This is a genomic window from Janthinobacterium agaricidamnosum NBRC 102515 = DSM 9628 (assembly GCF_000723165.1).
In the GTDB taxonomy this organism is placed as follows: Bacteria; Pseudomonadota; Gammaproteobacteria; order Burkholderiales; family Burkholderiaceae_D; genus Janthinobacterium; species Janthinobacterium agaricidamnosum.
Map to the genome: position 1 here is coordinate 2,331,283 of NZ_HG322949.1, position 57,671 is coordinate 2,388,953.

Genomic DNA, 57,671 nt, shown 5'->3' on the forward strand with positions numbered 1-57,671 from the left:
TCGCCGATATCGAACAGGCCTTGGCTGTTATGCAGGCTGCAGGCGCTTGAGGCCAGGGCAGCGTGCGGCACGCTGCGGCTCGTGCCATTCGCTTTGGCGCCGGCCGGTTTATTCCGGCATCGCCTTATTGCTGTTGAGGTCGAGGAAACCCTTGATCAGGCGGTATGCTTTCCACAACCACGCGCCAGCCCAGACCAGCCAGGCCAGCGGAATGCCGATCAGCGTGACGAACAGCGCCGCACCGACCAGTACCCAGAATACATACCACCAGAAGGAGCGGATTTGCCAGCCGTGATGGCTGTACAAATAGGTGCCGGCGGTCTCGTCTCGCTTCAGGTAATTGACGATGATCGGCACGATCGACAGCAGCCCCAGCGAAAAGAAGAACGTCGCGCCGTGGATCAGGTAAAGCCACCAGACCACGTTCCTGTTCGATTCCAGCTGCGTATCCAAAACGACATCTTGCGACATGGGCGCCTCCTGTATTGTTGAATAATCAATTGTAACAGTGGTCATCGATGGGTGGCGCATGCATGCGCGTGGCGCCGCGGCCGCTTAGCTCAGCAGGTTGAGGATGCCGTCCAGTCCGACGAAATTGAGCGCCACGTCGGCCTGGGCGCGTACCACCGGCTTGGCGCGGAACGCCACCGACAGGCCGGCGATGCCCATCATTTTCAAGTCGTTGGCGCCGTCGCCCATGACGATCGCCTGCGCCGGCGAAATCCCCATTTCGCGGCACACGCGCTCGACGGTGCGCTTCTTTTCCTCGGCGTCGACGATGCCGCCGATGACTTTGCCGGTCAGCTTGCCGTCGATGATTTCGAGCTGGTTGGCGTGCGTGTAGTCGAGGCCCAGCCGCTGTTGCAGGCGCTCGGTGAAGAAGGTGAAACCGCCCGACACCAGCAGCGTTTTCAAGCCGGCCGCCTGGACCGCGGCCAGCATGGTTTCGGCGCCCATCGACAAGCGCAGGCGCTCGTCGTAGACGCGCTGCAAGGCCGATGCATCGAGACCTTCGAGCAGCGCCACGCGCTGTGCCAGGCTGGCCGCGAAATCGAGTTCGCCGCGCATCGCCGCTTCGGTGATCGCCGCCACTTCCGCCTTCAAGCCCTGCATGTCGGCGATTTCATCGATGCATTCGATGGTGATCAGCGTCGAATCCATGTCCATCGCGACCAGCTTGAATTCATCCAGCGTGCGCACGCCGATCATGTAGGTGGCGTCCAGCTGCGCCGCGTGGGCCGCCACTTCGATGGTCGAGCGCAGCGCCGGCGAATAGCTGATGCCGTCGCAGCGCAAGGCGTTCTCGCCCAGCCTGGTGGTGCCGGTCGGCGCGGTCAGCGCGGCGATCCGTTCGAGCCGCGCGGCGCTGCCGTCCAGGCCCTGCAAGACCAGGTTCATCGTGGTGTTTTTGGTGTTGTCCATGTCGCTGCCAATTGTTTGTATGCTGTTGGAGTGCCACAAGAGCGGCTGGGTTGACTATATGATACCGATAGCGCCGGCGCGCGTCCAGAATGGCGGACGCGGCCGTTTTCGGTGCCGCCGCCTCAGGCAGTCAGCTGCCTGATCGCCGACTTGATTTGCGTGACGCGGGCGGCCAGGTCCGGCATGCTGGCGGTGATTTTCAGCTTGTCCTGGCCATGCAGCTTGATGTGCCGGTTTTTCTGGATCAGCTCGATGATGCGCATCGGATCGATCGGCGGCTTCGGCATGAATTGCAGCGTGGCCGCCTCGCCGTGGGCGTCGATCTTGACGATGCCGACGGTGTTGGCGGCGATCCGCAGGCGGTGCGTCTCGACCAGCGCCTTGACGGCGTCCGGCAATTTGCCGAAACGGTCGATCAATTCTTCCTGGATGTCGTCGATCCTGTCTTGCGACGCGCAGTTGGCGAGGCGCTTGTAGATCGATAGCCGCTCGTGCACGTCGCCGCAGAAATCGGCCGGCAGCAGCGCCGGCGTATGCAGGTTGATTTCGGTGGTCGACGACAGCGGCGCGGCCAGGTCCGGCTCCTTGCCGTTCTTCAGCGAACGGACCGCCTCGTTGAGCATGTCGGAATACAGCTGGAAGCCGATTTCATGCATTTCGCCGGACTGGTTGTCGCCCAATACTTCGCCGGCGCCGCGGATTTCCAGGTCGTGCATGGCCAGGTAAAAGCCGCTGCCCAGCTCTTCCATCTGCTGGATCGCATCGAGCCGGCGCTGCGCCAGCTTGCTCAGGCCCTGCACGTCGTGCACCAGCAAATAGGCGTAGGCCTGGTGGTGCGAACGGCCGACCCGGCCGCGCAGCTGGTGCAATTGGGCCAGGCCGAACTTGTCGGCGCGGTGCATGATGATGGTGTTCGCGGTCGGCACGTCGATGCCGGTTTCGATGATGGTGGTGCACAGCAAAATGTTAAAGCGCTGGGCGACGAAGTCGCGCATCACTTTTTCCAGGTCGCGTTCATGCATCTGGCCGTGCGCCACCGCGATGCGCGCTTCCGGCAGCAGTTCGGTCAGCATCGCCATGCGGTTCTGGATGGTTTCCACCTCATTGTGCAGGAAGTAGATCTGGCCGCCGCGCTTCAATTCGCGCAGGCAGGCTTCGCGGATGATCGATTCGTTTTCGCTGCGCACGAAGGTCTTGATCGCCAGCCGTTTTTGCGGCGCGGTGGCGATGATCGAAAAGTCGCGCAAGCCTTCCAGCGCCATGCCCAGCGTGCGCGGGATCGGCGTGGCGGTCAGCGTCAGCACGTCGACCTCGGCGCGCAGCGCCTTCAGCGCTTCCTTCTGCCGCACGCCGAAGCGGTGTTCCTCGTCGATGATGACCAGGCCCAGGCGGGTAAACTTGACGTCGTCCGACAGCAGCTTGTGGGTGCCGATGACGATGTCGAGCGTGCCGTCGGCCATGCCCTTGAACGCTTGCGTGATTTCCTTGCCGCTGCGGAAGCGCGACAATTCGGCGATGCGCACCGGCCAGTCGGCGAAGCGGTCGGCGAAGGTTTGCGCATGCTGTTCGGCCAGCAGCGTGGTCGGCGCCAGGATCGCCACCTGCTTGCCGCCCATCACGGCGATGAAGGCGGCCCGCAAGGCCACTTCGGTCTTGCCGAAACCGACGTCGCCGCACACCAGCCGGTCCATCGGCTTGCCCGAGGTCATGTCCTTGATGACGTTGTTGATCGCCTCGGCCTGGTCCGGGGTTTCGTCGAAGCCGAAGCTGTCGGCGAAACGTTCGTAGTCGTGCGCCGAATAGTCGAACGAGTGGCCCTTGCGCAGCGCGCGCCGGGCATACAGGTTGAGCAGTTCGGCAGCGGTGTCGCGCACCTGGTCGGCGGCCTTTTTCTTGGCCTTTTCCCACTGGCCGGAACCGAGCGAATGCAGCGGCGCGTCTTCCGGCGAGGCGCCCGAATAGCGCGAAATCACATGCAGTTGCGACACCGGCACATACAGCTTGGTGTCCTTGGCGTATTCCAGGTGCAGGAATTCGGTCTCGCCTTCGCCCAGGTCCATGCTGGTCAGGCCCATGTAGCGCCCGATGCCGTGGTTGATGTGCACCACCGGGTCGCCGATCTTCAGCTCCGACAGGTCGCGCACCATCGATTCGACCTGGGTCGCGCCTTCCTGTTTTTTCTTGCCGGCGCGCCGGCCGGAACCGGCATACAGCTCGGTTTCGGTGATGAAGACCAGGTTGCCGTCCGGCGTGAACAGTTCAAAGCCGGCGTGCAGCGGCGCCACGCCGAGCATCAGCCTGGCATCGGCGTGCGCGAAGCCCTCGTAGCCTTCGACCGGGGCCAGGTCCAGCTGGTATTCGGTGAAATACTGTTGCAGGGTTTCGCGGCGGCCGTTCGACTCGGCGCAAATCATCACGCGCCGGCCCGGCTGCAGCAGGTAGCCGCGCAAATTGGCCAGCGGGTCGTCGGCGCGGCGGTTGACGGCGATATTCGGCACCGGCGCCGACAATTCCGACGTCATCCCCTGGTCATCCTTGGCGATCGCCCAGCGGCCGAACGGCTTGGCCAGCGCAAAGAAATGCTCGTCGCTGAGGAATAGCGCTTCCGGCGCCAGGATCGGGCGCTCGCGGTCGGCTTTCAGGAAGCGGTAGCGCGACTGGGTGTCGACCCAGAAACGGCGGATCGCCTGGTCGATGTCGCCCACCAGGGCCAGCGCCGCGTCTTGCGGCAGGTAGTCGAACAGCGTGGCGGTGTCGTCGAAAAACAGCGGCAGATAATATTCGATGCCGGCCGAGGCGATGCCGCTGCTGATGTCCTTGTAGACCACCGAGCGCGACGGATCGCCTTCGAACTGTTCGCGCCAACGGCTGCGGAAGGTGGTGCGCGCCGCTTCATCCATCGGGAATTCGCGGCCCGGCAGCAGGCGCACCTGGTTGACCGGGTACAGCGAGCGCTGGGTGTCGGCGTCGAAGGTACGGATGGTGTCGATGGTGTCGCCGAACAGGTCGAGCCGGTACGGCAGCGCGGACCCCATCGGGAACAGGTCGAGCAAGCCGCCGCGCACCGAATATTCGCCGGGCGACATCACTTGCGACACATGGGTGTAGCCGGCCAGCGTCAGCTGCGACTTCAGGCGCGCTTCGTCGAGCTTTTCGCCCTTCTTGAAAAAGAAGGTGTAGGCGGCCAGGAACGACGGCGGCGCCAGCCGCACCAGCGCGGTGGTGGCCGGCACGATCAGCACGTCGCAGTGGCGGTTCTGGACTTCATGCAGCGTCGCCAGGCGTTCCGAGACCAGGTCCTGGTGCGGCGAAAAAGCGTCGTAGGGCAGGGTTTCCCAGTCGGGCAGCAAGTGGCAGCGCAAGGCGCCGGCCGCGAACCACGGGATTTCATCGAGCAGGCGCTGGCCGTCGCTGGCGCTGGCGACGATCACGGCCAGCATCCGGCCCTGCGATTTCAGTTCAAGCGCGGCGGCCGCCAGCGCATGGGCGTCGGACGAGCCGTACAGCGCCGGCAGGACAAACCGGCTGCCGGCTTTGGGAAACGATTTTTTTAAGTCAAATGACATGCAGGCGATGACACTCACGGTAAAAGGGCAGGGGAGGCGCCTGGCCGGATCGGCGGCGCCGTGACAATCATCATTATAGTCCCTGAGTGACGATGCCGCGTTCGTCAGGGGTATGGTTTCCTGTGGCGTGTACTTGTTTTTTAAAAATGATTTATTTGGTAGACAAGCGCAAATTCGTGGCGTAAAGTTGCCACATAGCACAAAAATAATTGTCGCCCAAGCATACCATGCTGCGGCGCCTGGGCCGCAGGTCCAGGTTGTCGATCCAGTCACAGTCGCCATATCCACTTGCTGGATTTTTTTTGGCAGACGATTGGAAGCGGTTCCATTTTAATGGGGCCGGAATCCGGACTAGCCATCGGTGATACCGACCAGCCGTCTTTCATTGCACAGAATCTTCACGGGACGACCACGTCGCTTCCGTGGCGGTAACCAGCCTCCCTGCACAGGGGGGGATTGCAGTATCCACTTCACATCGATGAGGAGACATTTTTTTGAAAACGACTATAGGGAAATTCCTGGCGTTTTGCGCGCTGGGTGGGATGCTTGCCGCGTGCGGCGGCAGCGATAGCGGAGGCGGCGGATCGAAAGTGCTGGCGCAAAGCAATGCGCAGCAGGCTGATGCGGCGCTGGCCGCGATCACGCCGGGCGGCGTGTACACGCTGGTCAATCCGAACAGCGGCAAGGCGCTGCAACCGGCCGGCGGCGCTTCCGCCGACGGCACCGTGACGCAGATTTTCACGGCCAACGGCACGGCGGCGCAACAGTGGCAAATCGTCAGCAATGCCAACGGCACTTACACCTTGTTGAACCAGAACGGCGGCAAGGCGCTCGACGTGCTTGGCGCGGCGACGCCCGATTCCAGCCCGGTCGGCATTTATGCCAGCAACGGCACTGGCGCGCAGCAGTGGCAAATCAACGCCAATGCGGATGGCACGCATACGCTGATCAATCAAAACAGCGGCAAGGCATTGCATGTAAGCAACTCGGGAACCGCCAACGGCAGCGCCGTGCAGATTTTTACCAGCAATGGCAGCGCGGCGCAGAAATGGCAGCTGACGCCGGCTGCCGGCGGCGCGGCGCCGGACTTCGGTCCGAACGTGCTGATCTTCGACCCGAGCATGAGCGCGGCGACCATCCAGGCGAAAGTGGACCAGGTCTACGGCCAGCAGCGCACCAACCAGTTCGGCAACGAACGTTATGCGCTGCTGTTCAAGCCGGGCACCTATAGCACTGCCGTCAACGTCGGTTTTTATACCCACGTGGCGGGCCTGGGCTTGAGCCCGGACGACACCCACATCAACGGCGGCACGATACAGGTCGACGCATCCTGGTTCGGCGGCAATGCGACGCAAAACTTCTGGCGTTCGGTGGAAAACATTTCGCTGACACCAAGCGGCGGCACCAGCATGTGGGCCGTGTCGCAAGCAGCGCCGATGCGCCGCATGCATATCAAGGGCAACCTGGCGCTGGCCGACAACGGCGGCTGGTCGAGCGGCGGCTTCATGTCCGATTCGCTGATCGACGGCACCGTCAATTCGCAAAGCCAGCAGCAATGGCTGTCGCGTAACTCGAAATGGGGCAACTGGGTCAGCGCGGTATGGAATATGGTGTTTGTCGGCAGTGTCAACGCACCGGCATCGACTTTCCCCAACCCGCCGAACACGACGATCGCCCTGACGCCGCAAGTGCGCGAAAAACCATTCCTGACGGTCGACGGCGCCGGCAACTACAGCGTGTTCGTGCCTGCGCTGCGCACCAATAGCCAAGGCATCACCTGGACCAATGGCGTCGGTCCTGGCCAGTCGCTGCCGATCAGCCAGTTTTATATCGCGCGCGCCAATACCGACACCGCCGCCACCCTCAACGCGGCGCTGAGCCAAGGCAAGCATCTGCTGCTGACGCCGGGCATCTACAAATTGAACGATACGCTGCGCGTCAACAACGCCAACACCGTGGTGCTCGGCCTCGGCCTGGCCACGCTGACCCCGACCACCGGCTTGTCCGCGATGAACGTGGCCGACGTCGATGGCGTGTCGATCGCCGGCGTGCTGTTCGATGCCGGCGTCAATAATTCGCCGGTGTTGCTCGATGTCGGTCCGGTCGGCAGCAACGCCAGCCATGCCGCCAATCCAACCGTGCTGTTCGACACCTTCTTCCGCGTCGGCGGTGCCGAGCCAGGCAAGGCCACCATCAGCCTGCGTATCAACAGCCGCCACGTGATCGGCGACAATTTGTGGATCTGGCGCGCCGACCATGGCAGAGAGGGCGTGGTCAACCACGGCTGGACGATCAATCCGGCCGACAACGGCCTGACCGTCAACGGCGCCGATGTCACCATTTACGGCCTGGCGGTCGAGCATTACCAGAAATACCAGACGCTGTGGAATGGCGAACGCGGCAAGGTCTATTTCTACCAGAGCGAAGCGCCGTACGACGTGCCGAACCAGAATGCGTGGATGGATGGCAGCCGCAACGGTTATGCCTCGTACAAGGTGGCCGATCATGTGACCAGCCACCAGGCATGGGGCGTGGGCGTGTATTGCTACTTCAATGTCAATCCAAGCATCAAGCTGCACAACGCGTTTGAAGTGCCGGCCTCCGGCCTGAACGGCGCGATGATGCACAATATGACCACCGTGTCGCTGGGCGGCGTGGGCGAAATCACCCACATCCTCAACGGCTTGGGCGATACGGTCAACCCGGCGCAGAACAACGCGGTGCTGGTGCAGTAATCTTCTGTAGTTGAATCAAAGGCGCGCCGGCGGTCCGCGGCGCGCTTTTTTTATCTGCCGCGTCGTCAGGCCGCGAGCAAGTTGGCGATACCGAACGGCACATGCACCATCGGGATGGTGCCGCCGGCCGATTTCAGGTGGCTGATCTGGTCGTCGAAAAAGATGTGCGGCTTGAACACTTCCAGCACCCGCGCCTTTTCCATTCCTCCCAGGAAGAAGGTCTCGTCCGCCGCGACGCCCCAGCTTTTCAGCGTGGTCACCACGCGTTCGTGCGACGGCGCATTGCGCGCCGTGATGATGGCGATGCGCAACACTTTCTTATAAGCGGGATCGTCGCGCTGGCGCTGCTGTTCCAGCTGCTGCATGCCGGCCAGTTTTTGAAACAGGTCGGCCAGCGGTCCCGGCCGATGCGGCGTGCCGGCGTTCAAGGTTTCGTGGGCATGGAATTCGTCGACGTCGTTATTGCGCTTGAACACACTCTCGGATTCATCGTCGGCGATCACGCCGTCGAAGTCGAACGCCACCCGCAACTCGGTATCCTCTTCATCGTCTTCGGTGCGCGACGGCAGCACCAGTCCGGCCGGAAACTTGTTGGCCAGCGCATTGCGCACATCTTCCTCGTTGGCGCTGAGGAACAAGGACGCATTAAAGGCCGGTAAATACGGGTAGGGAGATTGTCCCGTGACAAATGCCGCGCGTGAAATATCCAGACCGTAATGGGCGATCGAGCGCATCACGCGCAAGCCGGTTTCGGGCGAATTGCGCGAAAACAGCACGACTTCGACCGGCGCCTGCTGCTCGAAATGCCGGTTGATGCTGAGGAAGCGCCGGATGAAGGGGAACGCCACGCCCCGTTCGAGGATGTTGTCGAGGTGGCTTTCCTGGTATTGGCGGTAGGCCTCGGCGCCGCTGTCGAGGTAAACCTGGTGCGATGCGCTGAGGTCGAACAAGGCGCTCGATGCGATGCCGATCACGAGTTTGCGCTCGATGGGATATGCCATGGGGATGCCTGGGGTAGTTTGCCTGACCAGCATCTTAAGCTAATCAAGGATAAATATGTATCCGCAGCAGGAATCAAACTTTTAAAGGTTTTTTAAAGTTTTTATTAAGTAACTAAAACCGGCTAACGTTAAGCAAGCTGCGCCCAAAATACTCTATGCGACATTTTCTGGCGCTTGAAATGGCCGGCAGCCTGATGCCGGTGCTTGTTATATGGCTGCGCCGAAATAAGCGCTTTACAGTGGTTGTTTAAACAAGTAAGCAAATCTTTGCAAAAGTTAACGCGACAGCACAAGCTTGATAACTCAAACTGCTTGACTCGGTGCGCGCATGCGAGGTCGTTTGAAATAATCCGACGCCTTCAATTTCTTTAAAACGATAGGGTGGCAAGTGTCATTCCAATAGCCTGGAATCGACTCGGCCGCCATGCGCGGCGTAGGCCTGAGTATCGATTAGATTGAGTATCGATTATCGATTATCGATTATCGCCCGAGCGGCGCCAGCAAGAAGGCTGCCAGGCGGAGTGTTTGATTCCACAGCACTGAGAGCGTCTAGCACAACATCCATGGCGGCGTTGCATTGCCTTGTCGTACATTCGTACTGCCTACGACAATGCGCCTTGCCCTGAACGTTTTGTTAAGTAGGTCGTGGAAAATGATTGTGAAGTTATGAAGAATAGAAGCGGATGCGCTGCAAGGGGGCCCGCCGAGGGCGCCCGTTGCGACGCGGTGCGAGCAGCGGGCAAGCCTCGCCGGCCGCCTTGCGGGGCGCCGGTTATGGAAGTCAGAAATCACAATAATTTATTACGACCTACTTAGACGCTCTTATTGTCATCCCGTAGCGCTGCAAAAGCGATAGCGGCGCTGGCGCGTAAAAAAATAAACGGCAAATCATCAGGGGATGGGAATGAGTATTGCAAATATGAAAATTGGCGCACGGCTCGGGCTTTCATTTGGCGTGTTATCCGTATTGCTGCTGGCCACCGCGACGCTCGGCGTAATGCGGCTTGCCGCGCTGAATACGCAAATGAACGATGTGATTCACGATAAATATCCGAAAACCGTGCTGGCTAACGATGTTATCAAAAATGTCAATATCATTGCGCGCGCTTCGCGCAGCATATTGCTGATGAGCGATCCGGAGCAAATTGAAGGTGAATATGCGGCCATCGAAAAGGCCGGCAAGAATACCCGGGCCAGCCTGGAAAAGCTGGATCAGATGATCGTTTCCGCCAAAGGCCGCGAATTGCTGAAGGCAGTGCTGGACGCGCGCACCGCCTTTAATGTCGGCCGCGACGAGGTATTGCGGCTGGAGCATGAAGGTTCGAAAGAAGAGGCGGTCAAGCTGTTATTGGCATCGGTGCGCGCCTTGCAGCACACTTATCTGGATGCGCTGGAAGAATTGATTGTTTACCAGGACCAGTTAATGGAAGCGTCCGGCGCCGACGTGCGTGCGGAATACAGCAACGCGCGCGACTGGATGTTCGGCTTGAGCGGGCTGGCGGTCTTGCTGTCGGTCGCCATCGCAGTATTGGCCACGCGCAGCATCGTGCGTCCGCTGAAACATGCGGTGATGATCGCCCAGACCGTCGCCGCCGGCGACCTGACGCTGCGCTTCGAATCCCGCTCCACCGATGAAACCGGCATCTTGCTGCAGGCACTGGCGGTGATGAACGCCAGCCTGCTGAATATCGTTAACCAGGTGCGCGCCGGCACCGACACCATCGCCACCGCCTCGACCCAGATTGCGGCCGGCAATCTGGACCTGGCCGCGCGCACCGAGGAGCAAGCCAGTTCGCTGGAAGAAACCGCGTCGGCGATGGAGCAACTGACGTCGACGGTGCAGCAAAACGCCGCCAACGCCGGCCAGGCCAACCAGCTGGCGGTGTCGGCGTCCGATATCGCGCTGCAAGGCGGCCGCGTGGTGGGCCACGTGATCGTCACGATGGAGTCGATCAGCTCGTCGTCGGCGCAAATCGCCGAGATTATCGGCGTGATCGATTCGATCGCCTTCCAGACCAATATCCTGGCGCTCAACGCGGCGGTCGAAGCGGCCCGCGCCGGCGAACAGGGCCGCGGTTTTGCGGTGGTGGCCAGCGAGGTGCGCACGCTGGCGCAGCGCAGCGCCGCGGCGGCCAAGGAAATCAAGGCCTTGATCGACAATTCTGTGCAGCAAGTCGATTCCGGCACCAAGCTGGTGACGCAAGCCGGCAAGACCATGCAGGAAGTGGTGCAGGCGGTCGAGCGCGTCAACCAGATGGTGTCCGACATCACCACCGCCAGCCGGGAGCAGGGCGCCGGCATCGAGCAGATCAGCCAGGCGGTGGTGCAGATGGACCAGGTGACCCAGCAAAACGCGGCGCTGGTCGAAGAGGGCTCGGCGGCGTCGCAGTCCTTGCGCGAAGAAGCCGCCAAGCTGCTGGAAATCGTCAGCGTGTTCAAGATTTCCCAAGCCAGCGCAGAAAGCCGGGAGCCGGCGCGGCTGGCCGCGCCCGGCCGGTTGAAACGCCTGGCGGCGCCCGTGGCCGCGGCCGATCATGTGGATGATTAAGCTGGAGCTTGACCATTTGCAGTGGGGCGTGACAAGAACATGGTGGGCGGGAATTAAGCGTAGCGGCCGGCTATTGCCGGCGCTGTGCGCATCGCTGGCGCTGTTCCTGTTATTGCTGATCTGGGTGTTCAGCGCTACGCGCATGGCCGATGAAAAGCGGCTGGCGCTGGAAAACAGCGCCACCGACATCAATGACGTCGCCACCATCCTGGCCTCCTACCTCGATGGCTCGCTGAACACGGCGATGGTGTATGCCGATATCGGCGCCGCGCTGCTCGATGGCGAACGCCAGGCCGCGGCCACGCTCGATTCACTGTTTATCGGCGACTCGGTGTATCTGCGCGCGGCCGTATTCGACAGCGAACTCGATTTACTGTATTCGTCCTACAAGCGCGACCGCGAACCTGAATTGCAGGGCCTGCTGGAATCGCTGGCCGACAGTCCGCTCCAGCCGGAGTACGCCGCCAGATCGTTGTGGCTGGCTCCCGGCCATGGCCAGGGCCGCCGGCCATCCGACTTGCCGTTGATCTCGCCTTTGCTGAACCGTCAAAAACAGCTGGCCGGTTATTTTGTGCTGGTGCTCGATCTCGCCTATTTTTTAAAACCGTACCAGGAAATCAGCCGCAATACCGGCACCCGCATCGACATACTGGATACCGCGGGCCTGCGGCTGGCCACGCTGGAGCGCGGCACACTGTTGCAACAGGACCTGCCGCTATCGCCGGGCAATCGGCATCGCGGCGGCGATATCTCGGTCGCCAAGGCGATCGCGCACCAGCCGCTGGCTGTACTGGTGAGCCGCCGGCACGGCGATATCATGGCCGAGCTGCAACCGTCGCGGCGGCGTTATCTGTTGCAGGCGCTTGCCGCGTCGGTGATGGTGCTGCTGTTTTCAAGCGGCCTGGCCATTGTCGCGCGGCGCCGCCATCGCCTGTATAAGAAGCTGCACCAGTCGGAAGGCGAGAAGAGCGGGCTGATCAAACAGCTGGAACATGAAAAGATCCGCGCTTGCCGGATGGCTAGCCACGATTATTTGACCGGCATGCCGAACCGGCTGCTGTTTTACGAGATTGCCGCGAATGAATTGATGCACGCCAAACGCAGCCGCGATCATTATGCGCTGCTGTGCATCGATATGGATCAGTTCAAGCTGGTCAATGATACGCTGGGCCACCAGGCCGGCGATGTGCTGCTGCAGGCGGTGGCCGAACGCTTGCGCGGCGCGCTGCCGGCGCACGACACGCTGGCGCGTTTTGGCGGCGATGAATTTGTGATCCTGCTCTCCGCCGTGGCCAGCCGCGAACGCATCGCCGAGATCGCGGCCGGCTTGCTGGCGGCCATCGGCCGGCCCTGCCACGTGCGCGCACACCAGGTGCTGTGCACCGCCAGTATCGGCATCGCGGTGTATCCGCGCGATGGCGACCAGCTCGACCAGTTGCTGTCCTGCGCCGACGCCGCGATGCACAACGCCAAGTCGCTCGGCCGCAACACCTTCAGTTTCCATGATACGTCGCTGAACCTGCTGTCGCTGCGCGGCCTGGAATTGCTGGCCCGTTTCAGGGCGGCGCTCAGGGATGACGAATTCTGTTTCCACTACCAATTGAAAATCGATGCGCAGACGCAGGGCATCACCGGCATGGAAGCGCTGGTGCGCTGGGCGCATCCGGAACATGGCTTGCTATTCCCTAACGATTTTATCGCGCTGGCCGAACAGTCGGATTTGATCGTCGCCCTCGGCAATTGGGCCATAGAGGCCGCCTGCCGCCAATTGGCGCACTGGCGCGGCCAGGGGCTGCCGCTGTTTCCGGTGGCGATTAATGTGTCGGCCAGGCAATTGCGCGACAAATTGTTGTTGGACAGCGTCTTGTGTGCTCTGGAGAAATACGCTATACCGCCAGACTTGCTGGAACTGGAGGTGACGGAAAGTTGCTTCATCGATGACCTGGCCCAGGCCAAGGAAGTGCTGGTGCAGTTGCGCAAGGCAGGATTAAGAATTTCGCTGGATGATTACGGCACCGGTTATTCAGGGCTCAGCCATATCAAGATGTTGCCGATTCACGCCTTGAAAATCGACCGTTCCTTCATCCGCGATATCTTGATCGATACCAGCGACGCGATGATCGTCGCGTCCACCATTTCGCTGGCGTGCGGGCTCGGCTTGACGGTGATTGCCGAAGGGGTGGAAAACGCCGACCAGCTGATGCATTTGCGGCGCCTCGGTTGCCATCAGGTACAGGGTTTTTATCTGCAACGACCGGCCGGCGCCGACATGCTGACGCCGCTGTTGCTCAAAGGCAAAGTCGAACTGGCGTAACACTGGCCTGTACCGGGCCGGCAAACCGCCGGGGCGGCGCCGCTAAAATCGCTTGGGTGCAACGCAAGTTGCTTTGTTAATATTTTTTATGTAAGAATTATGAATAGCACCGCCCCGGCTTATGCTTTTGGCCCGTTTCGAGTGCTGCCGGTGGAAAGGCTGTTGCTGGAAGATGAGCGAGCATTGCGGCTGGGAAGCAGGGCGATGGATTTGCTGCTGATCTTGCTGGAGCGCGCGGGTGAAATCGTCGACAAAAATGAATTGCTGGCCGTGGTCTGGCCCGATTCGGTGGTCGACGACGCCACCTTGCGGGTGCATCTGGCCGCGTTGCGCAAGGTCTTGGGAGACGGCCGCGACGGCCAGCGCTACATTACCACGATACCGGGGCGCGGTTATGGCTTCCTGGCGCCGCTGTCAGTGATCGGCCAGCAATTTTCCCCGCTCAGCGCGCCCGAGCCGCGACATAACTTGCCGGTGCTGCTGACCCGCGTGATCGGCCGCAGCGACACCATCACCGCGATGGCCAACAACCTGCTGCAATTGCGGCTGCTATGCATCGTCGGTCCGGGCGGCATCGGCAAGACCAGCGTGGCGGTGGCGCTGGCCGGGCGGGTGCTGCGGCGCTATGCCGACGGCATCTGTTTCGTCGACCTGGCGCCGCTGGCCGAGGGCCACCTGGTGCCATCGGCGCTGGCCACCGCGCTCGGCATCGCGCTGCCGGCGCATGATCCGATGCCCGGCCTGCTGGCCCATCTGCGCCAGCGGCACATGCTGATCGTGCTGGATAACTGCGAACACGTCATCGACGCGGCGGCGTGGCTGGCCGACGCCTTGCTGAAAGGCGCGCCGCTGGTGCACATCATCGCCACCAGCCGCGAACCGCTGCGCATCGCCAGCGAGCATCTGCAACGCTTGCAGGCGCTGGAATTGCCGCCGGTGAATGTCTTGCCGGATGCCGCCGCGGCGCGTCACTATGCTTCGGTGCAATTGTTTTGCGAGCGCTGCGCCGCCGTGCTGGACAACTTCGTGCTGCGCGACGCCGATGTCGCCATCGTGGCCGATATTTGCCGCAAGCTCGACGGCATTCCGCTGGCGCTGGAACTGGCGGCCGGCCGCATCGACCATTTCGGCCTGCACGAATTGAGCCGCCAGTTGAACGACTGTTTCCGTTTGCTGACGCGCGGCCCGCGCAATGCGCCGGCGCGCCACCAGACGCTGCGCGCCACGCTGGACTGGAGTTATCGCTTGCTGGACGATGAAGAGCGTTCGGTATTGCAAGTACTGAGCGTGTTCAAGAACAGTTTCAGGATGGAATCCGCCGCCGCCGTGGCCGGCCGGGAAGTGTTCGACGCGGTGTCCGACCTAGCCGCCAAGTCGCTGGTCAGCATCGAATTTTCCGACGACACGGTGTATTACCGCTTGCTCGATACGACCCGCGCCTATGCCGCGCAGCAATTGGCGGCCAGCCCGTTGTACGCGGCAGTGTCGCGCCGTTATGCCGAGCACTGCGGCGAACTGGCGCAGACCATCCATGCCGACTGGGAGCGCTTGCCGGCGCCGCTGTGGACTTCCTGCTATGGCCGCCATGTCGACGATGTGCGGGCGGCGATCGACTGGGCGTTTGGCGCGCCGGGCAACGCCGTGCTGGGGATCGGCCTGACCATCGCCGCGCGCACCTTGTTTTACCAACTGTCGCTGATGGACGAATACCGCGCGCGGGTCGAGCTGGCGCTGCGCCACATGGCGCAGCACGCGATCGACGACCGCAGCAGCGAAATGCAGCTGCATACGTCGCTGGCGCACCTGTCGCTGCATACCGGCGGCGCCACGCCGCAAACCGACGCCGCGTTCCAGCGCGCCTACCAGCTGGCGCTCGGGCTGGACGACCCGCGGCGCCAGGCCGAAGCGACCTGCGGCATGTGGATCGCCCACATGGCGCAGGCGGAATTTGAACCCGCCAGCCAATATGCGCGCCAGTTCGGCGAATTGAGCGGGCAAACCGGCGATACCGCGCTGATGCTGGTGCACGCGCGCATGATGTGTTCCAGCGAACACTTGCTGGGACGCCACGAGCAATCGATCGCGCTGGCGCGCCTTGTGCTGGCGCATCCCGACAGCGGCGGCCGGCTGGCCTATAACAGCACCTTGCTGGCCGATCATCAAGTCTGCATGCGCGGCAACTTGAGCCGTTGCCTGTGGATTACCGGCACGCCGGACGACGCGCTGGCGCTCGCTTGCGAAGCGGTGGCGCTGGGTTTCGAGCACAACGGCGTGTCGCTGTGCATGGCGCTGGCGTTCGGCGCGATCCCGGTGGCGCTGTGGTGCGGCCGGCACGTGCTGGCGCGCACCTGGGCCGGCTTGCTGAACCAGCATGCGACGCGGCACGGCCTGGGGTACTGGAGCGTGTGGGGCCTGGCCTATGAATTGCTGCTCGATACGGCCGATCGGCCCGGCATGTTCGATGGCTTATGGGCCGCGCGGCTGCACTGGCCCTTGCAGGCCGACATCATGAGCACCATGCACAGCGGCGTCATCGGTCCGCAGGTGCTGCAGCGGGTGCATGGCGGCCGCTCGCCATGGAGCGCGCCGGAAGTGTTGCGGCGCGATGCGGAACGCCGTTGGCTGCTGCTGGCCGAGGACGACCAGGCCGGCCGCGAGCAAGTCCAGGCCGCGCTGGAACAAGCGTTGCGGCTGGCGCGCGAGCAGGGCGCGCTGGCGTGGGAATTGCGCTGCGCCACCAGCCTGGCGCGCGTGATGGCGCTGCGCCGCCAGCCGCGCCAGGCGCGCGACCTGCTGCAGGCGGTGTACGCCAAGTTCGGCCAGGGCCATACCACCGCCGATTTGATACAGGCCAGCGTGCTGATCGGCCAGTTGAGCTAAGAGCCTATCCCAGTAGATGAATACGCCCCCTGCTGGCGCCCCTCTGGGATAGGTTCTAAAGCTGTGTGATCGGCGCGCTATTCTATTCATACGCGCCCAGCCGGCGCTGTTCATCGGCATTAAAACTGGCGTCGCGCAATTGCTGCAGCGCCGCTTCGTTCTGGCCGTCCGGCTGTCCCATCAATTTGTTTCTTTGCGCCACATAGGCGTCGATGCGGCTGTTCCAGGCCGCTTCCTCGCGGTCGAGGTCGGCCAGCCGCGCCGCCGCTGCCGGCGAGATGGCGCTGGCGCGCAGGCGGTAGATTTCATTATCGCCGGCGCCCTGGGCGCGCAATTGCTGCACCGACTCTTCCAGCCGCGCCACCTTCAGCGGCGCCTCGCGTTCCGCGCGCAACGCGGCCGGCATGCGCTGGTCCAGCGCCGCCAGCTTGTCCCTTTTCCCGGCCTCGCTCAATTGCGTATCCTGGCCGATGGCGAGCCGGGCCAGCGTATCTTCATCGTAGGCGTCGCTGGAACCGAACAGGCCGGCGCTTTCTTCGGCCGTAAAATAATGCAGGCGCAATTGGCGCATCGCTTGCAGCCGGGCGCCCGCCGCCTGCGCCAGATCTGCAGCGTGCGGCAAGCCGGCTTCGATGCCGGCCAGCGCCTGCTTGTAATCCAGGTACTGGGCCAGCAGCCGCCTGGCTTGCAGCGCCGGCCCGGGTTTCAGGCGCCGCTCCAGTTCGCGTTCGATTTCGGCCCGGATCGCGGCCAGGTCTTTTTCGCCGAGGCCGGCCAGGTAATAATCGAACAGATGGCCCAGCTCGGCATCGACCACCAGTTGCTCGCCGCTGGCCACCTTGAGGTCGCCGTCGGGGCGGGTGCCGTCCATCGAACGCACAAACGCAAAAAGGTCGGGTTCGGCCTTCGGCCGCTGCTGTTGCTGCGCCGGCGGCGTGGCCCAACTGAGATAGAGTGCAGCGGCGGCCAGCAGCAGCGCGGCGGCTATCCCGGCTGCGCGTGTATTCATCGGCGTCTCCTTACAGTCCCAGGCCTTGCAGGCGGTTGGCTTGCTGGCGGTACACGGTCACCGGGCTGGTTTCAAACAGGTTGACGATGCCGATGCTGTGATTGACTTCATCCAGGTGGTTCATCGCATAGTCGTCGCGTATCACCCGGCCCAGGTGGCTGGAGCAACTGCCGACCAGGCCGTCGTTCTTGTCGCCGCCGAAGGCCAGCGCGGCCAGCGACAGCGCCGGATCGGCGGGATCGAGCGCATTGGTGTGCGGCTGCGCGCCGCTCCATGAAAAGTAATACACGCCGCGCACCTGGTAAGCGCCTTCGCCGCAGGCCGAAGTGGGCACGCCGTCGGGGTGGCGCCTGTTGAAGGCCAGCGATCCGGCCGTACTCAGCGAGTCGAGCGCGGCCCTGGCGTTTTGCGGCAAGCCGTTGTTGCCCGACAAGAAGTTGACCAGGCCGGCGACGGCGCTGAGCACCGCGCTGCCGGCGTTGGGCGCCGCGCCGATCAGCACGTCGGCCACTTTCGAGCCCTTGTTGACGCCGGCCACGCTGCTGACCGACGCGACCAGGTCGGGCCGTACCGAGGCAACGTAACGGGCGGTCGGCCCGCCGTGGCTGTGGCCGATCAGGTTGACCTTGGCGGCGCCGGTGGCGGCCAGGATTTGCCTGACCTGGGTCAGCAATTGTTCGCCGCGTACTTCGGTGCTGTTGGCGGCCGATACGGTAGTCAGGTAAACCGTGGCGCCGCCGCTGCGCAGCGCCGCCGGCACGCCGTAAAAGTACTCGGCCGTACCGATCTTGTCGAAACCGAGCAAGCCGTGCACCAGCACGATCGGGTATTTGGTCTGGGTGTAGCCGGCCGCCCACGATGAGGCGGGCAGGGCGGCGATGGCGAGCAGTGCGGTGGCGAGGTATTTCCAGAAGCGATTCTTCATTTTGTCTCCATAATGGTTGTTATGAAATGAGATTGCTGTGGATCTGGCATTGCCTGGGCATCCATCACGCTGGCAGTGCCAGATACCGGCGCCGCCGTTTTTTTCCACTCTTTTTGGAAGCCAGCCCCAACGGTGAAAATAAAAAAACGAGCGCTCGGTTTTTTGAATGTAGCACCGCCATTTTAAAAAAGCATGACGCGTCGCAACATATAGGGGGCTGAGCGGCGGCTTATTTCAGGAAGGGGCCGATGCGTTGTTTTCCTGGGCTATAATTGTTCCCGAAATCAATATCTGCAGTCTCTTCACGCCGCATCGGACACTTCCTTGGCCATCCCATTCAACTTCGATTTCGAACAATTCCAGCAAGTGACGCCGCTCAATGGCGAAACCATCTGGGCCTACATTCTCGACCGCAACGCGCAGCGCATCGGCGTCAAGCGCCGCAAGCCGGCGCTGGAAAATCTGGAGCGGATTTTTGTCGCGACGTTCCGGCTGGCCAACGACGTCGGCTTCCGCGCGATGAGCTTGCGCGACCTGTGCCGCGAAACGGGGTTGTCGATGGGCGGCCTGTACGGCTATATCGCCAGCAAGGACCAGCTGGCGGAAATCATCGAGGACGTGGTGCATCACGCGATCCAGGACCTGCCCTCGCTGTTCAGCGACATCGCAGCGCCGCTGGACCGCCTGGAAGCGCTGATACGCGCCTCGATCTACCTGTCGGAAATCCTGCAGCCGTGGTTTTATTTTGTATACATGGATTCGCGCGTGCTGCAAGCCGAGCAGCGCAGCATGGCCAAGCATTCGGAGCTGCGCATGCAGGAATTGATCGCCGCGACGATACAGGAAATCCGGCCGCGGCCGGCCGGCGAGGCGACCCAGCTGGCCGACCATTGCCTGGCGCTGTTCCAGGACTGGTATGTCAAACGCTGGAAGTACCGCGCCGGCAAGGTCAACGTCGACGATTTTGCGACCAGCACCGTGCGCATGGTGCGTACTTGTCTGGGCGGCAAATAATATATTCGGTGCCAGGCCGGATTAGCGCATCGCGCGTAATCCGACAAGCGCAGTTGGCGGCTCTCTGTCGGCTTACGCTGCGCTAAGCCGACCTACAGGGGAATCGCTTAATTGGCGGTAGTGGCGGGCGGCGCATCGGTGGCGGCCGGCGCCGGCGCCGCCGGCGCATCGTCCATATCCAGCGTGCGCACCGCGCCGCTTTCGATGAATTCGTCGTACATCCATTCGCCGTCGACCTGGGTCAGCCCCTGCGGCACTTCGCGTTCGACCTGCGGCCGCTTGTCCAGCGCGGTGCGCATGTAGTCGATCCAGATCGGCACCGCCACGGTGGCGCCGAATTCGCGGCCGCCCAGCGATTTCGGATCGTCGTAACCCATCCACGCCACGCCGACGATGCCGCCGCCGTAGCCGGCGAACCAGCCGTCGACCGCGTCGTTGGTGGTGCCGGTCTTGCCGGCGATGTCGCCGCGGCCGAGGCGGGCGGTGGCCGAACCGGTGCCGGAACGGGCCACTTCGCGCAGCATGCCGTCCATCACGTAGGCGTTGCGGCTGTCCAGCGCGCGGGTCTTTTCATCGCCGGCCACCGGCGGCCTGGTTTCTGACAGCAGCGCGCCCCTGGCGTCGGTGATGCGCGCGATCAGGTACGGTTCGACCTGGTGGCCGCCGTTGGCGAACAGCGCGTAGGCGCCGGCCATCTGCACCGGCGTGACCGAGCCGGTGCCCAGCGCCATGGTCAGGTTGTTCGGCTGCCGGGCCTGGTCGAAGCCGAATTTTTCAATGAATTCATGGGCATACGGGATGGTGATCGAGCGCAGGATGCGGATCGACGGCACGTTCTTCGATTGCGCCAGCGCGTAGCGCATGCTGACCGGCCCCTCGAACTTGCCGTCGTCGTTTTGCGGCGCCCAGTCCTTGCCGCCGGTGACAGGGCCGTTCAATTCCAGCGGCACGTCGTTGATCAGCGTGGCCGGCGAAAAGCCTTTTTCCAGCGCCGCCGAATAGATGAACGGCTTCATCGCCGAACCGGGCTGGCGCCACGCCTGCGTCACGTGATTAAATTTTTGCAAGTTGTAATCGAAGCCGCCGACCAGCGCATGGTAGGCGCCGGTGTTGGCGTCGAGCGCGACGAAGGCCGCCGCCACTTGCGGCACTTGCGAGATGGCCCAGTTCTTCTTGCCGTCCTGGCTGATGCGGATCACCGCGCCGGGACGCAGCTTGATGGCCGGCTTGGCGCTGGCCGACAGCGCTTGCGCGGCGAAGCGCAAGCCGTCGCCGCGAATCTCGATTTCGTCGCCGCTGCCGCTTTCGACGGTGACCCTGTCGGCGCTGACGGCGGTGACCACGGCCGCGATCAAGCGGTCGCTGTTCGGCCGTTTCAGCAAGGCTTCGTCGATCGCATCGTCGCGTTCCTGCGGGTCGGACGGCAAGTCGATGAACGCTTCCGGGCCGCGGTAGCCGTGGCGCTGGTCGTAGGCCAGCACGTTGCGGCGCACCGATTCGTAGGCCGCGTCCTGCTCGGCCTTCAAGATGGTGGTGGTGACGCTGATGCCCCTGGTGTAGGCGTCGTCCTGGTATTTGGCGTAGACCGCCTGGCGCGCCAGTTCGGCCACGTATTCGGCGTGGGTGTCGAATTCCTGGCCGCGGTTATTGATGCGCAGCGGTTCCTTCAGCGCCTTCTGGTATTGCGCGTCGGTGATGTCGCCCACTTCCAGCAGGCGCTTCAGCACCACTTGCTGGCGCTGGTGCGCGCGTTTCGGGTTGACCGCCGGGTTGTGGCGCGCCGGATTTTGCGGCAGGCCGGCCAGCATCGCCATTTCGGCGATCGACAAGTCCTTCAGCGGCTTGCCGAAATAAGTCTGGGCGGCGGCGCCGAAGCCAAACGAGCGCTGGCCCAGGTAAATCTGGTTCATATACAGTTCGAGGATCTGGTCCTTCGACAGCGCGGCCTCGATCTTGTAGGCCAGCATGACTTCATTGAGCTTGCGCGAGGCGACTTTTTCACGGGTCAGGAAGAAATTGCGCGCCACCTGCATGGTGATGGTCGAACCGCCGCCGTGGCCGAAACCGTGGCGCAGGTTGGACAGCGCGGCGCCGAAGGCGCGGATGTAGTCGATGCCGTGGTGTTCGTAGAAACGGGTGTCTTCGATCGCCAGCAATGACTTTTTCATCATGTCCGGGATATCCTTGATCGGGATGAATTCGCGGTGTTCCTCGCCGAATTCGCCGATCAGCACCTGGTCCGCCGTATAAATGCGCAGCGGGATCTTCGGCTGGTAGTCGAGGATCACGTCCAGCGCGGGCAGGCGCGGCTGGAGATACAGGAACAGATAGGCGGCCAGCGCGGCCGCGGCCAGCAGGCCGCACAGGAAGATGGCGATCAGGCCGCGCATGGCGGTGCGGCCCGAGGGCCAAAGGGAACTGGATCGAAAAGCGCTCAAAACGAAGTCTCATGGTTGCGTGCCGGGCACGGTGACGCCGATTATAGACTATCGATCCGGCGGGAATCCTTAAAACCATGGCCGCCGGGGGCATGGCAAGCCATGGCAGGGGTGGACATAAAAGCCCTTTCCATCGATTCCAGCTTGTGCGATAGTTCCGCCTGCGCGAAACCGGGCCGGCCCCGAGCCTGTTCCAGTTTCGATTTCAATAACAAAAAGGAATCTTCAATGTCCAAAGATGCAACTCCTTCGTCCTTCAAGCCGTATATACCGGCCGAGGCGCAGCTGCCCGAGATGACCTTCCGCGCCTTGCTGATGGGCGTCATTCTCGGCATGGTGTTTGGCGCGTCCTCGCTGTACCTGGTATTAAAGGTCGGCTTGACGGTCAGTGCATCGATCCCGGTGGCCGTCATCGCCATCACCTTGTTCGGCCTGGCCAAGAAGGTCGGCGGCAAGGATTCGTCCATCCTGGAAAACAGCATTACCCAAACCGCCGGTTCGGCCGGCGAATCGCTGGCGTTCGGCCTCGGCGTGACGATGCCGGCGATCCTGATCCTCGGCTTCGACCTGGAAATCTCGCGCGTGATGCTGGTCGGTATCCTGGGCGGCCTGCTGGGCATCCTGATGATGATCCCGATGCGCCGCACCATGATCGTCGATCAGCACAAGGAACTCAAGTTCCCTGAAGGCACGGCGTGCGCGGAAGTGCTGAAAGCCGCCGCCACCGCCGAATCGCGGATTGCCGCCGGCGAAAGCGTGGAAGCCGATTCGGCCGCCGCGAAAGACGCCAAGAAGCGCGCCAAGATCATTTTTGGCGGTTTCGCGGTCGGCTTGCTGTATAAAGTATTCAATATTTCGTTGAAGGGCTGGAAAGACACCCCGAACTTCGTATTCGGCGCACCGCTGAAGGCCGGTTCGATCGGCGCCGAGATTTCCCCTGAATTGCTGGGCGTCGGCTACATCATCGGCCCGCGCATCGCCGCCACCATGGCGGCCGGCGGCGTGCTGTCGTATCTGCTGCTGATCCCGATGATCAAATTCTTTGGCGAGCACCTGAACGTGGTGCTGTCGCCGGGCACCCAGTTGATCAAGGACATGGGGCCGGACGATATCCGCAGCGCCTACGTGCTGTACATCGGCGCCGGCGCGGTCGCCACCGGCGGCTTGATCAGCCTGGTGCGCGCGCTGCCGATGATCTGGAACAGCCTGGCGGCCGGATTGGCCGGCATCGGCAAGGGCAGCAAGGCCAATGCCGCCTTGCGCACCGAGCAAGACATTCCACTGAAATGGGTCATCATCGGCTGCCTCGGCATCATCGCCGTGATCACCGCCGCCACGCCGCTGCACATGAATATCCTGGGCGCGCTGCTGATCCTGGTGTTCGGCTTCCTGTTCGCCACCGTCTCGTCGCGCCTGACCGGCGAAATCGGCTCGTCGTCGAACCCGATTTCCGGCATGGCCGTGGCCACCTTGCTGTTCACCTGCCTGATCTTTTTGATCATGGGCTGGACTGGCGGGCGTTATTATGTGACCGCCTTGTCGGTCGGCGCCATCGTCTGTATCGCCGCCAGCAATGCCGGCACCACCTCGCAAGACTTGAAGACCGGCTACCTGGTCGGCGCCACCCCGCGCCTGCAGCAGTATGCGATCCTGGCCGGCGCCTTGTCGTCGGCGCTGATACTTGGCCCGATCCTGCTGAAACTGAACGACGCCAGCACGGTCTACGTGCCGGCCGCGCAAGTGGCGCCAGGCCTGGCCATCGACGCATCGAAGCTGACCGACACCGCGCAACTGCAAGGTCCGCAAGCCGAGACCGACCACAACACCTATAAAGTCTGGCAAAAAACCGACACCGTCGGCGGTCCGGCCGGCAAATACCTGGTGCAGCAAGACGGCAAGCTGGCTTACCTGGTCGATCCGGGCATCAATGGCCATTACAACAAGCGTCCGGATGGTTCGGAAGTCAAGAAATACGATGCGCCGAAGGCCGTGCTGATGTCGTACATCATCAAGGGCATCCTCGACCAGCAACTGCCATGGACGCTGGTGCTGTTCGGCGTGATGATCGCCGTGGTGCTGGAAATGGCCGGCATCCCGTCGCTGGCGTTCTCGGTCGGCGTGTACCTGCCGCTGTCATCGACCTTGCCGATTTTTGTCGGCGGCCTGATCCGCTGGCTGGCCGACCGCCGCAACAACAAGCTGCCGCAGAACGCCGGGCTCAATGAGGAAGAGCGCCAGCTGGCTGGCGACCGCAGCTCGGGCGTGCTGCTGGCGTCCGGCTATATCGCCGGCGGCGCGCTGGCCGGCATCATCATCGCGATCACCGCTGGCGTATTGACCAATTTCGACCAGGTGATGAACGGCTGGGCCGAACATCACAACCCGTTCTACCAGGGGTTCAGCGCCGACGCCTTGTCGATGCTGCCGTATGCGGTGATCATCGTGCTGCTGTACTGGATCGCGCGCGAGAAAAAAGAAGCCTGATTGCGCAAGCTCGGGAAGCTGAACTTCCCTGATGTGTAAACAACGCCAGAATTCGTTCTGGCGTTTTTTTTGCCGTGGACGGGATGTTGCTACCGGCCACGCGGGGCTTCGACCGGGATTTTTGCGCATTCTCCGGGGATTGGCCGGCCTGTATTGCCAGTCGTTCCAGGTTTTCAGGTATACATGATCGCCAGCGAGCCGAGGATCAGGCAGCAGGCGCCGATTTTCTGCAGCGGCAGGCGCAGCGCATGCAGGCGGGCCGCCAGCAGTATCAGCGCAGCGTGGTACAGCAGGCTGAGACACTCGAACAGGCCGCCCAGTATATAAAAGTCGAACAGCTGCGATACCGGTTCCTGGTCCAGCGCGAGCGGGAAAAACGCGGCGAAGAACAGCATTGGCCGGGGATGGCGCAAGGCGGTCAGCAGCGATAGCGCGAAATCGTCCGGCGCCGCTTCTTGCGGCGGCGTATCGGCGGCGCAGGCCGGCGAGTTGAGCAGGCACAGGCCGAGATACAGGATGTACAGGCCGACCGCGACCTTGAGCACTTCCAGCAGCAGCGGCCATTCCAGCGCGATCAGCGTAAACAGCAGGCCCGAGCAAATGATCACGCTGATGTCGCCGACGGCGACGGCCAGCGCGGCACGCCATGCGCGGCGCCGCGAGTGCCTGGCCTGGGTCGCGATCGGTTGCCAGGGGGGGCCGGGCAGCAGGATGATCAGGCTGGCCGCGGCAATCAATACCGCCAGATGCGAAATGTCGTTCATAGTGCTGTTGTCCTCGGGTACTCTTATGTACAATTAATGCATTCTTGTTCATGAATGCCGCTTTTCGAATGCAGCGTATTTTCTAGCCTTGAATGAATTGAATCAAACGAGAAATTTTGATCTTATGAGCAAGAAAAACTTATCCATGGGGTGGACATGAGTGCGCCGTTGCGGAATCTGTCGGCCTTGCGCAGCCTGTCCGGCCTGCTCGACTTCGAGTGCGCGGCGCGCTGGAGCAGTTTTAAATTGGCGGCGCAGGAATTGCACAAGACGCCGGCGGCGGTCAGCCAGCAAATCAGGCAATTGGAAGAGGAACTGGGCTTTGCGCTGTTCATCCGCCATCCGCGCCAGGTCAGCGTGACCGACAAGGGGCGCGAGCTGGCGTTCACCGTCAGCCGCATGCTGCGCGACTTGCAAGCCAAGGTCGAAGCGCTGCAGGGCGGCGGCGAGGAAAACACGCTGCGCATTTCCAGCACCCATTCCTTCGCCATCAAGTGGCTGGTGCCGCGCATGCCGGGTTTTACGCGGCTGTACCCGGAGCTCGATCTGCGCATCGATTCGAGCGACAGCCTGGCCAACCTGGAAGACGACAGCACCGACGTGGCGATCCGCCACGGCCCGATCGACGACGGCGATCCGGCGCTGCTGTTCCGTGAACAATTGGTGGCGGTGTACAGCCCGGCGCTGCTGGCGCCGGGACGCGGCGAACTGACGCTGGCCGACCTGGCCCATTTGCCGCTGCTGTACGAACAAAGCACCGAGGCATGGCTGCGTTTCCTGAACGTCAACCGGGTCGCCGCGGCCGGCCATGATTTTTCACGGCGCTTCAGCCATTCCGGCGTGCTGGCGCAATCGGCGGTGGCCGGGCAGGGCGTGGCGCTGTCAGGATATGCGGTGGTGTACGAGGATATCCTGCAGGGCCGCCTGAAACTGATCGCGGCCAACAGCTTGCCGCATGGCGGCGGTTATCGTTTCCTGGTCAATCCCGGCAAGCGCGGCATGCCGAAGATCGAACGCTTCCGCGCCTGGATGGTGGATGAAATGGCGCAGATGCGCGTGGCGCTGGAAGGCGGCGCATCGGCTTGATGCCGCGGCAGGCCCGCTTTTTTTGCCGGGGGGGCGGGGATTCTCCGCCGGGGTAGATACCTCAGCCGGCCGCGCTGTCGCCATCGGCGCAGCATTTCTTGTACTTCTTGCCGCTGCCGCAGTGGCAAGGGTCGTTGCGGCCGGTTTTCGGCAGGTCGCGCAGCACGGTGGCGCCTGGCTGGTTTTGTTTCAGGTGGCGCTGGCGGGCCCAGGCCGCGTTGATGGCGATCACGGCGGGCACCACGCCATCCATCGCCGCTTCAGCCGCCGCGTCATCGAGTTCGCAGGCGGCGGCCAGGTGCCGGAACGGCGCCAGGTAGTGCGGGTGGCTGGCATGCAAGGCCGCCCACTGGGGCTGGTCCAGCGCCGTGCCCAGCAAAAAACCCGCGCACCAGGCCGGCACGCCCCATTCCGGGCCGCATGCGTAGATCGGCTCGAAGCTGTCCGGATCCTTTGCCAGCCATTCGACCATATAGGCGTGGTGGCGCCGCGCCAGCGCGCTGGCGCCTTGCGTGGCATCGCCCGCTTCCGGGGCCGCCGCGCCGGCGGCCTTGTCCCACATCCACGGCAGCCATTGTTCGGGCGCGATCGGATTCGGACTCAGGGCGACCGCGGTCAGCAAGCCTTCCAGCATCGACACATCCATGGCGCGGCCCGCCAGGGCGGGCGCGGCCAGCAGGGTGTCGAGTTCGGCGTATTCGTCGTCGGAGAGGGGCGTGGTGGCGGAGAGGCTGGACATGGAAATCTTTGCTGTGGTTGATGGAGTGGCCGTTGGCGTGGCCGTTGGCGCTATTGTAGCGCCCGCGCAATCAAAAACGGCGGCCCTGGGGCCGCCGTTTTATCGCTTGCAAGCGGCTTATTTTACGCCGTGCATCAGTTTGGTGATCAACGGGGCGATCAGGAACAGCACCACGCCCGCGCCCAGCAGCGACCAGAAGCCGAAGGTATAGCCGGACAGCGCCGACGTGACCGACATGCCGCTTTCGCCGCTGACGTGGCTGGCGAAAATCCCGGACAGGTTGTTGCCGATGCCGGTCGACAGGAACCAGCCGCCCATGCCCAGGCCAACCAGGCGGGTAGGCGCCAGTTTGGTAACCATCGACAAGCCGATCGGGGACAGGCACAGTTCGCCGATCGACTGGATCACGTAGACCAGGAACAGGGTCCAGAACGGGATCTTGTTGTGAGCGTCGAGCAGGTCCGACAGCGCGAAAATCAGCAGGCCGAAGGCGACTGCGTTGCCGATCAGGCCGAGGCCGAATTTGCGCGGGATCGACGGGTTCAGGTTGCGGCGGCCCAGCATGATCCACACCGCGGCGACGACTGGCGCGAAAGCGATGATGGCGATCGAGTTGACGCTCTGGAAGTACGCGGTCGGGAAGATGGTGAAGCCCAGGTCGCGGTTGACGATGTTTTCAGCCAGGAAGGTGAACGAACTGCCTGCCTGTTCGAAGAACATCCAGAACAGGATGTTGAAGGCGAAGATCAGCAGCATGGCGATGACCTTGTCGCGCGCCACCTTGCCGTTCTTGATACCTTCGATCATCAGCATCAAGGCCAGGCCGATGAACAGCACGGTCAATACCGCTTGCAGTCTTTCCGCGCCGACGGCCAGCAGGAAGTACATCACCGGGATCACGAACAAGGCGCCGACAGCGACGTAGATGACGCGCGAGTAGCCTTGCGCTTGCGGCGCGGCGGCGCCGATGCCTTTCAGCGAACGGCGGCCGATGGCGAACCATACCAGGCTGACCAGCATGCCGAAGCCTGCCGAAATGAATACCATCTTGTATGAAGGCATGGATTCGGTGCCGAACACGGCTTCCGCCAGCAACTGGGTAGCGATCGGGGCCAGGAAGCCGCCGATATTGATGCCCATGTAGAAAATGGTGAAACCGCTGTCGCGGCGGGTATCGGCCAGTTTGTACAGTTTGCCGACCATGGTCGAGATGTTCGGCTTGAACATGCCGTTGCCGACGATGATGGTCGCCAGGCCGAGCTTGAAGATGTCGGGATGCGGGATCGAGATCATGAACAGGCCGGCCGCCATGAACACGGCGCCGATCAGGATCGAGCGCTGATAGCCGATCACCCGGTCGGCGACATAGCCGCCGAACAGCGCGCCGGCATACACCAGCGCCAGGTAGGAACCGTAGGTCAGGTTGGCGACCGCCTGGCCGGAGGCATCGCCGCCATGGAACTGGGCCACGATATACAAGACCAGTGCCCAGCGTATCCCGTAAAACGCGAAGCGTTCCCAGAATTCGGCCATGAACAACATCCACAATGGGCTTGGGTGACCCATGATCTGCTTAAACTCCGGAATGACTGCTTCCGTGGTGGTAGGCGTAGTAGCACCGCTCATGCGGTTTCTCCTGAAAAATTTTTATAGTCTGTCGATTAAAGAACCTATGGAACCCTCCGGCGCGGCGGGCGATCTTGTGAATGACCGTAGGCGCTGAAATTCCAATAGGGACGCATTCTAATCTACAAATTGCCGCAGACGAAATTTTCGATGCATTGCTGACCACATTACCGTGCGCCCCACCGAAAATACGGCCGAAATATTACTGTTTAAATGACAATTTTGACGGGCTGGGCCCTAAAACTGCCGACTTGTCGTATATTGGCATTGCAACTCCAAACGGGCATCGATTTTTATTAAGGATTTTCGCACTATGGAACATGACGTTGTCGATACTCTGGTTTCACCCGAGGGCCGCCTGGACGTGCTCTCCAAGACTGAAGTGAATAAATTGCTCGATACTAGCCAGGGCGGCTTGTACAACACCTTCCGCAATTGCGCATTGGCGGTACTCAATTGCGGCAGCACCATCGATGATGGCAAGGAATTGTTGGAGCGCTACGAATCCTTCGATATCAGCATCATCCAGCGCGAGCGCGGCATCAAGCTGGAGATCAAGGGCGCGCCGGCGATCGCTTTCGTCGACGGCAAGATGGTCAAGGGCATCCACGAACACTTGTTTGCCGTGCTGCGCGACATTATCTTTGTCAGCGATGAAGTCACCGGCAACCCGAAATTCGACTTGCACAGCACCGAAGGCGTGACCGACGCGGTCTTTCATATCTTGCGCAACGCCAATGTGCTGCAAACCCAGCTGAACCCGAACCTGGTGGTGTGCTGGGGCGGCCACTCGATCAACCGCGCCGAATACAATTATTCGAAGGAAGTCGGCTACCAGATGGGCTTGCGCGGCCTGGATATCTGCACCGGCTGCGGCCCGGGCGCGATGAAGGGCCCGATGAAGGGCGCCACCATCGGCCACGCCAAGCAGCGGCTGCACAATGGCCGCTACCTCGGCATCACCGAGCCGGGCATCATCGCCGCCGAATCGCCGAACCCGATCGTCAACGACCTGGTCATCATGCCGGACATCGAAAAGCGCCTGGAAGCGTTCGTGCGCGTCGGTCACGGCATCGTGGTCTTCCCGGGCGGCGCCGGCACCGCCGAAGAGATCCTGTACATCCTCGGCATTTTGCTGCACCCGGACAATGCGCATATCCCGTTCCCGCTGATTTTCACCGGGCCGGAAACCTCGCGCGAATATTTTATCCAGATTAACCAGTTCATCAGCGACACGCTGGGACCGGAAGCGCTGCAGCGCTACAAGATCATCATCGACGATCCGGAACTGGTGGCGCGTGAAATGCAGGATGGCATCAAGCAAGTGCGCGAATTCCGCAAGGCCCACAGCGACGCCTATTATTTCAACTGGCTGCTGAAGATCGACCAGGAATTCCAGAAGCCGTTCGCGCCTAACCATGACAACATGCGCAACCTGAGCCTGCATAAAAACCAGGCCACGCATTTGCTGGCGGCCAATTTACGGCGCGCGTTTTCGGGCGTGGTGGCCGGTAACGTCAAGGATGAAGGTATCCGCGCGATCGAAAAGCACGGCCATTTCGAGATCCACGGCGACGCCGCGATCATGGGACCGATGGATGCGCTGCTGGCCTCGTTCGTCGCGCAGCACCGCATGAAACTGGCCGGCAAGGCGTACACGCCGTGCTACCGGGTGATCCAGTAATCTCGGTTCGCCGATGAAAAAAGCCTCCCGGTTCTGATCGAGCCGGGAGGCTTTTTTACGTCGCTTCAGTTCGCCTTGCGGCTTACTCTTCGCGGCGCAGGTGCGGGAACAGCAGCACGTCGCGGATGTTCGGCGAGTCGGTGATGATCATCATCAAACGGTCGATGCCGATGCCGCAACCGCCGGCCGGCGGCATGCCGTATTCCAGCGCGCGGATGTAGTCGGCGTCGTAGAACATCGCCTCTTCATCGCCGGCGTCCTTGGCCGCCACTTGCGCCAGGAAGCGCGCCGACTGGTCTTCGGCGTCGTTCAACTCGGAGAAGCCGTTGGCGATTTCGCGGCCGACCATGAACAGTTCGAAGCGTTCGGTGATGCCGGCCACCGTGTCGGAGGCGCGCGCCAGCGGCGACACTTCGACCGGGTAGTCGATGATGTAGGTCGGTTCCCACAGCTGCGCCTCGGCGGTTTCTTCGAACAGCGCCAGTTGCAGCGCGCCCAGGCCGGCGCTGGCGAACGGCTTGACGCCGAACTTCTTCAATTCCGCCTTGATGAATTCGGCGTCTTGCAATTGCTCGTTGCTGTAGTGCGGAGCATATTTATTGATCGCGCCGACGATGGTCAGGCGGTGGAACGGCTTGGCCAGGTCCAGCTCGCGGCCGCCGTAGGTCAGCGTGGCGGTGCCGTGAGCGTCGATCGCGGCCTGGCGGATGACGGCTTCGGTGAAGTCCATCAGCCATTTGTAGTCGGTGTAGGCCGCGTAGAATTCCATCATCGTGAATTCAGGATTGTGACGGATCGACACGCCTTCGTTGCGGAAGTTGCGGTTGATCTCGAACACGCGGTCGAAGCCGCCGACCACCAGGCGCTTCAGGTACAGCTCGGGCGCGATGCGCAGGAACATTTGCATGTCCAGCGCATTGTGGTGGGTGATGAAAGGCTTGGCCGCCGCGCCGCCGGGGATGGTGTGCAGCATCGGCGTTTCGACTTCCATGAAGTCATTCTTTTCCATGAAGCGGCGGATCGACGAAATCGCCGCGGTGCGCGCCTTGAAGGTGCGCCGCGTTTCTTCGCTCATGATCAGGTCGACGTAGCGCTGGCGGTACTTGGTTTCCTGGTCGGCCAGGCCGTGGAATTTGTCGGGCAGCGGACGCAGCGACTTGGTGATCAGGCGCAGCTCGGTGACCTTGATGGTCAGTTCGTCGGTCTTGGTCTTGAACAGCGTGCCGGTCACGCCCAGGATGTCGCCCAGGTCGTAGTGGTGCAGCGCGGCCATCGCGGCTTCGCCGGTCAGGTCCAGCGTGGCGTAGATCTGGATGCGGCCGTCGGCTTTCGGGCCGGACGCGTCTTGCAGCGTGGCGAAGGCGGCTTTCTTGCCGGCTTCGCGTTTCAGCATCATGCGGCCGGCCAGCACCACGCTGACGGGCGCCGCTTCGAGTTCTTCGCGGGTCTTGGCGTCGTACTGCGCGTGCAGGTCGGCGGCCTTGTGTTCAGGACGGAAATCGTTAGGGAAGGCGACGCCTTGTTCGCGCAAGGCGGAGAGCTTGGCGCGGCGCTCGGCGATGATTTTGTTTTCATCGGGTGCTGCGGCGTGTTCTTGGTTTTCCGTGGTCATGATGGGGTCTGTCTTTGGTGATTGAATCAATTTTAATGCGCGCTTTGAAGGCGCAGTGTTAAAGCATGGCCGGCGCCGCGGCGAACAGCGCCCGGAGCAGATCTGTTACACGCCCTGTTTCAGCGAGGCGGAAATGAATTCGTCGATATCGCCGTCCAGCACGCCCTTGGTGTTGCCGGTTTCGAAACCGGTGCGCAAATCCTTGATGCGCGACTGGTCCAGCACGTAGGAACGGATCTGGTGGCCCCAGCCGACGTCGGTCTTCGAGTCTTCCAGCTTTTGCTGTTCGCTCATGCGCTTGCGCAGCTCATGTTCGTACAGTTTCGCTTTCAGCATTTCCATCGCTTCGGCGCGGTTGCGGTGCTGCGAACGGTCGTTCTGGCACTGCACCACGATGCCGGTCGGGGCGTGGGTCATGCGCACCGCGGAGTCGGTTTTATTGATGTGCTGGCCGCCGGCGCCGGAGGCGCGGTAGGTATCGACCCGGATATCGGCCGGGTTGACGTCGATCTCGATCGAATCGTCGACTTCCGGATAGACGAACAGGCTGGTGAACGAGGTATGGCGGCCGTTGGCCGAGTCGAACGGCGACTTGCGCACCAGGCGGTGGACCCCGGTTTCGGTGCGCAGGAAGCCATAGGCGTAATCGCCCTCGACCTTCAGCGTGGCGGTCTTGATGCCGGCGACTTCACCCTCGGACTGTTCCAGGATCTCGACCTTGAAGCCCTTGCGTTCGCAATAGCGCAGGTATTGACGCAGCAGCATCGAGGCCCAGTCCTGGGCTTCGGTACCGCCGGCGCCGGCCTGGATATCGATGAAGCAGTTGTTGCCATCCATCGGATTGTTGAACATGCGGCGGAATTCCATGCCTTCGATGACGCTGCGGATGTCTTCGACGTCGGTGATCAGCGCTTCCAGCGTGTCGTCGTCCTGCTCTTCGCGGGCCATGGCGAACAGGTCGCCCATGTCGCGCAGGTCGGCGTCGGCCTTGGTCAGCGTGAAAACCACGGCTTCCAGCGATTTTTTCTCTTTGCCCAGGTCCTGGGCGCGCTTCGGATCGTTCCAGACGGTAGGATCTTCCAGCTCTTCATTGACTTGCTCTAGTTTCTCCGACTTGACAGTGAAGTCAAAGATACCTCCGAAGTTCGGCTTCGCGGGTCGTCAGATCGGCGAGCAGGGCGGACAGGGAGTTGATACGTTCGGCTTCCATGATATTCTGGTCTTCTATGGTGAAATCAAACCCCGGATTATACGCGAGCGCGGGGCAATTCCGATGGCCGGCGCACGGATCAGGTGCAATCCAGTGCCTTAAACGGCGGATTTTGTTGTGCAAACGTCCAAATTTCCCGCCCAATTGCGGCGCCGGGCCGCGCGCCCGGCTTTCCGGGCGCTTGACCTGGCGCTTGATGGCGCGCGCCGGCCTGCCGTATGATGCTGTCGATATCGACTCTACCGGACCTGACCATGCGCCCATCCCGAGGTTTCCTGTTATTTCCCTTGCTATTGGCCGGCTGCGGCGCCTTGCCGCCGGCGGCGCAGAGCACGCCGGCCGGAACCAGCGCCACGCTGGCGCTGCTGGAAACCACCGACTTGCACGGCAATGTGCTCAGCTACGATTATTACAAGCTCGCGCCGGAACCGGCTATCGGTCTGGAACGCACCGCCACGCTGATCGCCCAGGCGCGCGCGCAGTACGCCAATAATCTGCTGCTCGATAACGGCGACACCATCCAGGGCACCGCGCTGGCCGATTACCAGGCGCTGGTGCAGCCGGTGCGCTGCGACCAGCCGCTGGCGGTCTACAAGGCGCTGAATCTGCTGAAAGCCGATGGCGGCGGCATCGGCAACCATGAATTCAATTACGGCCTGGCGTATTTGAGCCAGGTCACCGGCAGCCAGTTCCAGGTCGGCGGCGTCGATGGATCGAAGCCGCGCTGCGCCGGACCGGATTTTCCGCAAGTGCTGGCCAACGTCTACAGCGTCAAGACGCGCCAGCCGCTGTTTGCGCCGTACCGCATCATCGACAAGCAGGTCAGCGCCACCGGCCCGGACGGCCAGCCGCTGACGGCCACCATCAAGGTCGGCATCATCGGTTTTACCACCCCGACCATCCTGGCGTGGGACAAGCGCTGGCTGGCCGGGAATATCTATACCGAAGGCGTGCGCGAAACCGCGCAAAAATACCTGCCCGAGATGCGCAGCAAGGGCGCCGACCTGATCGTCGCCATTTCGCACGGCGGCCTGGATGGCAGCCCGTATTCGCCGACGATGGAAAACGGCAGCTATTATTTGTCGCAAGTGCCGGGCATCGACGCGATGCTGATCGGCCATTCGCACCAGGTATTCCCGAATCCGGCCAGCACCGTCCCGCAATTCGATTTGCCGGGCGTGGACAAGGCCAGGGGCCTGGTCAACGGCGTGCCGACCGTGATGGCCAATTTGTGGGGCAAGCATTTGGGCGTGATCGGCTTGCACCTGACGTTCGACGGCAAGGCGTGGGCGGTCGACAGGAATAAGACCACGGTCGAGGCGCGCAGCATCCAGAATCCCGACAAGAGTTATGTCGCGCCGGATCCACGCATCGCCGCGCTGGTCGCGGCAGAGCACGCGGCCACCATCCGCTATGTGCAAACGCCGATCGGCAAGACCGATTTTCGCATGAGCTCGTATTTCGCCGACGTCGGCGACGTCAGCGCGATCCAGGTGGTGAACCAGGCGCAGCGCGATTACCTGGCCAGCTATGTCAAGGCCAACCTGCCGCAATACGCCGGCTTGCCGGTGCTGTCGATGTCGTCGCCGTTCAAGAGCGGTTCGGCCGGCGTCGGCGACTATACCGACGTCAAGGAGGGCAATCTGGCGCTGAACAATGCCGCCGATTTGTACCTGTATCCGAATTCGCTGTACGGCGTCAAGCTGAGCGGGGCCGAAGTGAAGGCGTGGCTGGAACGTTCGGCCGAGCGGTTTAATACCATCGATCCAGCGAAAACCGGGCCGCAGGAATTGATCAATACGGCCTACCCAAGCTATAACTTCGATACCATCACCAGCCAGGATGTCGCTTATGTCATCGACGTTACGCAGGCGCCGGGCCGGCGCATCAAGGATTTGACGTACCGGGGCCAGCCGGTGGCCGCAACGCAGCAATTCCTGGTCGCGACCAATAATTACCGCGCCAGCGGCGGCGGCAATTTCCCTGGCCTGGACGGCAGCAAGACTATTCTGGCGTCGCCGGACAATAATCGCGAATTGCTGATCGCCTATATCGCGGCGGCCAGGACGCTGAGCCGGGCCGCCAACGGTTCCAGCCGCAGCTGGTCGTTCGCCAGGGTGGCCACCAAGGGGCCGGTGGTGTTCCATTCGGCGCCGAACATGGGCGATCTAGCCAAGGCGGCCGGCTTGCGCAATGTGACGATGTCGCAAGCCGACGATGGCGCCGGCAAGGGGTTTGCGCTGTACAGCATCGATCTGTCGAAATAAAGCCTGGCCGCAAGCCACGCCTTGATCGACGGGTCCTGCTTACGGCGCCGGCGCGGCCTGATCCGCAGCCTGTATCGCGTGCAAGCCTTGCACCGCGTCGAGGATGCCCTGCGGATCGCGCGCCAGCAGCGCCGTGCCCAGGCCGACCAGCGCCGCCGCGGCGGAGATTGCCTGCTTGATGTGGTCGATGCGCATGATGGTCTGTCTGGCGTGCTCGATGGCGCCGCTGACGCCTTGCATCGCCGCTTCCGCTCCTTCCGCGATCAGCACGATGCCATAGGCGCGCAATAGCGAGGCCACGTGGTCCAGCTGGTCTTCATATCCTTCCAGGTCGATGCGCTGTTGCAAGGTCAGCTTGTCATGCTGGCGGATGCGCAATTCCAGGATCTGGCTTGACGCCTGCGCCAGCAGGTTGGCCAGCGCATAGGATTCTTCCTTGTCCAGTACGGTATGGGTAGGGATGGCCATCAGATTCTCCTGTTACTGTACATTGTTATAAAAAACCGCTTGCTTGCGCAGCTTGTCGACGGCTTTTGAAAAATTGGCCAATTGCCGTTTCAAGCCGGGATCGTCGGGCTGGTTTTGTTTCAGGCGCAGTTCGGCTATGGTCTTTTGCAATTCATCGACCGAGGCCACGTAGGCGTCGACGATTTTTGCGCGCGCGCCCAATTGGTGTTCTTCGATGAACAGCATGCTCTTGGCGTAATTGCTGGCCAGCGGTTCCTTGACCGCCAGCTGGTCCAGCCGCATGCGCAGCTTGCCGATGTCGCCGGCTTCGTCATTCAGGCTGGCGCGGTAATTGGCCTGTGCATATTCCTTCAAGCCATTGGTGATCACCTTGATCGAGTCTTCTTCGTTGAGCAAGTCGCGGATGCCTGCTTTTTCCAGGTTGGCGGTCAGGGCGCTGCTCAGGCGCGCGGTCAGCGACATCACCTTGCCCAGTTTGTCGCCGTCGAACAAGGGCGCGCCCGACTCGCTGTTGGCGATGCCGCCCAGCGAGGCGCCCAGGCTGTCGAATTCGGTTTGATAGTTGGGCAGCCTGTCGTCCGCCAGCGCCGCCAGCGTGTCGGCGTATTGGGCCAGTAAATCGTTCAGCGTGGCCATGACCTTGTTGTTACGGTCCAGGCTGGCACAGGACGAGCGCGCCGTGTTGTCGGCCTCTTGCGGGTCGTAGCGTTCGCCGGCGATCAGTTTTTTGCGCTTGATTTTTTCCGTGCAACTATTCACGGTGGCGTCCAGCATCGGGTCGAATGCGCCGGACATTTTCTTGGTCTGGTCGGCGAACGTGCGCACCGGCGCCAGGTTGGTGCAGCCGGCCAGCAGCCCGCCGGTCAGCAGGCACAGGCCCAGGTAATGCAAATGGGTGGACTTCACGATTTCCTCCATGCGGCGTGGATGGTTGCAATGCCGCGCGCCTTGCACTGCCGAAATCTCACAAATGCGATGTGTGAAGACATCTGCAATGCCGCGCGCGCCTGGCACTGTCAATCAACCTTAGCACTGGCACAGTTGGGTGGCTTGCGCAAGATCAGTTTGCCGGATTGCGGCGGTATATTGTCCGTCTGGCGGACTGGCGCGCATGGACCGCGGTCCGGGCACGTGCAAGGAGGGAGGGGAGCTTGTGCCGGCCTGCCTGGCAAGTGGATTTTGTTGCCGGCGCTGCGCCATATTGCGCTGATCAGTGCGTCACGCGCTTTTCCTGCTGGACCAGGATGAACGGGCTGACCACCACCGCCCACAGGCTGGCGTCGGCCGCCTGCCAGTGCAGGGCCTGCTGATCGGATACCTTCATCACCTTGCCGTCGGCCATCCATTGCACGATGCTGGCCTTGTCGTCGTGTGAAATGCGTACCGCGACGTCGACCAGGTCGAGCTCGTCGGCGACAAACACCACGTTGCCTTGCGCGAAGTGTTTTTCCAGCTCGCTCCAGGGCAGGCGCGCGGTTTCGCTATTGACTTTGGCGCGCAGTTCGGTATCGTTTTCAGGTTTGGTGTGCATGATGGTGTTCGGATGACATGATTAAAAAAGCCGCTGCCGCTCAGATCAACGCTATTGCCGGCAGCGGCGTACCCGCCCATGTTAACCGATAGGCCTGTCCTTTGCGAACATTGCCGACCAGGGCCGGCCGGAAACAGGCCAGGTTGATGCCGCCGGCCCGCCGCACGCTGGGGAAAATCAGGCCCATCGAACCGGCGTCGAGCAGGTGCTTGGCCAGCTGCTGCGAGTGGATATAGCTGGCCGGGTCCAGGCAATTGCCGAAGCGCGGCAAGCCGCGCACATCGTGGAAGCTGGCGTTGAAGTCGGCCAGCAGCGCCTGGTAATTGACGCTATCGTCGAAACGGCCGATTTCCATGTATTCGACGGTTTTATGGAACACGATTTCAGCCAGCGCGGTATCGCTGTCGAATGCGCAATACCATGCGCCGCGTTCGCCATCGTTGAAACGGCTGCCTTCCGGCCGCGCATACGTGTAGGCGGCGTTGATGATGCGGAAGTTCGGCACGCCGAACACCAGTTCATCGACGCCGATGCCGGGTGCGCCGCCGTGTTCGGCGATCAGGCGGTCGTTGGTGGCGTTATCGAGCTCGAACAGCTCGCCCAGGTGGTCGGCATCGTCGGACAGCGGGGCCAGCACCGAGTCTTCCATGTCGGCGAAACGCGAGGGTAGCAGCCGGCAGGTGTCGAACTGGCGCAGCGCGGAGAGCGGCGGCAGGGCGGGGCCGGCCAAGGTCACAGCCCTCCGCGGCGGGCGTCGAGCAGCTTGCGCACGGTTTGCATCGCCAGCAAGCCGCCGGCCAGCATCTGCGACAGCGGCGTGCGGCCGCCGAAAATCTGGTTCTTGTTCGGCAGGCTGACCCACTCATCGGCCAGTTGGTCGCCGTAGAGGATGTGCAATGCCTTGTAAATGCCGAGCAGATAGGAAATGCGCGTGATGCGGTCGACTTCCAGGATACGGTCGGGATTCTTTTTCCACTCATAAAACGCGCTGCTGGACAAGCCGCCGAGCAATTCGCGGGCGTCTTCGTCGCGCAGCTTCCAGGCGGCGATCAGCTTGAAAAAGCCTTTCAGCGCGGATTTCGACAAGCGCTCGCGCTCGGCCCTGGCGTTCAGATCGACCAGCACGGCCGGTTCAAAGCGGCTTTTGGGGTAGGCGTAGGCTAGATTCATCATCACTCCTTTTATGGATTATTTATACTCCATAAAAGGTTTTGTGGCAAGCGTGGCGCGCGCTCCTCAAGGCGTGAATTCAATACTGATGCCGGCGTCCGCTTGTTCCGGGTAGCGGGTCGAAAAATCGTAGCGCGCCTTCAACTCCGGCTGATCCCAGGGCGCAGTCCGCGCGCAGCGGTAGTTGAACAGCAGCTCCAGCGGCCGTGGCGCGTGCACGATGACGCGGGCGATCGCCTCGGCATCGGGATGGTTGAAGTAACTGCCGTCGCTGGAAATGATATAACGTTGACAGCACAGGCGATGCAGCAGCGCGGGGCTGATATTGCCGCGGCTGCCATGATGGGGCAGCTTGACCAGGTCGAGCGGCAGCCTGGCTTGCTGCCGCATCCCCGGCAAGCGCTTGAGCGCGGCTTCGATGACTTGCGGATGCGCATCGCCCGGCAGCAGGCAGCGAATCGCGCCGTATTCGAGCAGCAGGCCGATGCTGCTGCCATTGGCGGGCGCGCGGTCGGCGCTGAATGGCTGCGCGGCCAGCGCCTCGACATCCAGCGCGGCGCCGCTGGCAAAGCTGGGAACGGCGAGCCGCCTGATGGCCGCCAGGCGCTGCATGTCTGCTTCGGTGCTGTCGGGAGCGAGTCCGGCGCGTAGCAATTCCTGGTCCCAGTTCAGGCGCAAGCGCCGCAGTTGCGGCGCGGCCGGCGACAGGATGACGGCGCTGGCCTCGCCTGGCAGGACCAGCGGCGGCAGCGGGCCCGGCGCCGCCATCACCGGGCCGCCGTTAAAAGGGCGATTCCACGCGATGTTGCGGGCGCGTATCAAGGCACTCAGATATTCTCCCTGCACGACCCCGTAACTTTGCTGCGCCAGCCGTTGGCCGGAGGTCGCCGCGCCGCTTAATTGATGCAGGCCGTTGTACCAGATGTCGCTGACCGACAGTTGCAGCTCCCGGTCGCGCAGCAGCTTGATGATGCCTTCGATATGATCGCCATCAATATGCGTGGCGATCAGCAGGTCGATGCGCCGTTGTCCCCGCGGCAGGCGGTTCACGCGCCGCCTTAGCGCCTGGTAGGCAAAGGCAGGTCCGCCGTCGATCAGGATGCGGTGGGGATGCGCGGGGTCGCCATATTCTATCCACACACAATCGCCGTGGCGCGCAGCGAGAAATTCGATGCGGAACATGGCTGCCATGGTTCACAGCGCAAACTGCGGAAACGGCCAGGCTCCCGCCTTTGAACCGCGAGCCAGGTGGCGCCGCAGCGCCGCATCGGCCAGCGCATAGCCCCAGTTGACCAGCATGCCTTGTTCTTCCTCGGAAAATCGGTTGAGCCGGGTGCGTATGCCGGCCAGTTGCCGTGAACGCGCGCTATCCTGGCTCATCGGGTCGGCCAGCCCGTAGTTGCCGATGGCGCTGGCGATGCCCCAGTACGCTCCTTTGCGCACGCCATTGTGCAATTCGCCCAGCAACTGGCGTTTGCGCAGCGCGCGCTGCTGTTCGGTACAGATATCGAGTACCCGCAGCAATTGCCGCGGCCATGACGACGATGGCGTGGGGTTGATGGCGAACGGTTTTCCGGCGTCGCTGACCAGCACGGTGTCGTAGCGGCGCCATACCGATTCCAGTCCCATATTGTCGTAAACGCCACCATCGGTCAGCACCATGCGCCGGCGCAAAGCGGGATCGCCGGATCGCAGCGCGCCTTGCGTGATGCGCCATTGGCACGGATCGGTGTCGATATAGACCGGCGACAGCCATGGCGGGAAACCGCTGGACGCGGCAACCACGCGGGCCAGCGGCAGCGCCGGCAAGTCCAGCATGCCGAGCTTGTAGTCGGCCAGGTATTTGCGCGACATGCGCACGCTGGCGCCGGTTTGCAGGCTGGTTGCGTAGAAGACAAAGGCGGGATTTCTGCTTTCGTCCGGCAAGTCTTGCAGTGTCGCGGCGCCAAACAGCCCTTGCCGGTATCTGGCCTCGAGTTGTCCGCCTATGCCGCTGCGCGGTGAAAACAGGCCGCTCAAGCCAGCCGATATGTCGATACCCTTCAGGCAAAAGCGCATCAGCGGTTGCGCCACGACGGTACTGAAATTGTCCGCGATACCGCCGCTGAAGTGCAATTCCGGCCAGTGCAGCGCCAACACGGCGTTGGTGATCGATCCGCCCGACACGCTGGTGATGCGCTTGACCGACGACAGCATGCCGAGTTCGTTGAGCCGCCACAGCGAACCCAGATTGAACAGCGCGGCGCGAAACCCGCCGCCCGATAGCGCCAATCCCGTGCCTGTCTCTGCCATCATTGCCTCGCCTGGCTGGTCATGCCATCATTTCATGTCACCGCGTCAGGCGAGGGCGGCCAGCCGTACCGCGGGATCGCCGACGATGACGTAATTGCGCGCGTCGTTGAGCGCGGTCCACATGCCGGCTATCCGCGCATGGTCGATTTTCCTGCCGTTGCGGATACGTCCCAGCTCCTCGGTCAATCCTGCCGCCAGCACGGCATGGCGCAGGCCGAAAATATCCATCGCATGGCCGACGGTATAACCATCCATCAGGCTGCACAGCAGGTCTTCGAACATGCCGATCTGTGCCGCCTTGGCTCCCGGCCACATGAAGGAATAACCCCAGGCCCGGTCGACATGGCCGATGAAGGCCAGCGCGCCGCCGCCGGCATGTCCCAGCAGTTGCTGCGCCAGCGGCGCCAGCATCGGCGCGGCGGCAATCCGGCGCGGGGCTTGCCGCGTGCCCGCCGCAAAGTTGTCGAATTGCGGCGTGCCGGCGCTGTAGCAGGCAAAATGCAGGCTGACCAGGCCGGCCGGACTAGGCCCGCGGCGCGCGTCTTCGCCGGAAAAGAAGAACGCCGGCGGCAAGGCGCCGGCGTGCGCCAGTGGGCCGGGCCAATCCTGGCAAAGCAGCGCGCCCTGGCAGCTGGCCTGGCGTGCGTCGCCGGCCGGGAAGCCGACGCCGTGGCTGGCGGTGAGCAGCAGCGCCGGATCGCGCCGGCTGCCGATCAGGCCGGCCAGGCATGCCTTGTCCGCATCGTTGCCCAGATGGCTATCCAGCGACCAGCCTGGCGTCCGGCGCGTGGCGCAAGCGCTGGACAAGGCGCTGGACAAGGGGCGCGCCAGATGTTCAAGCGACAAGGCGGTCGCCTCGTCGTCGGGATTGGCGGGGGCGAAGAGCGCGACCCGGCGTGCCCGCCGCAGCTTGCCCTGTTCCGCATCGACGACGCTGCGGGCGTAATTGGCCTATTGCTCCAATGTATCGAAGGCGATGCGCCCTACCGCATATTGCACCCCCAGTTGATGCTGGAAAGAAAAAGGAATCTGATGCGGCGTGCCGACCAGCAGCACATAATAGGGCAAGCGCAGCGGATTGGGCGCCTGTCCCGGCGCACTGTCATTCTCGATTAAAAAGTCGTCGCAGGACATGCCGGGCCGATATCCCCGGCTGGCGCGGTATTCCCGATAGCAGGGCTTGTGCTGGTTGGCCTGGGCTTGGCGCCAATTCAGCAACGGCGCCAGTGCAGCGTGGATGCCGGGTTCGGCGGCGCTGTGGAACAGCACTCCCCAGCCGGCCTGCGCCAGTTGTTCGGCATCGATCCCGTAGCCAGGCGCCAGATGGGGTTCTGCCTGCGCCAGCTTATGCCTGGCGCCGCATGCCGCAGGATGCGCGGGGAGGCCGAGCGCGAGGGCGGAAAGCTGCTCCGGCGCCAGGGCCGCCTCGATATAGCGGCCGCTGGCGCCATTGACGCCATTGGGCGCGCAGCGGAGCGCCGGGACCGGTGCCTGAAGCGTGTTCATTGCTTGCAGGACTTATAGGGAGCGTTGGGCGCCGCGCCGTCTGGCGCCAGCGCCTCGCGCCTGACGATGCCGCAGGCGAGCCTGACTAGCGAACTCATCCTCAAGTCCCACAGTTGCGGCAGCTCGCCGCCGGTGACAATCAGTTCGCCATTTTCAGACAGCGCCACCGGCAGTGCCGCCGCTTTGCCCGTCAGCGTGCGGCCCAGCCTGCGATAAGGCAGGCTGGCGGCATCCCACAGCATGATGCGGCCATCGCGGTCGGACGACAGCATCACAGGCCGGGCGCCGCCGCTGAACGCCAGCGCGCTGATATCGACTTCATGCAACTGGTCCAGCGGCTGCCGTGCGCCGGTCGCGACATCGACGATGAAAATATCGTGTTCGGTGGTGCCCAGTGCGACATGGCTGCCGTCCGGCGCATAGGCGAGCGCCGAGACGAGCAGTGCCGGTATCTGTTGCGGACCGGTGTTGGCCGCCCGCTGTATCTTGCCCTGGGCGCTGACGCTCCAGAAGGTCAGGCTGATCTCGCCGCTGATCGTGGCCAGCTGGGTGCCCAGCGGGTTGAACGCCAGTTGCTGTATCTTGGCCTGCTGGTCTACGGCGACGCTGTCGAGCAAGCGCGGCTGGCGCGGTACGCCGACGTCGTACAGCGAGAGAGTATGGCCGGCCGCCACCGCCAGCGTCGCGCGGCGCGGGTCGGGATGGAATGCCAGCCGATAGCGCGCCGATTTTTCGGCGCTCCCCGGCAATTGCGCCAGCAGCTGGCCGGCGCGGTTCCACAGCATGATTTTCTCGCCGGCCTGGCCGGCGGTGGCGATCAGCGTGCCGCTGCGATTCATCGCCAGCGCTGTCAAGCTGGCGGTGCGCACCTCAAAAGGCGTTTGTTTGGCGTAGCCGTGAAGCGTGGCGTCCTGCGCAATCTGTAACGCGACCTGGTGCGACGAGCCGAGTGCGACGGTGTGGCCGTCGGCCGACAGCGCCACATGGCTCCAGCCGCCGGCGCCGGCGGAGCCGCGCGGAACGATGTCGAAGGCCTGCGTCGGCAGGGGCCTGGTGTTGTTTAAATCGATTAACGACAGCGTGCGGCTGCCGCCAACCGCCAGGATGGACGCGGAGTAGGGCGCGAACGCGACGCTGTACAGACGCTCCGGAAAGCGCAGTTGCAACGGCGCCCGGTAGTAGGCGTCGCGTCCTTGCCGCTTATCGAATAGCGGATCGACGTCGACGGTCTTGCTTTCTCCGCCGACAAAGGCCAGCCACTTGCCGTCGGCGGAGAAATCTGCGGCGAATGCGGGAGCATCGGATTTTCCATAGCTGCCCATCGCGCTTGCCAGTTGCGGCACGCCGGTCGCATGATCCCATACGGCGACGCGGCTGCGCCGTTCCGTGATCGCGTCGTCTATCCGCACTTCCGCCCAGCCGCTGGCGGCGAGCCGCTGCTTGACCGCATCGTAGCTCAAGCCATAGACCCCGGCCTTGCCTGGGGCGCCATGATGGCCATTGTCGGCCAGATTCAGCCGCATGGTGCGGACCAGTGCCCGGGCGGCGCCGTCGGCCGCGTTCCACGGCCATAGCCAGATATAACCGTTGAAATCGCCAATCGCCAGCCGATCCTGTCCCACGAAGGCCAGCGCATATATCTTGCCGGCGCCTTTGGCCGCGCCCTGGAAGCGCGCCCGCTCCAGCGGCGCGGCGGGATCGCTGATATCCCACACCACTACTTGCCGGTCCCATATGCCGACCGCCAGCGCGCGCTGGTCCGGGCTGAAGGCGAGCGTGGTCAGCCTGGCGCCCGCATGATGCTTTTCGCTGAGCAGCCTGACGCCGGGTTTGCCGCCCGTGAAAGTGCTTGCCCACAGGCGCAGCGTGCCGGCCGCGTCGGCGCTGGCCAGCAGGCTGCCGTCGGCATTGAACGCGACGCAATACACCATCGCCGGGTGCGGGATGGCAGTGATTTGCTTGCCGCTGCGCAGATCCCACAAGATGACCGATTTGTCGAAGCTGGCGGAGGCGATCATGGTGCCGTTCGGGTGAAAGGCAAGCTGGCGTATCGAGGCGTTATGCCCGTTGAAGACTTGTTTGGTCGGCGGCACCACCACCAGCCCGGACAGCAGTGCGGCACGGGTCAATTGTTGCGGATCAGCCAGTGCACCCGCCGCCACTTGTTTGGCCGGCGCCGCCAGCAGCAAGTCGTGGGCGCTCAATCCCAGCCGCAGCGTTTGCGCATATTGGCCTTGCGGCAGCGTCAGCGCATCGCCGCTGACGCTGCGTATTTCGTTGATGCTATAGGCAATATAGAGTTCGTTGCGCAGCCGCTGCTGATTACGCCACTGATATGTCAGGCAGCCCGCCAGCACCACCATGACCGCCATCCCGCCGCGCTGCCAGAGGATCTGGCGCCGGTTGCGGCGCTGCTGCTGCAGGATCGAGCGGGCATCGTTACTGGCGGCGATGCTGGCGCTGAGGTAGTCCTGTTCGTTTTTATCGGCGTCGCCGCGATGCGCTTCATACCAGTTGCTGGCGTCGCCGATCGCGCTATCGGACAGCAGCATATTGTCGCCGCGTCCCTGGGCGTCCCATAGCGCCGCCTGCCGCTGGAACGGGGTCAGGTTATGCTGCTGCCAGAGTTCGTTGCGCTCCAGGATAGGCGCGACCAGCCGGTCATGGGTGATTTCGATCCACTCGCGGCCGTTGCGCCGGTCGTAGCGCAATAGATGCTCGCTGACCAGCAAGTCTATGCTGTGGTTATCCAGCCCATGCGTGGATCCCGTTTCGCGCAGGATTTGGGCGCGCAACGACTTGGCGACGATCAGGTATTGATCGATCCACGCGCGCAGGCGGCGTTCCGCGACGCCGCCGATCGCGGCGGTGGCGGCGATGACGCTATCGTAGAATTCCCCGAGCGCGTCGTCGACGGCGCCCGATTTGCGCAATTCGGCCGGCCCGAGGTTTTGTTTCAGGTGTAAATCCCACAGCCGGCGGCAAACCACTTGCAGCTGTACCGGCTCGACATGCGTACCGATCGCCAGGTGGTGCGAGTCGCCGGTCTGGACCCGCACGGTGGCCAGGTCGTCGGCCAGTTCGGCGATATGTTGCGGGTCGAATGGATGGCCGGCCGCGCTGGCCGGCCCGCTGATGGCCTGGCAGGCCTGGCCGCGGTTGAGCAGGTTGAGGCGGTAGCGGGTCAGCAGCGAGGTGGGCAGCAAGTGGCTGTAGACGTCGATGTCGGCGATGTGATCTTCGCGGATGACGAAGATGGCCCAGCGCCGGCGGTCTTGCAGCGCTACCGCGAGTTCCAGGAAAAACTCCAGTTTCAGGGCGTGGTCGGTCGGGTCCAGCGTGCAAATTTCCTCGAACTGGTCGAAGATCAGCACTTCGAGTGCCGAGTCCGGCGGGCCGTCCTGCGGCTGGTGCGGACGCGCCTCCAGATAGGCCGACAAGGATAGCGGCATGGCTGCCTCGATGGCGTTGCGCTGCTGTTCGTCCAGGTCCGACGACAGACATTCGGTGACGCTGTAAAGGTAGCGGTTGCGGCTCTGGCTGCTGTTGTCCGCGGCCAGCAGATTGACGCGTATGGCGGGCAGTACCCGGAAATTTTCTTGCTGGCGCAGCAGTTTGATCAGGCCCGCATTGATCAGCGAAGTCTTGCCGGCGCCGGATGGCGAATACAGCAGGATCAGCCGCTCGGCAACCAGCAAGTCGCATAGATCCCGGGTTTCGTTATCGCGTCCGAACAGGGCATCGTCCGCTTGCAGCGGCCGCGGACCGACGAAAGGATTGGCGCGGACTTTGGCGCGGCGCTCATTGATCTGTTCGGGTTGCATGATTGCCCCACTGCCGGGTTAATTCATCGACAAAGCTTTCCAGGCTTGAGTCATAGATCTCGACATTGCGATTCGACGTGAAATATTTTCTTAAATAGTCGCGCGCAACCTTCGGTTCTATCATGCGTCCTTCCAATGGCTCGATCTGTACCGCGATGTGGGAATACTGTTCGCTGCTGCGGTTGCCCTCGCGGCGCAGCAGTCCACGAAACAGGGTGCGGAAATCCCAGTCGTCGAATTGAAAACCGAGAAAGACCAATCCCTTTTGCGCGAATACCCGCCGCATGTACGGCGCCAGTCCGGTCACGGTATTGGCCTGGTTGCGCGTAAAGCCGACCAGGAAATCGAAATAGTCGTCCTCGGTCAGCACCACGGTGGAGGGCGCGCTCATATTGCCGAAGACTTGAAATACCAGCGGCCGTTCGATGCTGGGGCGGTAGCCCGGTTCCGTGTCGAACACCGACTCGGGCCAGTCCGCCTCGTCGTTCTTCTCGAATTCGCGCCAGCGGCATACCACCACCGCGGGCTTTCGGTCTTCCGCTGCCAGCGCCTCTTCCAGCAGATTGTCGCGGTTGGTCGTCACGTAGGTGGTAAAGGGCAGGCGCGCCAGCTTGCTGTAAATGTCTTGCGCCTGACCCGATGCCGCATCGGTTTTGCGCAGCGACTGGCCGACCACGCTGACCAGTTTGGCCAGCGAATAATCCTTGCCTTTTGCGTTGCGCATGTCCAGCGGTAATTCATCGCGGTATTTGCTGCTGATTTCTTTTTTAAATGCTTTCTTAATTGCTCCAACGGAAAATTACGATTGCGGCTATAGGCCAGGTATTGGGCCACCTGCGGCAAGTCGTCGCGCTGTTGCGGCGCCATCGGAAAGCCATAATGGTCGGCCCAGCGCGCGGCGATGTCGCGTGACGAGCCGATGATGCCTTCCGCCAGGCCGGGCCCCAGCACCAGCACGGTATGGTCGCCGCTGATATCGGTCAGCAAGGCGTCCCAATGAAAACTGCCGCCGTTGCTGGCGCTGTTGCCATACCATAGGGCTCCCCCTTTGAGGCGCATGAAAAGTACCGGCATCCACCAGTCTGCGCGCTGGCGTATCTGGCCGCGCGCCACCGCCATGGCGCTGTCGATCTGGCCGTGCAGCCGTAATTGCTGGAACAGATGCGGCATGAAAATGGCGACGCTGGCCATGCTGATGTTGCCTTGCATGCCGATCACCGCCGGCACGCCCGCTTCCAGCAAGCGCGGGCCGAGTGCGGTCAGGGCGCGGCCTTCCTGCAAGTCGCTGCCGTCGCCGGCGCTCTGGCAGGAGGCCAGCACCACCAGGCGCGGGCGATGCTGCATTTCGCGCAAGCGCACCGCCAGCTCGCTGCCGCGCACCACGTCGGTATCGCCGGCGTCGTTTTCGAGGTAGAGGCGGGGTTTTTCGTCGATCAGGGCGCCATGGCAAATCAGGTAGAAAATATCGTATCCGTGCCGTAACTTGGTAATGATGTTGCTGAAGGTGGCCTGGCCGCGTTCGGCCAGCAGGTCATAATCGAAATCGGCGAAGGTGGTGGCCGCCAGTTTGCTCTCGTTCGGCACATCGGCCGGCGTGAAACTCTGGTTGCCGTGCTGGTAGTCGCCGATATCCTGCGGATTGCAGATCACCACCAGCACCTTCAGGCGGTGCGCGCGAACCGGCGTCAGCGGACGCCAGTCATTGCTGCCGAGGTAGCGCGAGAACACCACGTCGTCGCGCATCAGTAGCAGGCTCTGGTCGACCGGGTCGGCCAGGGTTTCCCACCAAATATTATGCAGTTCCGGCGCATTGTTGCTGATAAACAGGCGCAGGCGCAGTACCAGTTGCCGCTCTTGCGCGATATTGTGGGCCGAGTCATAACCGTTGCGGATCTCGGCGTTGCCAAACAGCATGGAGGATAATGCCTGGCCGTACTGTACCGCGTCGCCCTTGTATTGCGCCAACACCTGGAGGTCGATTTTGACGGGGCTGGTGTCGATCATGCGCACATCGGCATCGTCTTGTGGCCGGGTGAAACGCAACGCGGCGGTGTACAAACCTGGCTGCAGCCAGCGCAGTGTCAGTTCCAGTTCGCAAGCTTGTCCATTTGCTGTCGGACCCGCCGCATTCCCCATTGTCATGGTTGCCGCTCCGCATACGTTCTACTTCATCCGGAAAATGCGCGGCCTGTCATATGGGTGCTGAACATAGGGTGCTGAGCATAAATTAATTGCCGATTACTATCACGGCATTCGTCAGGCGGCCTTGCGCACTCCCAAACTACTACTTGGATCAATGCCGTCTTTGATAATTCGTAAAGTGCAAAGCGGAACTTTCAGGCCATCGGCCAGCCTGTAGACCGGGTGTTGCGCTGACGGTCAAGCCGGTTCGGCGTGTTCCACCATCAATTGCACCTTGGTCGTGCCATTGTATTCGTTGGCGTCCAGCCGGAACGCCACCCGCGCCCGTTCGCCGACGGCATCCGTGTGGCCGAACCAGATCGCGTCGAAGCGGGCGCCGTTCTTTTCGAGCAGCAGTTTCAAGTGCCGTTCTTTCAAGATGCGCTGGCTGACCACCCGGAATTCGTCGCAAAACACCGGCGGCGCAAAACCCTGGCCCCACACCTGGCCATCCATCAGCGCGATGAAGTCGGTGGTGTAATACGCGTCTTCCAGCGGGCCGTCGGTTTCGATCACGCGTTCCAGTTGCTGCTGGCTGAGCCAGGCCCGCCCGACCGCTTCGAACGCCTGTGAAAACGCGTCGAACGCGTCGGCGCGGATGGTCAGGCCGGCCGCCATCGCGTGGCCGCCGAATTTGTCGATCAGACTGGGCGCGCGTTTCGACACCAGGTCGAGCGCGTCGCGCAGGTGAAAACCGGGGATCGAGCGGCCGGAGCCCTTGATCCAGCCGTCGGCGCCGGGCGCGAAGGTGATCGTCGGGCGGTAGAATTTTTCTTTCAGGCGCGACGCGACGATGCCGATCACGCCCTGGTGCCACGCCGCGTCGAACACGCTGATGGTGCTGCTGTTGGCCGGTTCGAACTGGTCCAGGTGCAGCAAGGCCGTATCTTGCATTTCGGCTTCGATTTCGCGCCGCTTCAGATTGATGTCGTTCAGTTGCTGGGCCAGCGCCCACGCGCGGCCTTCGTCGTCGGTGATCAGGCATTCGATGCCGAGCGACATGTCTTGCAGGCGGCCGGCGGCGTTCAGGCGCGGCCCCAGCGCGAAGCCGAGGTCGAACGGGGTGGCGCTGCGGGCCTCGCGGCCGGCCACACGGAACAGCGCCGCCACGCCGGCGTGCATCTGGCCGGCGCGCATGCGCTTCAAGCCTTGCGCGACCAGGATGCGGTTGTTCGCATCGAGGCGCACCACGTCGGCCACCGTGCCGAGCGCGACCAGGTCGAGCAAGTGGTCCAGCTTCGGCTGGGTTTGCTGGTCGAAGATGCCGCGCCGGCGCATTTCGGCGCGCAGCGCCAGCAGCACGTAAAACACCACGCCGACGCCGGCCAGGTGCTTGCTCGGGAAGCCGCAGGCGGGCTGGTTCGGGTTGACGATGACGCGCGCGTCCGGCAAGGTCTCGGCCGGCAAATGGTGGTCGGTGACGACCACTTCGATGCCGCGCCGGTTCGCTTCGGCGACGCCGTCGATGCTGGCGATGCCGTTGTCGACGGTGATGATGATGTCGGGCGATTTTTCGCGCGCCGTCAGCGCCACGATTTCCGGCGTCAGGCCGTAGCCGTACTCAAAACGGTTGGGCACGATGAAATCGACGTGCGCGCCCATCGCCCGCAAGCCGCGCAGCGCCACGGCGCAGGCGGTGGCGCCGTCGCAATCGTAGTCGGCCACGATGACCATGCGTTTATGGGCGGCGATGGCGTCGGCCAGGAATGCGCCGGCGGCGTCGATGTGCAGCAGGCCGGACGGCGGCATCATCGATTTCAGTTCAATCGACAGCTCCTTGGCGTCGACCAGGCCGCGCGCCGCGTACAGCCGCGCCAGCACTGGGTGGACGCCGTCCTGGCGCAGCATTTCGGATACCCGGAACGGGCAGGGGCGGGTGGCGATGCGGGTACGGGTCATGTCGACAACTTGTTCAAGGTGATGGCGCGCCAGAATTTGCGCTGGGCGTTTTTGTTGCCGCTGAATTCGGCGCAGGTATCGCGGTTGCTCAAGACCAGCGTCAACTGGCCGATGCGGCCGTCTTTGAGCGCCGCCAGCAACGGTGCGAACCATTCCTGTTCCAGGCGCTGCATCTGCATCAGCCAGCCGGACCAGTCTTCCGACAGGCCGGGGCCGCTCAGGCTGCCCAGCACGGCCAGCGCCTGGCGCGGATTGTCTTTGAGTATGCCGTCCAGCGTCGCCGCGCGGCGGCCCGGTTCGGCCAGCGCCGCCGTCCACGACGGCACGTCGGCGGTATATAACGGGGGGCTGGCGCTTGGCGCTGGCTGTGCCGCGCCGCCCCACAGCCAGAAGGAATTGACGGCGCCGAGGCCGCGCTGCTGGCGCGCTTGGTTGACGGCGTTTTCGTACCACAGCATTTGCACTTCGTTTTGCAATTTGCGCGACGCCAGCGCGTTGGCGCCTTCCGGCATCCAGCCATTCAGGTTGTGGCCGGTGGCGGTATCGGGCGAGGCGGTGGCCAGTTGGGCCCAGTCGTCGGCGCGCATGAACCAGGTATGCGCGTCGCCATACAGCAAGGGTTTGCCCAGTTCGTCGAAATACGGCCTGGCGCCGTCGAACAGCGCGCGGCTGTCCGCTTGATCCAGCGTCAATTGGCGGGGGTCGCCCATTTGCAAGTGGTTACGGGCGATTTGCACATGAATCGGATGGATTAAAAACCAGCAGCCGCCATCCGGCTGCAAGCCGTAGCCGCGCATCGCCGCCTGGGCGAACGCGGTGCTCGCGCCGCTGCCGTGCGGCGCCGGGCTCAGGCCCAGCGCATGGGCCAGCCAGGTTTCATGCGGCAGCACGCGGCTGCCATTGTCGACCGGGGTGACGGCGTATTGGCTGGTGCGTGACAGCAAGGCCGCCAGCGCGGGCGCATGGAGTGCGCGGATCAGGTCTTTGGCGAGCTCTGCCATTGGCAGGGCGAAGGGCAGGACGATGGTAAGTTGATTCATCCCGAGATTGTAGGGCATCCGCCGCTGTTTTTGTGCGGCGAGCCTGAGAAAAGCGCGGACAAACCAGGCTGGCCCGTGCTTGCCGATGGCATAAATGGTGTGGTGAAATCAATTTCTATGGCACACTGCGCGCTCACAGGGTTTTCCATTGCGGGATCGCATGAGCATCATCAAGAAATTTCCATTCGAATGGCAAATCGGCGTGCGGTATACGCGCGCCGGCAAGCGCAGTGCGCGCAACAGTTTTATTTCCTTTATTTCACTGATTTCCGTGGCCGGCATCGGCCTCGGCGTGGCCGCGCTGATCGTGGTGTTGTCGGTGATGAATGGTTTCCAGAAAGAAGTCACCGACCGGCTGATGTCGGTGCTGGCCCATGTCGAGGTATTCGACACCCGTGGCGCGATGCCGGACTGGCAAGACCAGGTCAAGGCCGCCTTCGCCAATCCGGCAGTGCGCGGCGCCGCGCCGTTCGTCGAAACCCAGGGCATGCTGCTGCACGACGACACCATGCGGCCGTCGGGGATCCGCGGCGTGCTGCCGCAGGAAGAACCGAAAGTATCCAGCGTCGCGGCGCAAGTCAAACAGGGCAGTTTCGACGACTTGAAGCCGGGCGCCTTTCATATCGTGCTGGGGGTGGACCTGGCGCGCGCGCTCGATGTCACGGTCGGCAAGAATGTCACGCTGCTGCTGCAGCGCGAGCCGGAGCCGGGCCAGCCCGCTTCCACGCTGCTGCCGCGCATGCGCGCCTTCACCGTGGTCGGTATTTTCGAAGCCGGTCACAATGAACTCGATTCCAGGCTGGCCTTCATCCACATGAACGACGCCGAAAGCCTGCTGCACCTGGCCGGGCCGTCCGGCCTGCGCTTGAAACTGGCCGACATGGACCGCGCGCCGCAAGTGGCGCGCGAACTGAAGGCGTCGATGCCGGGCGACTTGTGGATGCGCGACTGGTCGCGCGTCAGCGCCAGCTGGTATGCGCTGGTGCAAAGCCAGAAAAACATGATGTTCATTATCCTCAGCATGATCATCGCGGTGGCGGCCTTTAACCTGGTGTCGACGCTGGTGATGAGCGTCACCGACAAGCAGGCCGATATCGCGATCCTGCGCACGCTGGGCGCGTCGCCGGCGTCGATCATGAAGATTTTCATGATCCAGGGCGCGCTGGTCGGCTTGCTCGGCAGCGCGCTGGGCGTGGCCGGCGGGGTCGTGCTGGCGCTCAATGTCGGCAGCATCGTGCCGGTCATCGAGCATCTGCTGGGCATGCATTTCCTGTCGAAGGAGATTTACCAGATCAGCACCGTGCCGTCCGACGTGCACTGGCTGGACGTGCTGCATATCGGCTTGATCGCGTTCGCGCTGTCGCTGGTGGCGACGATTTATCCGAGCTGGCGCGCGGCCCGCGTGAAACCGGCCGAGGCCCTGCGCTACGAATAATGCCTGCGATTAAGGATGCATTAAGCATCGCCATGGGCGTACACGCCCATGTTTCCCAATTTATATGGCACACTGCTGAATCACACGTATCGGATCGCCGGAGCACATGAGTATCCTTAAGAATTTGCCGTTTGAATGGCTGGTCGGCTTGCGCTACACGCGTGCGGGCAAGCGCAGCGGCCGCAATAGCTTCATTTCCTTCATTTCCCTCATTTCGATGGCCGGCATCGGCCTGGGCGTGGCCGCGCTGATCGTGGTGCTGTCGGTGATGAACGGCTTCCAGAAGGAAGTCACCGACCGCATGCTGTCGGTGCTGGCGCATGTCGAGGTGTTCGATGCCAGCGGCAGCATGCCCGACTGGCGCAAGGATGCCGCCGCCGCCTTCAGGAATCCGGAAGTGAAGGGCGCCGCGCCGTTCGTCGCAACCCAGGGCATGCTGCTGGGCGACGACGTGCTGCGTCCGGCGGAAGTGCGCGGCGTGCTGCCGGAAGAAGAGCCGAATGTGTCCGACGTGGCGAAGCAAACCAGACGCGGGAATTTCAATGATTTGAAGCCGGGCGCATATAACATCGTGCTGGGCATCGAACTGGCGCGCGCGCTGCGCGTCAGCCTCGGCGAAAAAGTGACCTTGATGCTGGCCCAGGGCCAGGTCACGCCGGCCGGCGTGCTGCCGCGCCTGCGCACCTTCACCGTCACCGGCATCTTCGAGGCCGGCCACGCCGAATTCGATTCCAGCCTGGCCTTCATCGACATCACCGACGCCGAACGCCTGCTGCGCCTCGACGGCCCGTCCGGCCTGCGCCTGCGGCTGAGCGACATGAACCGCGCGCCGCAAGTGGCGCAAGACTTGAAGGCGTCCATGCCCGGCAATCTGTGGCTGCGCGACTGGTCCAAGCTGAACGCCAACTGGTTCGCCGCCGTGCAAACCGAGAAGCGCATGATGTTCATCATCCTGGCGCTGATCATCGCGGTGGCCGCGTTCAACCTGGTGTCGACGCTGGTGATGACGGTCACCGACAAGCAGGCCGACATCGCCATCCTGCGCACGCTGGGCGCGTCGCCGCGTTCAATCATGAAGATCTTCGTGATCCAGGGCGCGCTGGCCGGCATCCTCGGCACGATACTCGGGGTCGGCTGCGGCGTGCTGGTGGCGCTCAATATCGACGTCATCGTGCCGTTCATCGAACATCTGCTGGGCGTGCAATTCCTGTCCAAGGATATTTATTTCATCAGCACCGTGCCGTCCGATCTGCGCTGGGCCGACGTGTCGAAGATCGGCGGGCTGGCGGTGGTGCTGGCTTTCCTGGCGACGCTGTATCCAAGCTGGTGGGCGGCGCGCGTGAAACCGGCGGAGGCCCTGCGCTATGAGTGATATGACAAGCGATGTGACGAGTGATTTTAAGAGCGAAGAAGTAATGAATACGACCAATCAAGTTTCACAAGGGCCGGCCGTGCTGTCGTGCCGCAGCCTGGCCAAGACCTTCACCCAGGGCAGCTATTCTGTGCAGGTATTGGCGGGCATCGACATCGACATCTACAAGGGCGAGCGGGTCGCCATCGTCGGCGCGTCCGGTTCCGGAAAATCGACGCTGCTGCATCTGCTGGGCGGGCTCGACACGCCGACCAGCGGCAGCGTGACCCTGCTGGGCAAGGATTTCGCGACCCTCAGCGAAAAGGCGCGCGGCGACTTGCGCAATGAATCGCTCGGCTTCGTCTACCAGTTCCATCACTTGCTGCCGGAATTCTCGGCGCTGGACAACGTCGCGATGCCGCTGATGATACGGCGCATGAAACGGGCGCCGGCGACCGAACTGGCGCAGCAGATCCTGACCCGGGTCAACCTGGCCAAGCGCGTGGTCCATGTGCCGGGCGAATTGTCCGGCGGCGAACGCCAGCGGGTGGCGCTGGCGCGCGCGCTGGTGACCCAGCCGGCTTGCGTGCTGGCCGACGAACCGACCGGCAACCTCGATCACGCCACCGCCGAACAGATCTTCGACCTGATGCTGGAATTGTCGCGCACCCTCGGCACCGCCTTCGTCATCGTCACCCACGACATCGAACTGGCGAAACGCTGCGACCGCGTGCTGCGCCTGACCGACCAGGGCTTGCAGCCTTACTGATCATGTGGATCGATACCCACTGCCACCTGGACGCGCACGAATTCGGCGACGAGTCGCCGGCGCTGGCGGCGCGGGCCGCCGGGCAGGGCGTCGGCATGATCGTGATCCCGGCGGTGGAGCGGGCCAACTTCGGCGCCGTCGCGCAACTGGCGGCCGGCGCGGAGAATGCCTGCTATGCGCTCGGCATCCACCCGATCTACGTGCCGCAAGCCGGCGCAGACGATTTGCTCGCCTTGCGCGGCGCGGTCGAGGCCGCGATGGGCGACCCGCGCTTTGTCGCGATCGGCGAAATCGGCCTGGATTTCTTTATCCCGATGCTGACCGAAGCGGCCATGCGCGACAAGCAGGAGCATTTTTTCCGCGAACAGCTGCGCATCGCCCGCGAATTTCATTTGCCGGTGCTGATGCACGTGCGCCGCTCGCAAGACACGGTGCTGAAACATGTGCGCCAGATCCGTCCGGCGGGCGGCATCGCCCATGCGTTCAACGGCAGCTTCCAGCAGGCGCAAAGCTATATCGACCTGGGCTTCAAACTCGGTTTCGGCGGCGCGATGACGTTTACGCGCGCGCTGCAAATCCGCCGCCTGGCGGCCGGGCTGCCACTGTCGTCGATCGTGCTGGAAACCGATGCGCCGGACATTTCGCCGAGCTGGCTGCACCCGGGGCGCAACAGTCCCGAGCAATTGCCGCGCATCGGCGCCGTGCTGGCCGAGTTGCGCGGCCTGGATCTTGAACAAGTCGCCGCCGCCACCAGCGCCAACGCGCACGCGGTGCTGCCGCGCCTGGCATATGCCGCAACCGCCTGATCATTGCTTCCCATGGCTGCCGTAGCCATTGTCACCGGTTGGCGGCGTTGATGCCGGCCAGCGGCGGCGCAGCGCTGGCCACATAAATAAGCCTGGGCGCGCATCGACCTGATGCGTGCTTACAACGGTCAACAGCCAGGCGCCCCGCTTCGGGCGGTGATCGCGATCGTCAATGCGGCCGAGTCCTGTGACATCCCGCCGCGCCTGCTACTTGGCAAAGCGGCACTGGCTGACGCCCGTAAAAAGGTCGACATGCTAAGCAAAAACAGCGGGGCTTGGGCCGAGCTGAATGGGGCGGCGGACTTCCCCCAACAGGCCTGATTCACAAAAATAGTTGTTTTGTTATGCGTGTGGGGCTTTCCTTTTCTTATTAGTGATAGTATATTTCCCAAGGGAAACATTTCCTTTATTTCTTTTGTTTCCACAATCTAAGATGTTCCCATCAACGACATCCTTGCGAGATATTCATCACATGAGCACACCATTCGAACTGGACGGCCAACGCCGCAGACAATTATTGAAGCTGGTCGCTTCGACCATCGCCGCCGGCGGGCTAGCCGCCTGCGGTGGTGGATCGGGCTCTTCCGGATCTTCCGCCGCCGCGTCGTCGGTGGCGGTACCCGGCGCCGGACCGGCGCCCGTGGCGCCGCCAGCCGCCAAGAGCGCAAAACGCGGCATCGCCTACGACCTGTCGGCGCCGGCCGACCTGTCGGCGCTGGCGCCCGGCATCAGCTGGTGGTACAACTGGGGCAGCCGTCCGAACAGCGCGGTGCCGGCGGATTACGCGACCCGTTATGGCATGGATTATTACCCGATGCTGTGGAACGGCCAGTTCAACGGCGCCGATGTCGAGGCTTACCTGACCGCCAACCCTGGCGTCAAATACCTGCTGTTGCTGAACGAACCGAACCTGACCGACCAGTCCAACCAGACGCCGCAACAAGCCGCCGCGTTGTGGCCGCGTTATGAAGCGATTGCGGCGCACACCGGCGTCAAGCTGGTCGGCCCGGCGATGACCTGGGGCACCATGCCCGGCTTCAGCGACCCGGTGGTGTGGCTGGACGCCTTTTATGCGGCATACCGGGCGGCCAATGGCGGCCGCGATCCGCAGATCGACTACCTGGCGTTCCACTGGTACGACTATGGCCTGGGCGGCCAGCTCGACCGTCTCGTCAAGTATGGCAAGCCGTTCTGGGTCACCGAAATGGCGAACTGGCACAGCCAGAACGATGGCGCGCAAATCGACACCGTCGAAAAACAGAAGAAGCAGATGACCGAAATGGTGGCCTTGTGCGAAAACCGCGCCGACGTGTTCCGTTACGCGTGGTTCATCGGCCGCTGGAATCCGGATCCGCATTTCACCAGCCTGCTGGGCGCCAGCGGCCAGTTGACGGAGCTGGGCCAGCATTATCTGTCGCTGCCGTTTAAGGCGCAGTAAGCGGGATAGGTCCGGCGCTGGAAGCGCTGGATGATTGCTGACCGACTTGCTCGGCCATGTCATCCAGCGCGCCGTCGCCTTGCGGTAATCGCATCCTTTGCCAGCCCTGGCAGTCAGCTTTTCTCCGCCGATACACACACATCAAGCGCCGGCCTGTTTGCTGCTGGCGTGATCTTCGCCAGCAGCAACAGCGAAAGAAACACACTGGCGGCGCCGACCATCGAGATATCACTGAGCGAGCCGGCCTGTATCACCAGTGCGCCGACTATCGCCCCTGCCGCCATGCCGAACTGTATCATCGAGGCATACAAGCTGAAGATGATGCCGGTCGATTCAGGCGCCAGGCTGATCAGGCGAAATTGCAGGGCAGGGCCCGACGACCAGGCCGATACCGACCAGCTAATCAACAAAACGTACATGACCCAGCTGATCTGGCCGAATAGCGCAAACAGGACCAGCGTCGCGCAGTGCAGCAGCAAACCGGCAAGCAGTGTTAACACATAGCCGGAGCGGTCGGTAAACCGTCCGCCGAGCTGCGAACCGGCAATGCTGGCCAGCCCGCACACCAGCAGCATGATGCTGATCTCGCCATCGGCCATATGCGACACGCTGGACAGATAGGGCGAAATGTAGGAGT

General features: G+C 62.8%; 44 protein-coding genes (2 of these 44 only partly in view). 15 read left to right on the top strand and 29 right to left on the bottom strand.

The features are described from left to right. A protein-coding gene (locus GJA_RS10010) for a cystathionine beta-lyase (protein ID WP_038499327.1) crosses the window boundary here: on the top strand, positions 1-50 show its final stretch. Its footprint begins 1,129 nt before the window's first position; the window shows 50 of its 1,179 coding nt (coding positions 1,130-1,179); its start codon lies beyond the left edge, outside the window; its stop codon occupies positions 48-50. Between the two features lie 58 nt (positions 51-108). On the opposite strand, the gene GJA_RS10015 is transcribed toward GJA_RS10010, so the two are convergent. The 3 genes from GJA_RS10015 to mfd all read right to left on the bottom strand — a co-directional run bounded on the left by GJA_RS10015 (position 109) and on the right by mfd (position 4,988). After that, entirely contained in the window at positions 109-471 is a 363-nt protein-coding gene (locus tag GJA_RS10015; RefSeq protein WP_038491640.1) for a DUF4870 family protein, read from the bottom strand. Between the two features lie 84 nt (positions 472-555). Then, positions 556-1,398 (bottom strand): phosphoserine phosphatase SerB, encoded by an 843-nt coding sequence (gene serB, locus GJA_RS10020; RefSeq protein WP_038499330.1) that lies wholly within the window; start codon positions 1,396-1,398, stop codon positions 556-558. 146 nt (positions 1,399-1,544) lie between these two features. Then, positions 1,545-4,988 carry a transcription-repair coupling factor gene (mfd, locus tag GJA_RS10025; RefSeq protein ID WP_038499334.1) on the bottom strand — a complete coding sequence of 1,148 codons (3,444 nt, stop codon included), beginning with the start codon at positions 4,986-4,988 and terminating at the stop codon, positions 1,545-1,547. 494 nt (positions 4,989-5,482) lie between these two features. Between mfd and GJA_RS10030 the strand changes: the two genes are divergently transcribed. Further along, positions 5,483-7,723, top strand: a complete 2,241-nt coding sequence (locus GJA_RS10030) for an RICIN domain-containing protein (RefSeq protein WP_144241473.1) — start codon at positions 5,483-5,485, stop codon at positions 7,721-7,723. A 65-nt stretch (positions 7,724-7,788) separates the two neighbouring features. Here the strand turns inward: GJA_RS10030 and GJA_RS10035 are convergent, their stop codons facing one another. Then, the gene (locus GJA_RS10035; protein ID WP_038491643.1) at positions 7,789-8,724 is read right to left on the bottom strand and encodes a 5'-nucleotidase; all 936 of its coding nucleotides are present in this window, start codon (positions 8,722-8,724) and stop codon (positions 7,789-7,791) included. 904 nt (positions 8,725-9,628) lie between these two features. Between GJA_RS10035 and GJA_RS28505 the strand changes: the two genes are divergently transcribed. The 3 genes from GJA_RS28505 to GJA_RS10050 all read left to right on the top strand — a co-directional run bounded on the left by GJA_RS28505 (position 9,629) and on the right by GJA_RS10050 (position 16,466). Beyond that, positions 9,629-11,272, top strand: a complete 1,644-nt coding sequence (locus tag GJA_RS28505) for a methyl-accepting chemotaxis protein (protein ID WP_051780594.1) — start codon at positions 9,629-9,631, stop codon at positions 11,270-11,272. Beyond that, on the top strand, positions 11,259-13,586 hold the full coding sequence (locus tag GJA_RS10045; RefSeq protein WP_242404503.1) for a putative bifunctional diguanylate cyclase/phosphodiesterase: 2,328 nt from the start codon (positions 11,259-11,261) through the stop codon (positions 13,584-13,586). Before GJA_RS28505 ends, GJA_RS10045 begins: the two co-directional genes overlap by 14 nt. Before the next feature lie 99 nt (positions 13,587-13,685). Next, the gene (locus GJA_RS10050) at positions 13,686-16,466 is read left to right on the top strand and encodes an ATP-binding protein (RefSeq protein WP_038491646.1); all 2,781 of its coding nucleotides are present in this window, start codon (positions 13,686-13,688) and stop codon (positions 16,464-16,466) included. A gap of 82 nt (positions 16,467-16,548) precedes the next feature. On the opposite strand, the gene GJA_RS10055 is transcribed toward GJA_RS10050, so the two are convergent. Both GJA_RS10055 and GJA_RS10060 read right to left on the bottom strand, forming a co-directional pair. Continuing rightward, positions 16,549-17,475: a lipase secretion chaperone gene (locus tag GJA_RS10055; protein ID WP_038491648.1), complete on the bottom strand. Its 927-nt coding sequence runs from the start codon at positions 17,473-17,475 to the stop codon at positions 16,549-16,551. Between the two features lie 10 nt (positions 17,476-17,485). Further along, positions 17,486-18,400, bottom strand: coding sequence for an esterase/lipase family protein (locus GJA_RS10060; protein WP_038491651.1), 915 nt, complete (start codon positions 18,398-18,400; stop codon positions 17,486-17,488). A 324-nt stretch (positions 18,401-18,724) separates the two neighbouring features. On the opposite strand from GJA_RS10060, the gene GJA_RS10065 reads away from it, so the two are divergent. Next, a complete protein-coding gene (locus GJA_RS10065) occupies positions 18,725-19,414 on the top strand; it encodes a TetR/AcrR family transcriptional regulator (protein ID WP_038491654.1) in 690 nt (229 codons plus the stop codon). 107 nt (positions 19,415-19,521) lie between these two features. On the opposite strand, the gene GJA_RS10070 is transcribed toward GJA_RS10065, so the two are convergent. Then, positions 19,522-21,804, bottom strand: a complete 2,283-nt coding sequence (locus tag GJA_RS10070) for a penicillin-binding protein 1A (protein WP_051780596.1) — start codon at positions 21,802-21,804, stop codon at positions 19,522-19,524. Between the two features lie 89 nt (positions 21,805-21,893). Continuing rightward, positions 21,894-22,088, bottom strand: coding sequence for a hypothetical protein (locus tag GJA_RS10075; protein ID WP_038491659.1), 195 nt, complete (start codon positions 22,086-22,088; stop codon positions 21,894-21,896). Between GJA_RS10075 and GJA_RS10080 the strand changes: the two genes are divergently transcribed. Continuing rightward, positions 22,081-24,336, top strand: a complete 2,256-nt coding sequence (locus GJA_RS10080) for an OPT family oligopeptide transporter (protein WP_038491662.1) — start codon at positions 22,081-22,083, stop codon at positions 24,334-24,336. The two genes, GJA_RS10075 and GJA_RS10080, sit on opposite strands and share 8 nt — an antisense overlap. A gap of 173 nt (positions 24,337-24,509) precedes the next feature. Here the strand turns inward: GJA_RS10080 and GJA_RS10085 are convergent, their stop codons facing one another. Next, the gene (locus GJA_RS10085) at positions 24,510-25,100 is read right to left on the bottom strand and encodes a LysE family transporter (RefSeq protein WP_038491665.1); all 591 of its coding nucleotides are present in this window, start codon (positions 25,098-25,100) and stop codon (positions 24,510-24,512) included. Between the two features lie 156 nt (positions 25,101-25,256). Between GJA_RS10085 and GJA_RS10090 the strand changes: the two genes are divergently transcribed. Further along, positions 25,257-26,186: a LysR substrate-binding domain-containing protein gene (locus GJA_RS10090; protein WP_038491668.1), complete on the top strand. Its 930-nt coding sequence runs from the start codon at positions 25,257-25,259 to the stop codon at positions 26,184-26,186. 61 nt (positions 26,187-26,247) lie between these two features. Here the strand turns inward: GJA_RS10090 and GJA_RS10095 are convergent, their stop codons facing one another. Together GJA_RS10095 and GJA_RS10100 are read right to left on the bottom strand one after the other, a co-directional pair. Next, positions 26,248-26,925: a UPF0149 family protein gene (locus GJA_RS10095; RefSeq protein ID WP_038491671.1), complete on the bottom strand. Its 678-nt coding sequence runs from the start codon at positions 26,923-26,925 to the stop codon at positions 26,248-26,250. A 117-nt stretch (positions 26,926-27,042) separates the two neighbouring features. Beyond that, positions 27,043-28,551, bottom strand: a complete 1,509-nt coding sequence (locus GJA_RS10100) for a peptide MFS transporter (RefSeq protein ID WP_038491674.1) — start codon at positions 28,549-28,551, stop codon at positions 27,043-27,045. Positions 28,552-28,864: 313 nt separating this feature from the next. Between GJA_RS10100 and ppnN the strand changes: the two genes are divergently transcribed. Continuing rightward, positions 28,865-30,235 carry a nucleotide 5'-monophosphate nucleosidase PpnN gene (gene ppnN, locus GJA_RS10105; protein ID WP_038491677.1) on the top strand — a complete coding sequence of 457 codons (1,371 nt, stop codon included), beginning with the start codon at positions 28,865-28,867 and terminating at the stop codon, positions 30,233-30,235. A gap of 82 nt (positions 30,236-30,317) precedes the next feature. On the opposite strand, the gene lysS is transcribed toward ppnN, so the two are convergent. The 3 genes from lysS to GJA_RS27775 all read right to left on the bottom strand — a co-directional run bounded on the left by lysS (position 30,318) and on the right by GJA_RS27775 (position 33,321). Then, positions 30,318-31,847: a lysine--tRNA ligase gene (gene lysS, locus GJA_RS10110; RefSeq protein ID WP_038491679.1), complete on the bottom strand. Its 1,530-nt coding sequence runs from the start codon at positions 31,845-31,847 to the stop codon at positions 30,318-30,320. 105 nt (positions 31,848-31,952) lie between these two features. Continuing rightward, positions 31,953-33,057, bottom strand: a protein-coding gene (gene prfB / locus GJA_RS10115; RefSeq protein ID WP_144241474.1) for a peptide chain release factor 2 whose coding sequence is annotated in 2 segments (ribosomal slippage) — positions 31,953-32,975 and positions 32,977-33,057 — 1,104 coding nt in all. Because the reading frame shifts where the segments join, the coding sequence is not laid out codon by codon here. Further along, entirely contained in the window at positions 32,974-33,321 is a 348-nt protein-coding gene (locus tag GJA_RS27775; RefSeq protein ID WP_167541074.1) for a hypothetical protein, read from the bottom strand. Before GJA_RS27775 ends, prfB begins: the two co-directional genes overlap by 84 nt. On the opposite strand from GJA_RS27775, the gene GJA_RS10125 reads away from it, so the two are divergent. Continuing rightward, positions 33,312-35,324: a bifunctional 2',3'-cyclic-nucleotide 2'-phosphodiesterase/3'-nucleotidase gene (locus GJA_RS10125; protein WP_038499351.1), complete on the top strand. Its 2,013-nt coding sequence runs from the start codon at positions 33,312-33,314 to the stop codon at positions 35,322-35,324. The two genes, GJA_RS27775 and GJA_RS10125, sit on opposite strands and share 10 nt — an antisense overlap. 39 nt (positions 35,325-35,363) lie before the next feature. Here GJA_RS10125 and GJA_RS10130 read toward each other — a convergent pair whose 3' ends face one another. The 14 genes from GJA_RS10130 to GJA_RS10190 form a co-directional block, all read right to left on the bottom strand. Beyond that, entirely contained in the window at positions 35,364-35,792 is a 429-nt protein-coding gene (locus tag GJA_RS10130) for a hypothetical protein (RefSeq protein ID WP_038491685.1), read from the bottom strand. A 12-nt stretch (positions 35,793-35,804) separates the two neighbouring features. Then, the gene (locus GJA_RS10135; protein WP_144241475.1) at positions 35,805-36,698 is read right to left on the bottom strand and encodes a hypothetical protein; all 894 of its coding nucleotides are present in this window, start codon (positions 36,696-36,698) and stop codon (positions 35,805-35,807) included. Positions 36,699-37,002: 304 nt separating this feature from the next. After that, on the bottom strand, positions 37,003-37,323 hold the full coding sequence (locus GJA_RS10140; RefSeq protein ID WP_038491691.1) for a DUF2288 domain-containing protein: 321 nt from the start codon (positions 37,321-37,323) through the stop codon (positions 37,003-37,005). Positions 37,324-37,363: 40 nt separating this feature from the next. Then, positions 37,364-38,059: an RES family NAD+ phosphorylase gene (locus GJA_RS10145; RefSeq protein WP_242404504.1), complete on the bottom strand. Its 696-nt coding sequence runs from the start codon at positions 38,057-38,059 to the stop codon at positions 37,364-37,366. Further along, positions 38,056-38,493, bottom strand: coding sequence for an MbcA/ParS/Xre antitoxin family protein (locus GJA_RS10150; protein WP_038491694.1), 438 nt, complete (start codon positions 38,491-38,493; stop codon positions 38,056-38,058). Before GJA_RS10150 ends, GJA_RS10145 begins: the two co-directional genes overlap by 4 nt. A 66-nt stretch (positions 38,494-38,559) precedes the next feature. Further along, positions 38,560-39,684 (bottom strand): ComEC/Rec2 family competence protein, encoded by a 1,125-nt coding sequence (locus GJA_RS10155; RefSeq protein WP_081905325.1) that lies wholly within the window; start codon positions 39,682-39,684, stop codon positions 38,560-38,562. Between the two features lie 3 nt (positions 39,685-39,687). After that, positions 39,688-40,788 (bottom strand): patatin-like phospholipase family protein, encoded by a 1,101-nt coding sequence (locus tag GJA_RS10160; protein ID WP_081905326.1) that lies wholly within the window; start codon positions 40,786-40,788, stop codon positions 39,688-39,690. Between the two features lie 42 nt (positions 40,789-40,830). Beyond that, positions 40,831-41,631 (bottom strand): hypothetical protein, encoded by an 801-nt coding sequence (locus GJA_RS26120; protein WP_061301575.1) that lies wholly within the window; start codon positions 41,629-41,631, stop codon positions 40,831-40,833. Between the two features lie 105 nt (positions 41,632-41,736). Further along, on the bottom strand, positions 41,737-42,291 hold the full coding sequence (locus GJA_RS26125; protein ID WP_051780604.1) for a hypothetical protein: 555 nt from the start codon (positions 42,289-42,291) through the stop codon (positions 41,737-41,739). Next, positions 42,288-46,115, bottom strand: coding sequence for a WD40 repeat domain-containing protein (locus GJA_RS10170; protein WP_038491696.1), 3,828 nt, complete (start codon positions 46,113-46,115; stop codon positions 42,288-42,290). Before GJA_RS10170 ends, GJA_RS26125 begins: the two co-directional genes overlap by 4 nt. Beyond that, positions 46,093-46,791: an SIR2 family NAD-dependent protein deacylase gene (locus GJA_RS28275; RefSeq protein WP_038491699.1), complete on the bottom strand. Its 699-nt coding sequence runs from the start codon at positions 46,789-46,791 to the stop codon at positions 46,093-46,095. The genes GJA_RS10170 and GJA_RS28275 overlap by 23 nt, the downstream gene beginning before the upstream one ends. Continuing rightward, positions 46,695-48,257 (bottom strand): CHAT domain-containing protein, encoded by a 1,563-nt coding sequence (locus tag GJA_RS10180; RefSeq protein WP_081905328.1) that lies wholly within the window; start codon positions 48,255-48,257, stop codon positions 46,695-46,697. The genes GJA_RS28275 and GJA_RS10180 overlap by 97 nt, the downstream gene beginning before the upstream one ends. A 237-nt stretch (positions 48,258-48,494) precedes the next feature. Next, positions 48,495-50,195 (bottom strand): single-stranded-DNA-specific exonuclease RecJ, encoded by a 1,701-nt coding sequence (gene recJ / locus GJA_RS10185; protein WP_038491705.1) that lies wholly within the window; start codon positions 50,193-50,195, stop codon positions 48,495-48,497. Beyond that, on the bottom strand, positions 50,192-51,196 hold the full coding sequence (locus GJA_RS10190) for a hypothetical protein (RefSeq protein ID WP_242404505.1): 1,005 nt from the start codon (positions 51,194-51,196) through the stop codon (positions 50,192-50,194). Before GJA_RS10190 ends, recJ begins: the two co-directional genes overlap by 4 nt. A gap of 199 nt (positions 51,197-51,395) precedes the next feature. Between GJA_RS10190 and GJA_RS10195 the strand changes: the two genes are divergently transcribed. The 5 genes from GJA_RS10195 (at position 51,396) to GJA_RS10220 (ending at position 57,034) form a co-directional block, all read left to right on the top strand. Then, positions 51,396-52,670, top strand: coding sequence for a lipoprotein-releasing ABC transporter permease subunit (locus tag GJA_RS10195; RefSeq protein WP_038491711.1), 1,275 nt, complete (start codon positions 51,396-51,398; stop codon positions 52,668-52,670). A 106-nt stretch (positions 52,671-52,776) separates the two neighbouring features. Beyond that, the gene (locus GJA_RS10200) at positions 52,777-54,042 is read left to right on the top strand and encodes a lipoprotein-releasing ABC transporter permease subunit (protein ID WP_038491713.1); all 1,266 of its coding nucleotides are present in this window, start codon (positions 52,777-52,779) and stop codon (positions 54,040-54,042) included. A gap of 43 nt (positions 54,043-54,085) precedes the next feature. Next, the gene (gene lolD / locus GJA_RS10205) at positions 54,086-54,790 is read left to right on the top strand and encodes a lipoprotein-releasing ABC transporter ATP-binding protein LolD (protein ID WP_038499364.1); all 705 of its coding nucleotides are present in this window, start codon (positions 54,086-54,088) and stop codon (positions 54,788-54,790) included. A gap of 2 nt (positions 54,791-54,792) precedes the next feature. After that, entirely contained in the window at positions 54,793-55,596 is an 804-nt protein-coding gene (locus tag GJA_RS10210) for a TatD family hydrolase (RefSeq protein WP_038491716.1), read from the top strand. A 472-nt stretch (positions 55,597-56,068) separates the two neighbouring features. Then, the gene (locus tag GJA_RS10220; protein ID WP_081905330.1) at positions 56,069-57,034 is read left to right on the top strand and encodes a glycoside hydrolase family protein; all 966 of its coding nucleotides are present in this window, start codon (positions 56,069-56,071) and stop codon (positions 57,032-57,034) included. A gap of 113 nt (positions 57,035-57,147) precedes the next feature. On the opposite strand, the gene GJA_RS10225 is transcribed toward GJA_RS10220, so the two are convergent. After that, positions 57,148-57,671, bottom strand: partial view of an MFS transporter gene (locus GJA_RS10225; protein WP_038491722.1) — the 3' end only. The gene runs 661 nt beyond the window's last position; the window shows 524 of its 1,185 coding nt (coding positions 662-1,185); its start codon lies off the right edge, out of view — the gene reads right to left on this strand; its stop codon occupies positions 57,148-57,150.

Excerpts from the sequence above, each read along its gene's own strand:
- GJA_RS10060 (WP_038491651.1), bottom strand. The coding sequence starts at position 18,400 with ATGAAGAATCGCTTCTGGAAATACCTCGCCACCGCACTGCTCGCCATC.
- lolD (WP_038499364.1), top strand. The coding sequence starts at position 54,086 with ATGAATACGACCAATCAAGTTTCACAAGGGCCGGCCGTGCTGTCGTGC.
- GJA_RS28505 (WP_051780594.1), top strand. The coding sequence starts at position 9,629 with ATGAGTATTGCAAATATGAAAATTGGCGCACGGCTCGGGCTTTCATTT.
- GJA_RS10150 (WP_038491694.1), bottom strand. The coding sequence starts at position 38,493 with ATGAATCTAGCCTACGCCTACCCCAAAAGCCGCTTTGAACCGGCCGTG.
- ppnN (WP_038491677.1), top strand. The coding sequence starts at position 28,865 with ATGGAACATGACGTTGTCGATACTCTGGTTTCACCCGAGGGCCGCCTG.
- GJA_RS10035 (WP_038491643.1), bottom strand. The coding sequence starts at position 8,724 with ATGGCATATCCCATCGAGCGCAAACTCGTGATCGGCATCGCATCGAGC.
- GJA_RS10190 (WP_242404505.1), bottom strand. The coding sequence starts at position 51,196 with ATGGCAGAGCTCGCCAAAGACCTGATCCGCGCACTCCATGCGCCCGCG.
- GJA_RS10045 (WP_242404503.1), top strand. The coding sequence starts at position 11,259 with ATGTGGATGATTAAGCTGGAGCTTGACCATTTGCAGTGGGGCGTGACA.
- recJ (WP_038491705.1), bottom strand. The coding sequence starts at position 50,195 with ATGACCCGTACCCGCATCGCCACCCGCCCCTGCCCGTTCCGGGTATCC.
- GJA_RS10080 (WP_038491662.1), top strand. The coding sequence starts at position 22,081 with ATGTCCAAAGATGCAACTCCTTCGTCCTTCAAGCCGTATATACCGGCC.
- GJA_RS10155 (WP_081905325.1), bottom strand. The coding sequence starts at position 39,684 with ATGGCAGCCATGTTCCGCATCGAATTTCTCGCTGCGCGCCACGGCGAT.
- GJA_RS10220 (WP_081905330.1), top strand. The coding sequence starts at position 56,069 with ATGAGCACACCATTCGAACTGGACGGCCAACGCCGCAGACAATTATTG.
- GJA_RS10090 (WP_038491668.1), top strand. The coding sequence starts at position 25,257 with ATGAGTGCGCCGTTGCGGAATCTGTCGGCCTTGCGCAGCCTGTCCGGC.
- GJA_RS10100 (WP_038491674.1), bottom strand. The coding sequence starts at position 28,551 with ATGAGCGGTGCTACTACGCCTACCACCACGGAAGCAGTCATTCCGGAG.
- GJA_RS10170 (WP_038491696.1), bottom strand. The coding sequence starts at position 46,115 with ATGCAACCCGAACAGATCAATGAGCGCCGCGCCAAAGTCCGCGCCAAT.
- GJA_RS27775 (WP_167541074.1), bottom strand. The coding sequence starts at position 33,321 with ATGGGCGCATGGTCAGGTCCGGTAGAGTCGATATCGACAGCATCATAC.
- GJA_RS10095 (WP_038491671.1), bottom strand. The coding sequence starts at position 26,925 with ATGTCCAGCCTCTCCGCCACCACGCCCCTCTCCGACGACGAATACGCC.
- GJA_RS10210 (WP_038491716.1), top strand. The coding sequence starts at position 54,793 with ATGTGGATCGATACCCACTGCCACCTGGACGCGCACGAATTCGGCGAC.
- GJA_RS10130 (WP_038491685.1), bottom strand. The coding sequence starts at position 35,792 with ATGGCCATCCCTACCCATACCGTACTGGACAAGGAAGAATCCTATGCG.
- GJA_RS10015 (WP_038491640.1), bottom strand. The coding sequence starts at position 471 with ATGTCGCAAGATGTCGTTTTGGATACGCAGCTGGAATCGAACAGGAAC.
- serB (WP_038499330.1), bottom strand. The coding sequence starts at position 1,398 with ATGAACCTGGTCTTGCAGGGCCTGGACGGCAGCGCCGCGCGGCTCGAA.
- GJA_RS10055 (WP_038491648.1), bottom strand. The coding sequence starts at position 17,475 with ATGAATACACGCGCAGCCGGGATAGCCGCCGCGCTGCTGCTGGCCGCC.
- GJA_RS10160 (WP_081905326.1), bottom strand. The coding sequence starts at position 40,788 with ATGATGGCAGAGACAGGCACGGGATTGGCGCTATCGGGCGGCGGGTTT.
- GJA_RS10070 (WP_051780596.1), bottom strand. The coding sequence starts at position 21,804 with ATGCGCGGCCTGATCGCCATCTTCCTGTGCGGCCTGCTGGCCGCGGCC.
- GJA_RS10140 (WP_038491691.1), bottom strand. The coding sequence starts at position 37,323 with ATGCACACCAAACCTGAAAACGATACCGAACTGCGCGCCAAAGTCAAT.
- GJA_RS10085 (WP_038491665.1), bottom strand. The coding sequence starts at position 25,100 with ATGAACGACATTTCGCATCTGGCGGTATTGATTGCCGCGGCCAGCCTG.
- lysS (WP_038491679.1), bottom strand. The coding sequence starts at position 31,847 with ATGACCACGGAAAACCAAGAACACGCCGCAGCACCCGATGAAAACAAA.
- GJA_RS10200 (WP_038491713.1), top strand. The coding sequence starts at position 52,777 with ATGAGTATCCTTAAGAATTTGCCGTTTGAATGGCTGGTCGGCTTGCGC.
- GJA_RS10195 (WP_038491711.1), top strand. The coding sequence starts at position 51,396 with ATGAGCATCATCAAGAAATTTCCATTCGAATGGCAAATCGGCGTGCGG.
- GJA_RS26125 (WP_051780604.1), bottom strand. The coding sequence starts at position 42,291 with ATGAACACGCTTCAGGCACCGGTCCCGGCGCTCCGCTGCGCGCCCAAT.
- GJA_RS10180 (WP_081905328.1), bottom strand. The coding sequence starts at position 48,257 with ATGACAATGGGGAATGCGGCGGGTCCGACAGCAAATGGACAAGCTTGC.
- mfd (WP_038499334.1), bottom strand. The coding sequence starts at position 4,988 with ATGTCATTTGACTTAAAAAAATCGTTTCCCAAAGCCGGCAGCCGGTTT.
- GJA_RS10050 (WP_038491646.1), top strand. The coding sequence starts at position 13,686 with ATGAATAGCACCGCCCCGGCTTATGCTTTTGGCCCGTTTCGAGTGCTG.
- GJA_RS10125 (WP_038499351.1), top strand. The coding sequence starts at position 33,312 with ATGCGCCCATCCCGAGGTTTCCTGTTATTTCCCTTGCTATTGGCCGGC.